This is a genomic window from candidate division KSB1 bacterium (assembly GCA_016214895.1).
In the GTDB taxonomy this organism is placed as follows: domain Bacteria; phylum Electryoneota; class RPQS01; order RPQS01; family RPQS01; genus JACRMR01.
Map to the genome: position 1 here is coordinate 230,686 of JACRMR010000003.1, position 57,671 is coordinate 288,356.

Consider the following 57,671-nt stretch of genomic DNA (forward strand, 5'->3'; position numbering starts at 1 on the left):
CGCCGGTCGTAGTCGGGATGATGCTCTGGGCGGCGGTGCGGGCGCGGCGCAAATCGGAGTGCGGCGCGTCGAGAATATTTTGATCGTTGGTGAACGCGTGGATCGTGGTCATGAACGCGTATTCGATGCCGAAATTCTCGTGCAGGATCTTGGCCATGGGCGCGACGCAGTTGGTCGTGCAGGAGGCGTTGGAGACGAGTTTGTGTTCGGGTTTGAGCACGGAGTCGTTGACACCGCACACGATCGTGGCGTCGATTTCGTCTTTTGCCGGCACGGTGAGCAGCACCTTCTTCGCGCCTTGATCGACGTGCTGCTGAATTCCGGCGCGATCGCGGAACGACTTGGCGCCGGTGGATTCGACGACGATATCGATGCCGAGTTCACCCCACGGCAATTTTTTCGGGTCTTTTTCGGCGAGGACTTTGAGGAACTTGCCGTCCACTTTGAAGCCGCCTTCGACGACTTCGACTTTGCCGGGGAAGCGGCCGTGTGTGGAGTCGTACTTGAGCAGGTGTGCGAGGGTGGCGGCGTCGGTCAGATCGTTGACGGCGACGAAGTCGAAACGCGGGTCTTTGAAGGCGCCGCGATACACCAGACGACCGATGCGGCCGAAGCCGTTAATCGCAATGCGGATAGCCATGAGCGGTGGGTTCTCCCTATGGAAGGTTCAGGCGGTTCGTACAACACAGAATTTACCGATTCCGCACGGGAAAGTCAACCACGGCAATCACTGAAACGGTCGGAACGGCTGCTCGCATGAAGCGTAATAATTTGTAAATGCTGGAGTTAACTGCCTCCGTCTCGGAGCGAGACAGGTGAAAACATTCACATGCCTCCGCGGGGCGGGTAACGCAAGCGGCGGCCCTGACCGGACCGCCGCCGTGTATGCTGCCGCGCGAAGGACTGGTCGCGGGTCTCAGCGCGTCTCTTTGGTATCGTCGTCCTCGTCATCGTCTTCATCGCCATCGTCGATGGTGTCTTCGTCCTCATCCTCATCCCCATCCTCATCCTCATCGTCATCATCGTCGTCGTCCTCGGCGTCCACGCTGAATTCGGAGTGATAGATTCCGATCTCTTCGCTTTCGTTGCGATAGACCCAGATGAACTCGTCGGCGGTGGCGCCCTTACAGAGCAACACGGAGCCGCTGTGTTCGTCGGCGACTTCGAATTCGAGTTCACGATAGAGATCAAAGAGCTCCGCGATCTCCGCGTTCAGGTCGAGTTCCCGGTCGAACACGCAGAACCGGAAGAGCTCGTCGGTATCTTCGCGCACGATATCAATGGAGACGATTCCGGTTTCCTCGTCGAAGACTTCCGTCTCTCCGATCTCGAGGTCTTCGAAATCCTCGAATTCAAATAATTCTCCGGCCTGGCGAACAAACTGGGTCAGCTTTTCAGCGACCTGCGACATGGGCTAACTCCTGAAAATTGATTGAAGGGACAACAGCAGACTGTCCGCCAATCTAAGGATTTGCCGAAAGAGAAGCAAACTCATTGAAAATGCTGAAGTTTGGATGTAGGAAGTTGCCGAGCGGCTCACGAACCGCTATGAAGCATGTTGAACGTGGCGACGCGAGGTTCCGGCAGGGACACAGTCCCTGCTCGGCGGAAGGTTCCGGCGGGGACGGCGTCCCGGCGCGGCGGAAGCGACGTTTACGCTTCCACGCGTACCATGAAGACCGGGACCTGCACCCGGTGCCGGACGCGCGTGGCGGTTGCGCCGAAGAGAATGTCCTGCGTGAAGCGGTGGCCGTGCGTGCCCATGATGAGCAGATCAATGTCTTCATCATGGACGATGCGCACGATTTCGTCAGGCGGATTACCGTAGCCGAGCACGACTCGAACGTTGACGCCGAGTTTCGCGACTTCGTCTCGCAGATTGGCCATGTAGGCTTCGTCGCCCACGACTTCGTGGTCGCTGGACTGTTCTCTCCAGAAGCGGGGACCGAGTCCGTCCATGACGTGAATCAGGGCAAGTTCGGAGTCATAGCGCTTGGCCATGGCGACACCCTGACGCACGAGCTTGGCATCGGTTGCGGAGACTTCGATTGCGACTCCGACGCGACGATAGACGGCTTCGGGCACGGCTTCGAGATGGAAGGTGGGCAGGGCTTCGGCGCGTTTGCGGGTTCGGCGCAAGATCGGCACCATGGCCAGATACAGGAGCAGCACGGCGAGGCCGGCGGCAATGAGGAGGACCAGCACATGATACCACTGCGGACCGGCGGGACTTGCGGAAATCCAGTTGCCAAGGATACTGCTGACCAGCCGCACGTTCAGCCCGATAATCAGAATGGCGGCGATCCAGGCGAGCATCTTGACCCACGTGCGATTGGCGAATTCGCCCATTTTGGATTGGTCGCTGGTGAAATGGATCAGCGGCAGAATGGCGAACGGCAATTGCATGGAGAGCACGACCTGCGAGAGAATCAGCAGTTGATAAGTCCCGGAGTCGCCGAGGACGAGCAGGGTGAGTACGGCGGGGACGATGGCCAGCGAGCGGGTGATCATGCGGCGCAGCCAGGGGCGGATGCGCAGATTGACGAAGCCTTCCATCACGACCTGCCCGGCCATGGTCCCGGTGAGCGTGGAACTCTGGCCGCTGCAGAGCAGGGCGATGGCGAAGGCGGCGCTGGCGACGGTGGTGCCGAGCAGCGGCGCGAGCAGTTGATGCGCCTGCTGAATTTCGGTGACTTCGACGGCGTTGCGATGAAAGACGGCGGCGGCGAGAATGAGGATTCCGGCATTGACGAAGAAGGCGGCATTGAGGGCGATGGCGGAGTCCACGAGATTGTATTTGCAGGCCTGTCGCACGAGGGCGCTGGTGTTGCCGACCTTGCGCGTTTGCACGAGCGCGGAATGCAAGTACAGATTGTGGGGCATGACGGTGGCGCCGAGAATTCCGATGGCGACGTAGAGGCTTTCCTGATTCAGCCGGGGCGTGAATCCCAAGGCGATCCCGCCGAAGTCGGGTTTACTCAGGAACATTTCGAGCACGAAACAGGCGCCGATGGTGAGCACGAGCGCGAGGATGAAGGCTTCGACCTTGCGGATGCCGAGGTGTTGGAAATAGAGCAGCAGCAGCACGTCGAGCGCGGTGAGCACGACCCCCCAGAGCAGCGGCAGTCCGAAGAGCAAATTGAGGGCGATGGCGGTTCCCAGGACTTCGGCGAGATCGCACGCGACGATGGCGATTTCGCAGACGACCCAGAGCATCAGTCCGACGGGTCGCGGATAGGCTTCGCGGCAGGCGCGGGCGAGATCGCGGCCGGTGACGATGCCGAGGCGGGCGCTGAGGGCCTGCAGGAGCACGGCGATCATGTTGCTCATGAGGAGGACCCAGATCAACTGATAACCGAAGCGCGAGCCGCCTTCGATATCCGTGGCCCAGTTGCCGGGGTCCATATAGCCGACGCTGACGAGATAGGCCGGACCGGCGAATGCCAGCAGCCGGCGGAAGGCGCTGACTTTGTCGGGAATTCCGACGGTGCGGTGGACCTCGGAGAGCGAGGCGGGCGGGGTGGAGCGAGTGTTCATTTGCTGCTCCGGGGGAGGGTGGTTTTGGCGGACTTGGGCTTCGGTTCGGTTTCGAGGAGAATTTGATCGGCGAGAGGTTTGCCGAGCGTAACCGGTTTGCCGTTCACTTCGAGCTGCAGTACGCTGTCATGTTCGGGGCTATCGGTGACACGCACGCGGGCGCCGGGTTTGAGGGCGAGGCCGGCGAGGTAGATCAAGGTTTCCGGCTTTTTGCCATGCACGCGGGCGACGACGGCTCGCTGATCGACGGCGAGTTCCGAGAGTCGGACCAGCGCCCGCGCGACTTCGTTGCCGTCGCTGGACGGGATGGGATCGCCGTGGGGATCGAAGGCGGGATTGCCGAGCTTGGCGTTGATCGCATCGACGAAGCGTTCGGAGACGGCGTGTTCGATGCGCTCGGCTTCGGCATGGACTTCATCCCACGAGTAGCCGAGGTGTTCACAGAGGAAGCACTCGATCAGGCGGTGGCGGCGGATCAATCGCGAGGCGATTTCGCCGCCTTGCCGGGTGAGGGAGATCTCGTGGCGCGGTTTGTAGTGGAGCAGCCGTCGGCGGGCCAGTTTTTGGATCATGGCCGTGACGGTGGAGTCGGTGACGCCGAGTTCGCGGGCGAGGTTGGAGGTCGAGACCGGTTCGGCGCGTTCGCGGAGCCGATGGACGAGCAGCAGGCAGTCTTCGGCGGGTGCGGATAGTTCCATTCGACAGCTTTAGATTAGAATTTCGATACATCGAAATATACACACAGATGGGGCGAAAGTCAAGGGGTTTTGGCTCAGCGGGGCGGCTCGGCGCGTGCGATCTCCTTCGCCACAAATGGCTACAAGTGGCGAGGAATGTCCACAACTTGATAATAAGACAAATATTATCCCAATTGATCCGCGGCGGCAGATGTTATTGTTTTTAGTTGATTATGCATAATAATTCAGTAAGGGCTTGACAAAGGAGATAAAGAATCCTATATTAAACTCGTTAGTAACTTTTTTCACAAGCGGGAGTGTAGATTGCATGGCCTTGCAGCGGCGGCCGACGCCGGTTTGAGCGGCGTTCCGCCTGTGCCTGGCGCGCTCCCGCCCGGGACCGGTTTCACTTTACGATGGAGAACCCCCATGCACAAGTCGACTGGTTTGGTTGGATGGCTGGGCGCCGTCGCGCTCGGCATCGGATTGTTCTTACTGCCCACCTTGCTGCCTTACGCCAGCAGTGGCGATGTGTTGGCGATTCCGGCGTGGAGCCGCAAGTACGACGTGACTTGCCAGATGTGTCACGCGCCGAACTTCGCGCGCCTCAATTACTATGGCGAGCGGTTTCTGGCCAACGGCTACCAAAGCCCGGACCTGAAGGAGGCGGACGGGGACACGGAAGGTAAGAAGAAGTACAGCGATCACCTGTCGCTGGACAATGAGATCGGTCACTGGTTCACGGCGCGGCTCAATCTGACACCGGTTCAGCTCGAGACGAAGGCGCTGACGGTGAAGGGGGAGAAGAAGGACAAGCTGACGATTGGCAACACCAACTGGCTGCAACTCTTTGTGGCGGGTTCGTTGTCGAAGAACACATCGATCTACATCGAGAACGAATTTTCCGCCGGGTCCGAACCGTTCCATCAAGCCTGGTACTACCTGGGTCTGCACAATCTCGGCAACACCTCATGGCTTAACTTTCAGGCGGGTCGTCTCAGTCCCGTCGTGTTCGCGCCGTATCCGGATCGGCTGCCGCAGCTGCCTCCGATCGGCGGAGGCGCCCTTCGCGTGACCTCGTCGAACGGTGGCGGGGTTTCGTCGGTCGATATGCGATCTCCGCGCTATGGGATCCAGTATTACGGATATCAAGGTCCGGTCTCCCTCTATGCGGGCGTGACGCCGGGGTCGAAGAACTCGAACGCGGCGAATCAGATCGGGGTGTGGGGCGGCTTGCGATTATGGATGCCGGAGAGTGGCGCGGAAGCGCTTAAAGGCTCGTCGCTGGGTATTCATTTTGACTCGGGCACGGATGCAAAGAACCCCGCGAACAAGCCGACGGACTCGCTGGCCTATGCCGAGAATTCTTTCGTGCGCATCATGCCGGGGTTGAACCTGCGCTGGAAGGACAAGTTTGATTTGCAGGCGGCCTATGTCATGGGCACCGAGGACAACCGCAAGCTGGTCGGGACGGGCGCGAAGGAGATCGCGTATAACGGGATCCGCGCGGTCGGCAGTTACTTCGTGAATGAGCGCTGGATTCTGTCGTTCCACTATGACAACGTCACAACCAGCGACGAGGACAAGGCCAATCTGGCGGCCGCCGATCCGCTGAAGACCGACTACCAGTTCCTGTATATTCCGGTGGTGACCTACCTCATGCGCGAGAATATTCGCGTGAGCCTCTATCCGGGACTTGATTTGCGTGACAAGGAGAAGATCTCCGACAAGGAGAATCACCACCTCTTTTACGTGAATATTCGCGCCGCCATCTAAAGGGCAACGTTTCCCGCTGCGCGCTGCAAGGGGGTTGGGGAAAACCAGTCGGAGACTTTTCCGGTCTCTACCCTTGTGGAGCGCCTTGGAGCCTCCTGACAGGCTCTGAGTGAGCAACGAACCCCGTCCAAACTGGACGGGGTTCGTCGTGTTGCCGATAGTTCGCGGGCATGTGCACGCTCGCCGATTCACCCGGTCGGCGGGCCGATGTGCAAGCGGCGGGCGAGGTCATCGACGTGGGCTTTGACGGAATCGTCGCGGATGCGGATGCGCAGGAGTTCGTCGAGTTGTTGGCGGGCGGCGGTGGTGTCATGGCGGCTGAGCGCGGCCTCTGCGATCGCGATGCGGGCGGGCGCATAGGCCGGGTAGAGCTTGATTGCGGCGTGCATGAGGGAATCCGCGAGGGGGGCGTTTCTGCTGAGCTCCGCGATCACGCCGGCCTTATGGAGCAGTTCCGGCGACTCGGGCTCCTGCTCATGCGCGCGCAGGAGTGAGCCCACCGCTTCCGCGAACATGCGCAGCCGGGTTTCGATGCGGGCGCGGGCGAGCCAGACCTCTGTGGGCGCGTCGCCGGACTTGGGGAAGCGCTCGGCGACAAAGGCATAGGCGCGTTCATCATCCTGCGCCAGAACATAGCGGTCGAGTTCTTCGAGAAAGGTCTGCAAGGGCGCCCCGAGGAGGGAATCGGGTGCGCTGACTCCGGCCAGTTCATACTCTCGCCGCGCGTCGTCAAAGGAGCCGAGCTTCCAGAGGCAATCGGCCAAACCGACGCGCGCGTCGCGCAGGCTGTCATTGGAGGCGAGCGCTCGCGCATAGAGCGGGACCGCATCGGCGATCATGCCGCGATCGACGGCGATGGTGGCCATGTTGGCGAAGTCCATGCTCGGTTTGGTCATGCGCTGCACGGTGCTTGACGGCCAGTTGGCCACCGCGAGCATGAGCAGATAGACCCAGGCGCCGAGCAACAGGCGCTTCCAGTTCTGCTCGACGATCAGTTGCCATAGTCCGGCGACAAAGCACGCGGCTCCGAGCAACAGCACGAGCGTCAGCGGAAACCGATACTCGCTTGCACTGAAGAAGATTAGACAAGTCAGCACATAGGCGGCGGCGTAACACCAGAGCAGCGCGAGCCGTCTCCAGATCGGCCAGGCGAGGAAGATCCCGGCGACTGCCAGCGGGAACAGGAGTCCCCAGCGTAGGGGCAAGGCTCCGACGATCGGGCAGTAGCTGGCGACGGCGCGAAAGGAGAGATTGTTGGCGATCTCCGCGTTCTGGGTGACGAGCCAGAGTTTTTTCACAAAGAGCACGACCCAAGGTCCCGGCCAGCGTGAGATTTCGGTCAGCGCGCGACGACCCCAGTAGCGGTTAGCCTCGGCGAGGGTGAGGCTGTCGTGGGCGAGGCGCGAGGCTTCGTCGCGAAACGCTTCGGCCTCGCGGATCGGATCGGCGGAATACACAAACGGCAAGTCATCATAGGCGCCACTCGCTCCGTAGCGGTTGCCGATATAGAAGTTGACGCCGCCGGAGGAGGTAGTGAGAGCGGGCGTGCCGGTTACGGTCCAATTGCGGATCAGCGCCGGGGCCAGCGTCACGCAGGTTGCGGCCAGGAACAGCAGCGCGAAACGCCGCAGATCAGCGCGCTTCCGGAGCAGCCACGCCACCAGCAAGGCCGCAAACAGCAACACCGACGGCCGGGTGAGAGCAGAGAGTCCGGCCAGTCCTCCGGCCAGAATCCAGCCGAACGGCCGGGCCTCCTGCTCGCGGTCCACGGTGTTGGTCCGCGTGACGAGTACGTAGATGAGGGCGGAATTAAGGAACAGGATCAGCGAGGCGCTGAGCAGGACACCGTCATAATAGAGCCACGGCGCACAAAAAACGGCCAGCGCGCCCGTAATCAGAGCCACACGCCGGCCGAACAGATTATCAGCGGTCAGGATCAGCAATCCGCACGACCCGATCGAGAGCAGGAACTGTGCGATGACCACCAGCCCTGTCGCTTTCGAGCCGGAGGCGGCAAACAGCCCGGCGAGGAAATACGGGTACCCGGGCGAGAGCCAGAACGGTCCGGGCGGGTTTCCCTGCCCGGTGACGAGCATTTTCGCCCACGTGAGATAGAACTCGCTGTCGAGGAACAGCAAGTTCAGCAGCGGCGAATGGAGCAGTTGCCGCAGGTAGATGATGCGAACGGCAAGGAAGAGGGCCGCGATGAGCGCGAGCCAGCGCCATTCCTTTGGTGAGTAGTTCCCCCTGAACATAGTTGAAAAATACGCGAAAAGGAGGAGAAAAACAAGCCCCCGCAGGAGGACGGGGGCTAAACCGGGCGCGCAGGTGGGAGGAACCCGCCACGCCCGAATCTTGAATGGACGGCCGGCGGTCGAGGTCCGCAACGTACCTCAACCGCCCGGCCTGGTTCGGTTCTCCGCCGTGTCAGGAGTAACGCGACGGAAGAGCCAAGACATTTTCAACACGACTTTCCGTGGGGTGGGGTCGGCCGCGGCCCCCCCCGCTGGGAATTCGACGGTTTTACTTGAGCAGCATCATGCGGTGCACGACGTTGGTGGAGGGTCCGGTCAGGCGGACGAGATAGGTGCCTGAGGGCAATGCGCCGGCCTCGAAATTCAGCGTGTGCTCTCCGGCCGCGAAAACCTCATCTGCCAGTGTCGCCACATTTCGGCCGGTCAGGTCGAAGACATTCAGCCGGACCTGTCCGGCAGCAGGCAGGTTGAAGGAGATGCGGGTGGACGGATTGAACGGATTCGGCGCGTTGCTGATGCTGCGAGGGTCTCCCCCTGTGGACTCGAATGCGACCTGTTGGATTTCGGGCGAGCTGGTGGGTTTGTGCAGCCAATTGTGTTTGTTCATCTGGATCTGATCGATCGAGTACGTGGTGACCTCGCCTCCCGGCCAGGTGACTTCGCAGTTGATCACGGACGACTTCATGACGGATTCGCTGACCAGCGTAATCGCGGCGCCATTGCCGCTGTTCATGCTGGCCAGACTCGCGGAGGAGCCGATGTCCTTATCGTGCTCGAAATCGAAGCGGACCTGGCAATTGGGGAGCGGCGTGCAATCATTGGGACCGCAGAGGTGCAGGACCACGAATTCATGATCGAGGGTGGTGTTATTGCGATAGAGCCGGACGCCAAGACCTTCCTGCGCGATGGCGAGATCGGGATCCGCGTCGCCGTCGCAGTCGCCCCAGGCGGCTCCGTTATTGCGGTCGGCGCGCTGGGCGATGCCCATCTCTTCGGCGACATCCGACCACGGCAGATCGGGGCCGGGGTTCTTGAGGAGCGCACAGCCGTAACCCATCTTGCGCAGGACGAACAGCTCTTTGGTGCCGTCCATGTTGGCGTCCACCGCGCAGGCGTAAACGCCCTGTTCGGCGAGATTACGTACATTCAGCTCGTCGGTGACGGACTTGTAGTTGTGCCAGCCGTTATCGGGGTAATAACAGAGCAGATGAGTGTTCTCGGGCGAGCCGGGGGAGAACAGATCGAGTTTGTGGTCGCCGTTGAAATCGAACCAGCAGGAACCGGTGGAGCCCATGTGTTTGGGCAGATCGACGCGGTTGGTCCAGTCGAGCAGATTTCCGTCCACATTCATGTACAGGCGCGGGCCTTGATCGACGCGGTGGGCGCCGAGGAAGAGATCGAGGTCGCCGTCGGCATCCCAGTCCACCCAGTTCATGGCGCCGATTTCGATATCCGGCGTGGGCAGCTCGTCACTGCGCACCTGATTGAACTCGGTGGTTTCCTGGCGGAGGACGGTCATCCCGCTTTCCTCCGTTTCGCCGTTGCTGAGGATCAGGTCGAGCTGTCCGTCATGGTCCTGATCGACCCACGCGGTGCTGCGCACGGGGATTCCGGTGCCGCTGAGATTCAAGTTAACCGGCTGGAAACGCTGTCCGCCGATTTGACGGAAGAGCTGGACGCGGATACCGGTCTCGACGAGGCAGAGCAGGTCGAGGGATCCGTCCTGGTCGAAATCCACGAATTCCGCGGATTTCACGTCGGTGACCCCGGTCAAGCTGGCGGATTCCGTAACGTTGAGGAAGCTCCCGCGGTGGCTCTGATAGAGCGCGCTTTCGGAGCCATTGTGGCCGCCGACGAACAGGTCTTGATCGCCGTCGCTGTCGATGTCTCCCCAGGCCACGCAGGCGGCATTTTCGGGGCAATTTTCGAGTTGGAGGGAGATTTCCTGGAAATCCCAGGCGAAGGCATTCAGCGCACAGAGGGCGAGCACAAGGGGCAGGGTCATCAGCCGTTTCATCGTTTCTCCTTTCGTCGGTCGAGTCGCACGCTCGGCGCGCGAATCTTCCGTCATCATGCGTATCAGTGCAAACCACAGCAACAAATCAGATCAGGGAATTTGGGGTTTGAATCTCCTTTGCAGGTTTGAATTTGGCAACGCGACGCGATATTTCCGGTCTCGGTAGGCAATCAGGCAAGAGCTGCACCAGCGAGGATGAGGCTCAGGATCCGGGTTAAGTTGAATGTCGAATCAGTTTGGACAACGGACCCGTGCGTGGGTATGCTGGAGGATTACAACGGGTTGTTGAAATGCCCGAATGAAAACAACCGCAGGTTTGAATTCGTCAACATGAATGGAGTGTGACCGCCGCGGGAAACGGGGGCGAAACAGGCGAGGTGCGGAATCGGAGTTGGCTTGGAGAGCATGCGGAGCGGGCAATTGATCACATTGGATGAAGGTCAGAGCACAAAGCCTGCCAACGACGTCCTTGCGGAATGCAAGGCCGGAGTTCGGATGCTGTTGACGTGCTCAGGGTATCCATTTGGAGCGGAAGGCCGAAGTGGAATAGCCGATGCGAAGCAGGCGGCCCGGTGGGTCGCCTGCCTGATTAAGGCCGTTTGCGGAAGCGTGAGCCGCGGCCGTGGCCGTCGATACGTCACGCGTATTCGGTCTGTGGGATCAGCTGCGGATAGAGCTGTGCGGGGTCGAGCAGCATGGTGAATTTGCCGCGCGATTTTTCGGCGACGAGTCCGACCAGACCGGGGAACTGTTCGATGGCGGGGATGGAATCGGGCGCCTGAATCTCGTCGTCGGCGCAGCGAATGACCGCATTGATTTCATCGACGGCGACGCCGAGCGTACAGGCGGAGCTGCCGACAATGACGAGTGTGGGGCGGGCGCTGGCGATGACGTACTCGCAGGCCTCCGCAAAAATACCGATGAGTTGGTTTAGACTCGTGCTGCGCACGTCTTCGATCATACGCAGCGCGCTCTGCTGTTGGCCGTCAGCGAGTTCGCGGGACACGCGTTCGGCGAGCGCGTGGATGAGTTTGTGGGGCTGGTTGAAGCGTTTGATGATGCGATCCAGAAACGGATCGTCGGTTGAGTAGCTGTCATACCAGAGTCCGAACTTGCATTGATGGGGATCGGTGGTCAGTTTGAATTCGCGGTTTTCGCGGACGGATGCTTCGAGTTCTTTCAACCAGTTTTCGTGATCTTGCTGGCGGGCTTTCAGGGTTTCGACGAGTACGGCGGCCTTGTCCTGGCGCGATTCGAAGCCGAATTTCCGGCGCAGGTCAAAGACGGGGATGGTGCGGTCGCGCAACAGGATGACGCCGAGGTTATCGGGTGCGGCCTGCGGGACGGCGTGGACGTCGGGCATTCGCAACATTTCTTTGACATATTCGATTTCAAAGCCGAACATTTCATTACCGACTTTGAAGGTGACCCATTGGGATTCGGCGGGCATGGCTGGGCTCCGGTGTGTAGTACTGGCGACATATCGAACAGGATGGAGCGAGAAGTGTGCCGAAGGGGGGCGGCGAACGGGGAATGCGCGCCTTGCCGCCCGGTTGTCGCCGCCGTTGTCAGCGGGCACCGGCGCGCCGAGAACTTCGAGCGCGGTTGCTGGCAGTGTAGTCTACGGAACCGGCCGATTGGAAGGCCAAGCAAACGGCCACGGAGGAAATCCGTGGCCGTTGTTCTTGTTTGCCTATCGCAGAGTGGAGCCGCGCCAGCTACTTCAGAAAGAGCAGCTTTCTGAATTGCGCGTGATGGCGGTCTGCGACGCGCAGGAAATATATCCCGGTCGCTACTGAGGCGGGGGGGCGGTAGGTGACGATCTGACTCGACAATGGGCCTTCCTGAATGAGTGCGGCGCGGCGTCCGAGTAGATCGAACAGTTCCATGCGAAACGACTCCGTCGTGAATCCGGCGATGGCGATGTGGAAAGCGCTGTTGAAAGGGTTTGGATAGACGGCGAGGATGTCCCACGTGGAAAGCACCTCCGGCGGCGAGCCATTCACGGTGTTGAATGTCGTGTCGGGAGGAGCGGTGAGCCAGGGCGAAAACTGGACTCCGACCCACAAAACGGTATCTCCGCGACCCTGCGGGTTCAGTGTCGGGTGGTACGGTCCGGACACGTCGCCCCACCAGTTATTGCGGGCATTAACGGAATCCGGACCATTGAAGAAAGGGGTGATAGTCTGACCGGAGTTTCCTCGAATGATATTGGAATCGATAGTGGGTTGGGCACCGCTGACCGCAACGCACACCGAGCCATATGTGGAGTCTTCCGACAGATTGCTGTCAAACACATTGTGGTGAATGTGCGGTCTCGCTCCGGCATAGGCGTACACGACTCCGCCGTGGCGATTTATGTTATTACGAAACACGTTGTAGGCAATCTGGCTGGGCCCGTGAGCCGCGCTCAGCGTTCCAGTCGTCACTTCAGCAAGGAGGTTCTCGAAAATGTTGCCCACGACATATCCGGGGTGCCTGTTGTCGGTATCGATCGTGAGTGAATGCTGTGTGGTCCGGTTGTTCCGGAAATGATTCCCGGTGATAGTGCAATTTCCGCGCACCACTTCAAGATCGCAGGCGCCTTCCAGGGCCTGGGCGTACAGCGAGTTCTCTTCAAATAAACAGTTGGATACGTGGCCGAGACACTCCCAGAAACTCAGTCCTCCCGATATGCCGATTCCGTGCGCGAATCGGCAGGAATCAATCGTTGCATCCGCGTGGTCCACCCACATCCCGGGTCCGAGAGCGCCGCATTGGTTGCTGTCGAAGTCGCAACCGTTCACGCGCAATGAACAGAACGGCGCGTACACAGCCCCGCCGTAGTATTCAGCAAAGCAACGGGTGAAGCGGCAATGGTCAAGCGTCAGGAGGCCATGCAACTCAAACGCGGGGAAGACGATGGCAGCTCCTCCACCCACTTGAGCTTCGCAGTTCATAAATCGACAATGCTCGATTGTCACCGCGCTGAGAAAGGAGTATACGCCTCCGCCGGCGATTTGGTCTTGATGACCCCAACGCGTACCCCGTCCACTTTCGATTGTGAGCCCGATCAATCTGCTCCGGCGGTCCTCTCCATAGGCGTAAACGAAACAGCTAACCGTATCCGTGCGATTGGAGTCGGGGCGAATGATCGTGCTGCCAATGTGAGTCGAGTCGAGGTCGAGCAGAAACTCGCTGGCGATCACGACCGACTTGCCGTAGAGGACAGTCGTTTCGGTGTACACGCCATCATGGATGAGCACAGTGTCGCCGTCGGAACACTGGGCTACCGTGGAGTCGATAGAGGTTCCAATCTCGACACCGTGAGTCACGCCGAACGAGACGCTAGCACAAGCAAAGAGAAGTATCAGGTAGGGCATGGCTGGATCGGTAGAGAAGAAAGCCCGGCGTCGGCCGGGCTTTCTCACTTAGTTTCCTCCCCCGCCACTGCAAAGCTGTATGGGAGGTGATTGCGCGTCTTGACCCCATACCCATGCCTTTGCAACGCCGCTCGTCACGTCCGCAAATGAGATGAACTCATAGGTGTCGACGGTAAGCGGTTCCGTATCGCAACATGTCCCACCGGCGGATATCGAACAGCTTGCGACGTTGTTACCATCCAGCCGGATCGCAGCAAACATCCCGCCAATTGTCGGTGCCTTAATGCCGACCTTATGAGTTTGCGTCGTACCCACAAAGTTTTCTGTTTGTGTAGTCTGTCCGACTCCGTGTTGGTGATACAAGAGGAAAGCGTGCGCGAAGCCTGCCAACAGGAAGACGACTGTCACCACGGCCGCAGTCGTCAGCGGCAGGTACTTGGAACCATTCGAGTGTTCCATACTCCACTTCACTCCACTTCCTTTCGTGACAAAGAAACTTACGCGAATATACGCTTTACCAACGAGGAAATCAAGACCATCTGGCTGCTCCACGAGAATTCAAATCTGTCAGGAAACGGCACAGAGCGCCAGTGGAACATCTGTTCCTGTGCCTCTCCTCTTTCCTAAGTCCAGCATTTTCAGTGGTCGTGGTATGCATTTTCGAGTTGAACTTGGGAACTTTTGTTGTTATATTGTAGTCTGATTAGCAGTCACCGGGATAGAGTGCTAACAGCAGACTGACCCCCTTTGGTCCCCCAATTGGATGTGGGGGGAAAGAAGCAGCTCGATTCCAGTCGGCATGCAGAAGTCGCGAACCCGGGTCGGCGGCCCCCCCTATCCCCCCCGTGAACGGAGGGGGACCCGAGCAGCAAAGATCGCGCACGGCTGTGCGGGCGCTGCCTCCGTATTCCACGTTTCAAGTTTGAAGTTTCAAGTTTTCTTCCCACCGACAACCAATTCACACAGGAGTCCCCCCCATGAAGATTCGTCCGATTGACGAGCGCGCATTGATTAAGCCGCTCAAAGAAGAAGAGCGCAAGGTTGGCAGCATTATCATTCCTGATACGGCGAAAGAGCGTCCGCAGATGGGCGAAGTGGTCGCGCTGGGCGATGACATCGAAGTCGCGGATCGCAAGCAGAAAAAGATGTCGGAAGTCTTGAAGGTCGGCGATCAGATCGTCTATGCGCGCTACGGCGGTACGGAGATCAAGATGGACGATCAGGAGTACCTGCTCGTGGGCCGCAATGACATTCTGGCGGTCGTGCAGAAGTGAATGGGGATGTGAGCGGCCGCTGAGTCGATTCGGGTCGGCGTGCCATTCCCCCCTTGATCCCCCCACAGCGTGGGGGGAAACCAGAACAGACAACAACACAAAGGAAACATAAAACATGGCAAGCAAGATAGTCACGTTCGATGTGGATGCCCGCACCGCACTGAAGAAGGGTGTGGACATCCTCGCGGATTCGGTCAAGGTCACGCTCGGCCCCAAGGGTCGCAACGTGGTCATCGAGAAGAAGTGGGGCGCTCCGACGATCACCAAGGACGGCGTCACGGTCGCCAAGGAAATTGAGTTGGAAGATGCCGTCATGAACATGGGCGCGCAGATGGTCCGCGAAGTCGCGTCGAAGACGAGCGATATCGCGGGCGACGGCACGACCACGGCGACGGTGCTGGCGCAGGCGATCATACAGGAAGGTCTGAAGAACGTGACGGGCGGGGCGGATCCGATGAGCCTCAAGCGCGGCATCGAGAAGGCCGTGGCGGTCGTGGTGAAGGACCTGAAGGCGAACGGCAAGACGGTCAACGGCAAGAAGGACATCGCGGCCGTGGGAACGATCTCCGCGAACAACGATCCGGAAATTGGCCGTCTGATCGCCGACGCGATGGAGAAGGTCGGCAAGGACGGCGTGATCACCGTCGAAGAGGCGAAGAGCACGGAGACGGTGCTGGATGTCGTGGAAGGCATGCAGTTTGATCGCGGCTACGTGTCGCCCTATTTCGTCACGAATCCGGACGAGATGGAGTGCGAACTCGAGCAGCCGTACATTTTGATTCATGACAAAAAGATCGGCTCGATGAAGGACCTGCTGCCGGTGCTCGAGAAGGTCGCGCAGACGGGTCGTTCGCTGCTCTTGATCGCGGAAGATATCGAGGGCGAAGCGCTGGCGACGCTGGTGGTCAACAAGTTGCGCGGCACGTTGAAGGTTTGCGCGGTGAAGGCGCCGGGCTTCGGCGACCGTCGCAAGGCCATGCTCGACGATATCGCCACGCTGACCAACGGTCGGGTGATCAGCGAAGACGCGGGCTTCAAGCTGGAGAACGCGCTGTTGTCGGACCTCGGTCAGGCCAAGAAGGTGATCATTGACAAGGACAACACGACGATCGTGGAAGGTCTGGGTAAGGGCGACGAGATCAAGGCGCGCATCGGTCAGATCAAGAAGCAGATCGAAGGTACGACCAGCGACTACGACCGCGAGAAGCTGCAGGAGCGTTTGGCGAAGCTCGCCGGCGGTGTTGCGGTACTGAAGGTTGGCGCGGCCACCGAAGTTGAGATGAAGGAGAAGAAGGCCCGCGTGGAAGACGCGCTGCATGCGACTCGCGCCGCGGTGGAAGAAGGCATTCTGCCCGGCGGCGGTGTGGCGTTATTGCGCGCGCAGAAGGCGCTCGAAGGTCTGAAGCTCGAAGGCGATGAAAAACTGGGTGTGGCGATTGTCCGTCGCGCGCTCGAGGAGCCGATTCGTATGATCAGCCAGAATGCGGGTTGGGAAGGCAGCGTCGTGGTGGACAAGATCCGCCAGAATCCGAAGTACAGCTTTGGCTTCAACGCCGCGAGCGAAGCCTACGGCGATCTGATCGAGGACGGCGTGATCGACCCGACGAAGGTCGTGCGCGTGGCGCTTGAAAACGCCGCCTCGGTGGGCGCGCTGTTGTTGACGACGGACGCCGCGATCCACGAGAAGAAGGAACCCAAGTCGGCGGCTCCGGCGATGCCGGGTGGCGGCGGCATGGGTGGCATGGGCGGCATGGATTATTGATCTCGTAGGGGCGGGTCCGCGACCCGCCCGTAACGCCGAGCAGGAATTCCCTCGCACTATCGTCGCCGAGCAGGGATTCCTTCCCTGCCGGAAGTGGTGAACAACCGTAGCGACCGCCTTGGCGGGCGAGTCAAGGATTCGTAGTACCGCATGGCGTGCGCTCGGAGCGACAGACTAAGGTAGGGGCAGCCCCGTGTGGCTGCCCCTATTCTGTTGTCGGCGAGTCGGATTTCTCCGGATTCAGGACCCGCTGGCATCGGGTTTGCACACAAACCATGGTCAATAGCGGAGGCAAAGGTAATGGCGATTCAATGGGTAGACAGCATGGCCACGGGTTTGGCCTGGCAGGACGAGCAGCATCAGAAGTTGATCCATCACGTCAATGTTTTTCTGGAGGCGATGGGTCGGCGTGAGGGGCAGGAGGAAGTCGGAAAGCTGCTGACGTTTTTGCAGGAATACGCCGTGGAGCACTTTGGCCACGAAGAAACCTGGATGCGCGAACACAGCGACCCGGAGCTGAAGCACCATCACACGGAGCACGAGCGGCTGCTCGAAGAGCTGAACAAATTCGTGGCGGACTTCAGTAGTCACGGCGGCTCAACGATGCTGGTGATGCATGTCCAGAGCTGGATGCGCGACTGGATACTCCATCACGTGATCTTGGAGGACCGGAAGATGGCGGGCTTTGCGCGCGCCAACGGCCTAAGCTGAGGCCTGCGCGCAGCGTTGCGGCATACGGGAATGTACAACCGGGCGAGTCGTGAGACTCGCCCGGTTCTTGTTTGTGCAAAATTGTTTGTCTGTTGCGGCGGGGTCTGGAGACCCCGCTCGGGGTGATTACGCTCAGGGGACCCCGCTTGGGGTGCGCGGGGGTCGGCCACGCCGGGCCGACTCTACGATGGATTTTGGACGGGGTGAGGGTTAGAAGATCACCGTTGCGCCGCGGGCCTGGAGTTCGGGGATGTAGAGGTCCTGTGACCGCGAGCTGAGCGGATTGCCCGTGAGATAGATCACGTCGCCGCTGCCGAGGCCGTTGTTCTGAGTGAGCGGGAAGATATCGGAGATCAGGTTGGACCGGTCTTCAGCGGTGCCGAGATAGAGATAGACGAGTTGGTTCAGGCCCGAAATGGCGCTGACATCGGTGATGTGGTTGCCATGCAGGGCGAGATAGTAGAGCGCTGGGTGGTCGGTGAGCGGCGTGATGTCGATCACACCGTTCTGGGACGCATCGAGCAACTGGAGCAACGGCATCTGCGAGATCAGCTCGATGGTCTCCTGATGCAAGCCCGAAATCCCCAGATTGCGCATGCCGGTCATGCCGAGCAGCGGAGTCAGATCGGTGATGAAGGAGCGGGAGAGATCGAGCCGGAGCAGTCCGGTCAGGCCTTGCAGCGGTCCGGCCGAGAGCAGCGGATTGTCCTGCAAGTCGAGTTCCGTGAGATTGGTCAGCCCGGCAATCGGAATCAGCTCATTGATGTTATTGTGATCGGCAAACAGTCGCCAGAGCGACGTCGCATTCGAGATCGGGTTCAGGTCGGCGATCAGGTTAGACGACACGTAGAGCTGTTCGAGCGCTCCCAGAACATGCAGCGCGGTGAGATCGGAGACGGAGTTGCCGCTGAAGTCGAGTACGCGCAGCCGGGACAGCGATTGCAGCGGGGCCAGTTCGCTGATCTCGCAACCGGCGAGTTCGAGCCATTCGAGACTGTCGAGTCCAGCCAGCGGCGACAGATCGGCGATGGGGTTCCCACTCAGAATCAAGGTGACCATTCCGGTCAGATTGCTCAGCGAACCGACGTCCCGAACGGAGTTGTAGGACAGGTCGAGGTATTGCAGCGACGTGAGCCCGGCCAACGGCGACAGGGTGGCGAGGAAATTGCCGCTGAGGTCAACGAGTCGCAACGCGGTCAGATGCTGAATGCCTTCGAGGTTCCGGATTTCGCGGCTGCTGGCATCCAGCACGGTGATCGTATCGACATCCGCCTGAGTGAGCGGTCCGTCGGGCTTGTTGATGATGATGCGGACGCGCAATTCGAGGGCGGGGTCGGCGAAAAACGTACCGTCGTCCGCGTCGCTGCCCGTGGACTTGTCGCGGCAGGAGCACAAAAAGGCGCCGCAGAGGAGCAGCGCCAACAGAGTTTGCATGAGAGATTTCATCGCCGCCCCTTGGATGGAAGCCGACACCGGAAGGGCCATCCGTACCACCGGCTGTCCCCCCGGTATCCCGGCCAAATTACAGTGTTGTGAACGGGAACTGCCGCGGTCGGCAACCACGGCAGTTCGCAATATACGGACGAATCCGTGGATAGTCAAGCACGAAATTCGGAACGGCGGACCGCGGCGGCCGACTCGCCCGTCCGCCCCCGGCTCCGGCAACGACCGGCCCAAGTCCGATCCCGGGTGTGGAGCACGGATCGCTCAGTTGTCGATCGCAATGACCTGATAGAAGGTGGTGAGTCCGCCGGTGCTGATGATGTTGACGTGCGAGTAAGTGGAATCGGTCGTCGTGGTCAGCAGCGTAAAGCCGGAATCGAAGCTGGTGGTGGATAGCACCTGATATTGTTCGATCGTGGCCGGGCAGCCGCCGGCGGTTTCGGTGACGCGGAACCAATTCAGCACGGCGTCGTTGCCGGAGCGACGCACGGTGACGATGGGACTGGCCGGGGTTGATGCACGGGTTCCGGCCAGCGGGATTGAGACGATTCCGCCGACCGCATTGGAGGCGTTGGTCGGAATGCGCAACGTGTCCACGTAGGCGCCAATCAACGGCTGCGCGAAGGTCACGGCGAGACTGCAACCGCTGACGCCGAGGGGTGTGAGATTGATCGTGCTCAAGCAGGTACTCGTCACGAGGAAGTGCGGACCGGCCACGGTGAAGGGCGGGTTGACCGCGAGTGGCGCGCCGCCGAAGTTTTTGAAGAAGAACCATTGTCGCATGGAGTCCGGACACTCGACGGTGCCGGCATTCCATTCAGTGACAGCGGTTGACAGGTTGGAGGTCCGCACGATGTTGAGCACACTTTCGCCGGACGGGACGACATTGAAGGCGCGCTGTTCATCGACGCAAGCGTTTCCGGTCAAGTCCTGCACACCATTCACGGTCATGAAGTAGCTGTTGGGCGGGATCGGATTAAACCCCAGATGCACGAGGGCGAGATTGGCGCCGTCACGCGAAGCGCTGAGCGGAGTACCGATCCCGCCGCTGACGACGTAGTTGGTCAGGACCGCCGCGCTTGCGGCGCCGACCGATTCGTTGAACAGCAAGTCAAGTGCAATGTTACTCAGGACGGTCACGGACGTCAGCGAGGGCGGAATGGCATCGGGACAGACGGCAGCGGCGCCCGGGGTCCCGCGATCGCCGTTCCACGCTCCGCTCCAGACGGTGTAGGCCTGGCACCAGCTGGTGTCGATGGTGGGATTGTAGGTGACATTTTTGAGCTGGCAGGAGCGGCCGGTGACAAACGGAAAGCCCGTGTAATTGAGCTGGGCCACCGTGGTATTTTGCGAGTTGCGGAGGGCGAGAGTCTCGCCGGTGTTATCGAGCGACAGGCCCCAGCCGGAGGCGCCGAACTTGTAGTCGTATTGATCGGGAATGCCGCCATTGCCGGCGGAATCGCCGCGCGCGGCGAAGACGAAATACTGACTCGGATTGATGGAGACCGCGCCTTCAATGGTGTCACTGCCGGCGCCATCGGCGATGATCCAGCCGGTCAGACTCACGGTGGTGCCGCCTGCGTTATAGACCTCGAACCACTCGCCGGAGCTGTCGGCGGCACCGGCAAAGTTGGGGTCGGGCATGAGTTCGGAGAACTTGATGCTGGGCGGAGTCTCGATGCTGAAGAGCTGCGAGCTGTTTCCGGTGACGCGATTGGCGGCGATGTCCTCGACGTTGTTGACGGTCAGGGCATAGGTGCTGGGCGACATTTGCACGGCGAAGGTCAGGCGCACGGTGCGGTTGTTGGCCTGGCGGGTGGCGGTCGCGGGATTCCCGATCGTCTGACTGACGCTGTAATTGGTCAACGTCTGGGAGGTGTAGAGTTCAACCGGCTCGGAGAAGTGCGCGTCGATTGTCTGGTTATTGATGACGGTGACTGAATCGAAGGTGGGCAGGGTCACGTCTCCGGTGCAGACCGAGTTGGCGACGCCGGGAGTGCCGCGGCGATAGCGACCGGTACCGAGGGAGTTGCCGGAAATATGCCAGCTCGCGGGGTTCCCGGACCATCCGCTATCCGCCGCGCATTTTTCGATGGAATATCCGAGTTCTGTCGGAGCAAGATCGGGGAAGGAGACGCTGAGGCTGCCGTCCATGAGCGTGCCGGCGGTCTGCGCCGAATACAGGGCGAGGTTGTCGCCGGCGTTATTAAGATCAAACGTACTGTCGTAATGTGTGCAGAGAATCTCGCCGGTGATGCCGGCCAGGTCAACGTTGGCGAGCACGCGGTAGGCTCCGGCCGGAACGCTGGTAGCGGCCGGGACGAGCCAACCGCCCTCCGTGGCGCCGGGCGGATAGTTGGAAGCATCGATCAGGACCCATCCGGACACGTCCACCGCGGCGGCGGTGCGGTTGTGGATCTCGACCCATTCGACGTCGGTCGCGCCGGTATCGTCGTACATGATTTCCGTGATGACGATCCCGCTGGGGCCGCCGGAGAAATTGACGCTGAAGAAGTCGGTTCGATTGACAGCGGGATTTCCGGCGAGGTCTTGCACGCCATTGACGGTGAGGAAGTAGTTGCCGTTGGGAATCGGGTTGAAGGTCAGATGGACGAGGGAGAGCACGGTGCCGTCGCGGAGCGCGGCGGTGGGGGCGCCGACACCGCCGTCCACAGCATAGTTGGATTCGGTTTCCGCGGAAATTTGTTCGACGGATTCATTGAAATAGACATTCACCTGAGTCGGGCTGATGGCGACGGCGGAATCGATGGCGGGCGCGGTCAGGTCGGGGCACGCGGTGTTGGCGAATCCGGGAGTGCAGTAGCGGTATCGGCCCGTCGTGGCGAACTGATTGAGGGACTGGTGCCAGTTGGCGGAGATTCCGCTCCAACCGGAGTTCTCGTTGCACTTCTCGATGGAGTTTCCGGCGTTACTCGCGGCGAGGTCGGGGAAGCTCGTGCTGAGCGAGCCGTCGATGAGCGTTCCTCCACTCAGCGCGGTGTACAGCGAGATATTGTCGCCGCTGGTACCGAAGACGATGGAACCGAAGATCGAGTCGCAATCGACCTCGCCTTCGATTTCGAGCAGCCCGCCGGCGGCGCAGACGAGATAGCCGTTGGCCGGGATGGAGGTTCCGGCGGGAATTCGCCACGCGCCTTCAGTGGTGGGCGGATACTGCGCGGCATCGGTGATAATCCAGTTCCCGATATTGACGGACGCAGCGGTGGTGTTGTGGAGTTCGAGCCACTGCATGTTTGGACTGGCCACGGTGTCGTCATACATGATTTCGTTGATGACGACACTCGGGATTTGCGCATAGAGCGCGTTTGCCGCGAGCAGGGCCAGCGCGACATAGCGGATGCTGAAGGGTCTCATAGGGATACTCCGGTTCCAATCATACTTTACCACATCATACAAGATATTATCAAATCTTGCGATTGTCAACGGGGTCACGTTCGGACTCAGCGTGACCCGTGGCGAGGAGCCGTGGCGGTCAAACTTCCCCGGGGCAGCCGGGTTCTAATCATGTGGCAGTGTTTCACTTGCGAGGCGAAATCGCGGCTGGTCACTTGAATTTTGATGCAAAAGTCACTAAATTCGACGATCAGGTCATATAGGGTCCTTATGTTCGGTAAGATTGTACGGTTAAATCTCTTGACTGGGTTGCTGTTGCTGGTAGCCGGGGGTTGTACGGCTCCGCGGGATAATCCGCTGGATCCGCGCTCAGACCTCTTCGTGCCTCCAGTTGAAGAGCCGACGCCTCCCGAGTTCTGGTATCGGGTGCGGACGGTGCATGTTTCCCGGAATTTCCCAACGACGGACGTTTACTACGTCCAGACCGAGCTCAGCGTGCTGGGGCCGGACGCGGCGGATTCGGTCATGGTGCGATATAAGCAGGGGGCAGGGACACTGTTGAATGAAGATGAGATTACCGGGGTGTGGGGTGGGACGTTCAATCCGGGCTACTTTGGCGACCAGCACCTGGAATCGACGCCGGGGTTTCCGTTCGTGTTTACGGCCTATGTGCGGGACAAGGGCGCGTATTCGCCTCCTGAGGCCTCGGTCGTGCGGGTGATCACGGAGACGCCGGTGATTCTTTCGCCGGCACATGGCGATACGGTGGGGTCGATGCCGGAGTTGGTCTGGGAGGCCTTCAACGCGGATTTTGCGTATGGGTTCAAAGTGACAGTCATCAGCCACACGGCGGTGGACACGGCCTGGACGACTCCGCTGTTCGCATCGGCGCTGCTGAGTGTGACGGTGCCGGACTCGGTAGCGTTGGAGCCGGGTGAATACAACTGGACGCTTGCGGTGATCGACAGTTTTGAAAATTACTCGCGTTCGAAAGAGGGTGAGTTTGTGGTGGCGGAAGCGGGGCAACAATGACGGAGCAGAAGGCCGGGGCGAGCGGATCCGGGTTATTGACGAGCGAGCAGATTCTGGCGGTGGGGCAGAAGTTGATGGAGTTGCGGCCGCTGGCGGAGGTCTTGGATGCGGTGCTGGACATGGCGGCGGAGACGATGCATGCCGAGACGGCGCTGATCCTGCTCAAGGACAGCGGCAAGCTTTCGGTGGCGGCGCAGCGGCATACGGGGGCGGGCGTCGCGCGCGGGTTGGCGGATATTTCGACGTCGCTGCTGGACGAAGCGCTAACGAAGCACGAACCGGTGTTCACGGAGAGCGCGATTCAGGATCCGCGTTTTTCGGGGAAGTCGTCGATTATTTTGCAGGGGATTCAGGCGGCGGTGATTGTGCCGCTCAGCGAAACGCTGTATGTGCGCGGGGCGATCTACCTTGATAGCCGCAGCGACCGCACGTTGTTCAGCCCGCAGAATATCGGTCCGCTTTCGACCCTCGCGGCGCTGTCAACGATCGCGATGGAGAATGCGCGGCGCTATGACATCGCGCGGCGCGAGCTGCAACTTTTGAAGGGCGAAAAGGCGAAGGCGCGCGGCGGACTGGTCGGTTCGTCGCCATCGATGATGGAGCTGTATTCGCTGATCGAGCGCGTGGCGGCGAGCGATTTGCCGGTGTTGATTACGGGCGAGTCGGGGACCGGCAAGGAATTGGTGGCGCGGGAGATTCACCAGTCCAGCGAGCGGCGGGGCAAGCCGTTCCTGGCGCTTTACTGTGGGAACGTTGCGCCGCAGTTGTTTGAAAGTGAACTGTTCGGGCACAAGCGCGGCTCGTTCACGGGGGCGACGCAGGACAAGCAGGGCCTCGTCGAGGCGGCACGAGGCGGGACGCTGTTTCTCGATGAGGTGGCGGATATTCCGGGCGACTTGCAGACGAAGCTACTCCGGTTTTTGCAGGAGGGCGAATATCGCGCGGTGGGGGACACGAAGACGTATCGCGCGGACGTGCGGATCGTGACGGCGACGAACAAGGATTTGAAGCGCGAGGCGATCGACGGGCGCTTCCGCAGCGATTTATTTTACCGCCTGTATATTCTGCCGGTGCACGCGCCGCCGCTGCGCGAGCGATTGAGTGACATGCAGTATCTGACGCGGCACTTCATCGAGAAGTACGACAAGGCGGAGCGGTCGCGGAGTATTTCGCCGGAGGCGTTGCGCAAGCTGATGACGTACAGTTGGCCGGGGAACGTGCGCGAACTGGAGAACACGGTGGCGCGGGCTTTGGTGGTATCGCGCGGTGACCGGTTGGAGGCCGAGGACATTCTGCTCGAAGACGCGGAGCGCGCGGCGGACGATTTGAGCTGGAAGTCGGCGGAGCAGAAGCACATTATGCACGTGTTGTCGGTGTGCGCGGGGAACAAGAGCCGCGCGGCGGAGCTGCTGGGGATTTCGCGGCGGTATCTGCATTACAAGCTGAAGGAGTGGGGGGAGGGCGAATAGATGATGGATGATAGATGAGACCTCAACGATGAACGATGAGGGCCGAATCGTAGGGGCGGATTGCATCGCCCGGGCCCACCGATATATGATAGATGATAGGTGATAGATGACCGTAGCGCCGCACGGATGTGCGCTCGGGGAACATCCGATATCCAAGAACGAACAAAGCAGCCGGATGGGCTGCCTTGCTCGATACATCGCGCGCGGTGCGGATTACCGCTGCTGGCATTTAGCGGGATCTTTGGCGAGTTCAGGCAGCGTCTGAACACCCAGTCGCCGGGACGTGGCCGCGCGGCGCATCAGAGTGAGCAGTTGGGTTGATCCGGCCGCGGAATCGAAATGGTAGTCGCCCGTTACGAGTCGCGATCGGGGATCAACAAACAGCGAATCTTGTTGAATGCGCTCGTCCACGGGTCTCACCTTTGACAGGGCGCTGTCTGCCGCGCTGGGCCGCAACTGTCGCGGGCATTTTTCGGCGCGATTACCGATCGTGATCCGCGTTTGCCCCGTGGGCAGCGGCTCCAACAGGTAGCGGTCGCGCGAGTCTTGCGGCCAGACTTCAAACCGGTTGCCGGTGCGGGAGAACGGCAATGATTCCGACACCAGCGCCTTCGTCAACAGCATTTCATAGCGATCGGCAACCATCGCTGGATCCTTCGCCGCTTTGCGCGAGAGCGGTGCGAGTCGTTCGCCAACCGCATTGGGAAAGTCCGCGAACCGCACCTGCGCCGACGCGCTGAGCGTCAGGGCGATACACACGATCAGGATCGTCGGCCGCCGAAGCATCCGCAAGGTGGGTGAGTTGCGGACGGCGTGGCCGACACACGAACAATTGAACCAAGGATGCATGGTCACTCCCTCTATAGGAAACAACAGCCAGTCAGCCTTGGCCACAAATTTAGTGTGCGCCACCGCGAATGTCAAGCGCGGAGTGCAGGAATATTGCGTTGCCTGCTCATGCAATGCAAGCTTACCACGGATCAGTAAAATTCGATGTTGATGTCGCATTCGTATTGATGCAAGCGAAAGATTATGCTGAGTTAGGGGGTGAGCAGGGCCGGGACATTTCGTATATACAATCGCATTACAACTGCGCGAGTAAGTTCCCATGACCCAGAGAGGCAATGCAAACGGTGCGTAGGATTTGCACATGAGCGGCGCTGCGAATCCGGTTGCGATTTCGCAACATGTTGAGCGCGGCGGACGATGGAACCCACGGGTGAGGTGGGCGTAGGGGAAGATTGCATCGCCCGAGCCCACCGATATATGATAGATGATAGGTGATAGATGACCGTGGCGCCACACGGACGTGCGCTCGGGGAGTGGGTTGCGCATTTGCTTGGTCATTCTGAAGACCGTCTTCGGGCTGAAGAATCTCTCGGGGTGTATCTCCGATTTGCCGAGAGATCCTTCACCTCGCTGAAGACAGCGGGTTCAGGATGACGGAGCGCACTGGACTTGGCCGGGGTGGTTTGTTAGTGGTAATTCAGTATTTCCCGAGCGGGGCATGTGAAGTCGAAAGACACATGCCGCCGCGTAGAGGCGTAGCTTCGAAGTAATCCACGACATGAGACATGGCAACAAAATAGACTGTGAGAGAGTCATGGCGGGCGCGTATGTCTATTTTCCGACCCCATTCTGGGACGGTTGTAAGTACGCCCTGCGCCACTATTGGGGAACGGGCGGCGTTGTTTGGGGTACGCTCATGACATCGGCGGTGTCATTTGCGCACGCTGGCTTTGTCACTACGCTCTTGATGGCCTCCATCTCTGCGTCAGTACTGATGCTCATTGTTCGTCCGAGCTTCCCCCTGAACGAGCAAAGTGACTGGAATGAGATGGAGAAAGAGTACTTCTACGGCTTTTGCAGTGGTTACACACTTGGGGCGAAAGCAAAGTGGATTGCGATGTGCCTCATAGCGATCCTTCTTGTGTCCTTGGCTGCGATGAGGTTTGAGAACACGGGAGTTATTGTTATTGGACTCATCCAAGCACTGTTCCTTCTGGTAATCTGGGTTGCCAATCGATAGCACCGCACGGCGCTGGAGACTAGGGATGAACCCCGCCCGTAGCGCCGCACGGATGTGCGCGCGGGAAACGATGAAGGATGAAGCCGGATCTGTAGGGGACGATTGCATCTCCCGGCTTCGTGCATAGATGATAGATGAGGGCAGAATTCCGATTCCGACCGGGTTGCGGAAGACCTTAACCCAGCTCGGCGAGCAGGCGCTGTGGCGGCGCGCTCGGAGGACAACGTCTTCGCCAACCTCCCGATGGGGCACTTGAAGACAAGTGCCGCCAAGCCTGAGGGCCGATCACCCCCCCCTTGGTCCCCTCACAGAGTGGGGGGAGAACAGAAACAGACTGAACAGAACTTGTGCCGCAGATAAAGCTTAGATTTCCGGAGCGTGAATTGCTCCAGCGTGGTGACCTTGCTCTGTCATACAGGGCGAGGGATGTGGCGTTGGAGCGCGACGTGTTCATCAAGGTGCTGAATCCGGCGCTGGCGAAGGACGCGGAGATTCGCGCGCGGTTTGAACGCGAGGCGAAGGCGGTGGCGCGGCTCGATCATCCGAATCTGGTGCGCATCTACGAATACGGCGAGGACGCGGATGAAGGGCTGTACATGCTCTTGGAGTGGATCGCCGGCTCGAATCTCGGTCAACGCCTCGCGCAGGGTCCGCTGCCCGCGGAAGACGTGGAGCGGCTGGCGCGGGACATGCTCGCGGGACTCGCGGCGCTGCATTCGGTGGGGATTCTGCATCGTGATTTGAAGCCGGACAATGTGCTGGTGGCGGAAAATTCAAGATCGAGTACTGACAATCAAGATTCCGAGCAGACCCCCCTTAATCCCCCCACAAAGTGGGGGGAGATCAGATACAAGATTACGGATTTCTCGCTGGCGACGCTCAGGGATGCGCCGTCGCTGACGCATCATGAGGCGATTGTGGGGACGCCGGCTTATATGGCACCGGAGCAGGCGGCGGGCGGCAAGCTGACGGAGCAGTCGGATCTGTTCTCGTTGGGAGTGGTGCTCTATGAAGCGGCGACGGGGACAAATCCGCTGGTGGGCGAGACGATGCTGGAGACGCTGCGCAAGATTCGCGAGAGCGATGTCTCGTTTGAGCATGCGCGGATCAACGCGCTGACTCCGGAATTGCGCAAGGTGCTCGGCCTGCTCTTGAAGAAGAACGCAGCGGAGCGTCCGGACTCGGCAAAGTCCGCGCTGGCCATGCTGGACGGAGTCGCGGAAGTGGCGACCTCCGCGCAAGCCCGCTCCCGCAAGCGCGATTCGATGTACCTCGGGGCGGCGGTGATCCTGCTCTTGATTTGGGTTGTGTACATGACGCGATCAGACACGGACGAACCGAAGCAAGCGCAGCGTGCGGATAGCAGCATCGCGCAGCCTGTTGGGGCTTCAAACGACACCGGGGCGGCGGCTCCGGACACCTCGTTGACGCCGGTGACGAAGATCACGACGGCGGCGCAGCTCTTCACGGGCGACGGGGACCGGTCCGGGGAGTTGCGCGCGCCGGTGCCGGGACCGCCGCCTGTCTTGACGAAGCCGGAACCGGACGTCGCGGCGCATCTCGCGGTGGCCGACAGCATCGACGTGTGGCTGACGACCGATCCGTGGGCGTATGTCTCCTGGCACGGAGAGCAGATCGCGACGACGCCGCTGCCGACGCCGTTGCGCCTGCCGCGCGGGACGCATAGCCTGCAGTTAAGGAATCCGGCCTTCCCGGCGGTGAATGTGGAATTCGCGCTCGCGCAATCACGCAAGGTGAGCGTGCGGCTTGCGGATTACGTGGCGCTGGTGCGAATTAACGCATCGCCGTGGGCCGAGTGCTATCTTGACGGCGAGCATCTCGGCACGACGCCGCTGGCGAAGCCGCCGCTGATTCTTCCCGGCCGGCACACGGTGAAGTTGTCTCATCCCTCATTTCCGCCGCAGCAGCGCGAGTTCACGGCCGCGGGCGGCGATACGATTACGATTGACGGTGACATGAGTCGCGCGCAACTGGCGGTAAAATCTCGCTCGCTTCCGCAATGAAACTTGTGCTGATTCTGGTTTCGCTGTTAGGGCTGTGGTCCTGCGCGCTGGCGGACGAGCGTGACTTGCTGGCCGTGGACTCCGCGTTTGTGAACGGAGATTACGCGCAGGTGGAGTTGCTGGCGCTGCGGCTGCTGCAAGCGGATACGGGCTGGACCGTGGATGCGCGCGCGCGCGTCTGCCTGGCGGCCGGCTATTCGCTGATCATGCTGGACCGCGCGGCTGAAGCGCGGCACTATTTTGAGCAGGCGCTGGACGCGGTTCCCGACTTGACGCTCGATCCGGTGCTGGTGAGCCCGAAATTCCGCACGGTATTTGACGATGTGAAAGCCGCGCATGTGGCGCGCCGGCCGCGGGAGGATCCGCCGCCGACTTCGGCGATGGATCGCGGGTCGTCAACGGCGGTGCCGGCGAGCGACGCGCTATCGCCGCGACGTCGCGGCGCCGTGGCGCTGAATCTATTGCTGCCGGGGGCCGGCCATTTGCGGATGCAGTCGCCGCTGCGGGGCGCGTGGTGGTTCGTCGCCGAGGCCGGGGCGGTCGCGTTTTGTGCGAGTGAATTAGCGCGGGCGCGGGAGGCGCGACAGGATTACTTGCGGGCGACGGATGCCGCGGACATTGAACGCAAATACGAGGATTACAATTCCGCTTACCGGATGAGTTGGATCAGCGGCGGCATCGCCGCTGCAGTGTACGTCGCGTCGCAACTTGATCTGGCGCTGGTGCAGCGGCGACCGATCGCGCTGGCTTGCGCACAACAGCAGGGGACACCGACACTGGGACTTCGCATCGCATGGTAAGGGTCTGTTGGGTATTATGCCTGTTTGCGGAAACGGCTTACGGGTCGGATTGGACCGGAGCGAGTTGGGAGCGGATTCTCGAGACGGACAACGGCTACTACGCGAGTATTCGCGGCTTAGCGTGCCGCGCGGACACGAACTACCTGGTGTTGGGCATCGACAGCGAGCCCAACGGGATTGTGGATCGCTATGAGTGCTGGAAGTGGTATCCGTACGGCCTGTCCCCGGTGTCATTGCCGAATCCGGTGACGATGCAGTTTCGCGACCTGAACTACGACTCGGTGGATCGGGCACGGGCGGCATTCTTGACGGATCGCACACTCTTCCGGCAACGCGGCGCGGACTGGGATTCACTGGATTTGTCCGAGAACGATTTCACCGTGCGTCCGCAGTGTTTCTGTTTTGATTCGCTGGGGACGCTGCATTTTGGAGCCTTAACCAGCACATTCACGTTGCGGTACAGCCGTCGCGGCGGCGGGCGGGCGGCGCGCGATCAGTTATTCGATGATCCATTTGTCTGGGGCTGGGCGGATCGGAATGCGGCGCGGATTATTGCTCCGGCAGGTGATCAGGTGACTCTGTTCGCGGCCAATCAGGCGGGGGGGCCGAGCATCGCGTTTCGAAGCGTCTATGCCTATTCATCCCGCGGGGAGCAGTTGTTCACGTCGGTGGAGACCGCGGTGGATTCGCGGTGGAAGCCTCAGCTCCTTGCGTCGCCCGGGGTGGAGTGGATTTACGGCTTAGAGCGCGGGCACTCCGCGAACCGCCGGATGCTGGTGATTCACGGGCGGGGACTGAATGTGGATGCGGTGGAGCTTCCGGTTGACACGCTGATTCGTGAGTTCAGTTTTGCGTGGAATCCGGCCGGGCAGACATTTGAGGCCGCGATGTACATCGAATCCACCAATCCGCGCGAAATCCGCGTGCTGGAACGCGTTGCGGGCGCATGGACACCGCGCCACGACGCGGAGACGCCATCGCGCGTGGACGGCGTGCATTGCTGGATTGATGCAGCCGGGCGCGGGCATTTGATCGTGTGTGACTCGACGACACTCTGGTACTACGGTCCGCCGGCGGGAGTAGGTGGGAGAAACGGCGTCCCCATGCCCCAGAGCCCCCAACTTGAAGCGTATCCGAATCCCTTCAATGGGACCGTAAGGATTCGATTGGAATCTTTACCGCCGGGCGACGTGCAAGTGGACGTGTTTGACATAGCGGGCCGCAGCGTGTATTCTCGACGGGTGAAGGCGTCACCGGGAGGAACCGAATTGAAGTGGAGTGCGGGCGAGCAAGCGAGCGGAATCTATTTCGTCAGGGCGACCGCTGGATCGTTCCGATCTGTAAGGAAGCTGGTGCTCCTGAAGTAGATGGGAGGGCACCTTGCGCATGGGGTGCGCAGACGGGGGAATCAGGATAACGACTCGTATCGCAGTCCGTACTCCAAGTCTAAGAATTATTAGCGACTTAAGGGCTGGACTGAGAGTTGCTAACTTCGGGTTCAGCGGGTGGGTTCAACCCACGGGCCTTGCTCACGATGAATGAAGGAGCCGGAGGTATTCCGATCATGAGACACAATCTGACCTATATCATAGCGCTGGTGCTGCTCTCCGGAGTCGTGGCGTTCGGGCAGCCGACGGGATCGCTGCGCGGCCACGTCTGGCTGAACGAGTTTAACGGTGATCCGGCGGTGGGCGCCACGGTCGCGGCGTTTTTCGATCATGTCGAGAATCCGGACACGGCTTTCACGGCGACGGATGCCGAGGGCGAGTATGAGTTCGACGGGTTGCCGGTGGGATTGTACGAGGTCGTGGCCTGGCTGGCCGGATCCGGGGACGGCGCGGTCCATGTGGTGGTGATGGTGAACCGGCCGGTGGAGGCGGACATCATTCTCGATCTGGATGATCCCCAGGATCAAGGCTCGGTGTCGGGCGCGGTGCATGCGGAAGACGGAGGGTCAGTGGGCGGTGCGATCGTGTTTCTGGACGGTCACCGCGACAATCACCACGGACACGGCGAGCACTATCAGACGTTCACGGGACCGAGCGGAGGTTTCAATTTTCCGCACGTCGAGGTCGGTGTTTACACGATTACGGCGATGGCGATGGAGCGGGGGATGGCGAGCGCGGTGATCGAAGTGATCCGGAATCAGGTGACGAATGTTTCACTGATCTTGCATGCGCCGGGCGATAACGGGGACGATTCGAGCGTGGTCGAGCTCTCCGGCGTGGCGATTGTTGATACGATTGAGGACGGTGATCGCACGTTTGTGCGTTATCTGCTGGACACGGATGCGAACGGCGCTCCGGATTATGTCTTGGATTTTGGACCGCCGGACTATGAACCGGGCAATGGGTCGCACCGTCCCGACGACGGGGATGAAATCACGATCGCGGGCATCGCACGGGATTTGGGCGAAGGGCTGCCGAATGTGTTGGTCACCTCGCTGAACGGGCAGTTCTGGCGCGATCCGCGCAATCATGGCGGCGGCGGTGGGCATGAGGGGGATGATCTGGTGATCGTGCAGTTGTCGGGAATTGCACAGGTGGTGGTCGAGGATCCGTCGCGTCCGCCGCGCTATTTTCTGGATACGAATGAAGACGGCCACGGCGATTTTCGTTTGAGTTTTGGCCCGCCGTGGTATGATCCGCCGAGCGGCGCACAGCGACCGCAGGACGGTGAGTCGATTTTTATCGTGGGCGGTCTGATGGGTTATGCCGCTCCGCCGATGGTGGTGGTTTACGAGATCAATGGCGAGTTGTGGCGTGTCCCCGGTCGCGGTCACGGAGGTCATGGCGGTGGCGGCGGGGGACCGGGCTGTCAGCCGGACAGTTTGGTCCGTACGGAGCAGTCGGGTGTGGCGATTGTGAATTCCGGGGGGGGCGAGCCGGTGCACTACTTTCTTGACATCGATGCGGACGAGCAGCCGAATTTCATTCTTGATTTCGGCGCGCCCGATTATGATCCCGGCAACGGAGCGATGCGTCCGGCGGACGGCGAGGACATCATGATAGTGGGCGGGCTGTATGAATGCGCGCGCGCGCCGTGGCCAATCATCGTGGTCTATGAGATCAACGGGATGTTCTGGCGCGAGCCGGGCGATACGCTGGGCTTGACGGGCTGGACGGACGCCGTGGACGAGCCGGTAGCGCTGCCTGTGCCCGCGACACACCTGATGGCGAGCAACTATCCGAACCCGTTCAATCCGACGACGGCGATCGTGTATGCATTGCCGACGGCGGGGTCGGTGAGCTTGCGGGTATTCGACATCACCGGTCGTGAAGTCGAGACCTTGTACGACGGATTCCAGCAGGCCGGGACGTACCGCTTGAATTGGAGCGGCGTGAATCAGCCATCGGGAATATATTTTTATCGCGTGACTCTTGGTTCGCAGCAGTTTACCAACCGCATGGTGCTGTTGAAGTAGCCAGGTTCTCCTTCAATCACGCGCGAAGCAGAAGCCCCCACCGTCCGGGGGCTCTTGTTATTCTGGGCGGGCGGGACGGGGATGCGGGGTGAAGACGGAGGGCTGAGGGATGAAGTAATTCGCCGAGCGGGGAGCCTTCACCCCGCCGGAATCGGCGCGAGTCGCGCCCTGCTCTTCATCAGATTTGTAAGTTCCTTCGCTGACTCCGGGCACCCGCGAACGGGGAGCCTCGGCAACATCATTTCGGCAACAAGCCCGCGCGGTACTAAAAAGCTGGACTCGCCCACCAAGGTGGGCGCTACGGGCGTCTTGCAATTCCAATTCTTGGCGGCAGATGTCTCCATCTGCCCCTTCTGGAAAGAGCTCGGGATCGCCGCGATTCTCGGCAACGACCTGCGTGCTCCCGCTGGGGCACTTGAAGACAAGTGCCGCCAAGCGGAATAGAATGTGGGTAGGGGCGACGTTATTGAATCGAGCATGACGAGTGAGAGGTGAATCGCAAGTCGCCATAACAGATCGCGATACGATTGCGCATCGTCAGGGGCCTTGCCTCGGTCGTCGCGCGGACTGAGTTTGAAGCCGGGAATTGCCGGGAGTCACTGGGATTGCCGGAGCAAAAGTGCCGTGTGGGTTAAGCAGACGGGGAGAGTGCTATGACAATCGATAGATAAGTTTAGCATTTGTCGGCGGACAATAGTGCGGACCCTGTAGGTGGCCTGTAGCTTGCCAATATCCTTGTTGTCGAGAAGGAACAAGGAACCGAACAAGCATGACAATCATCCGCAATCGTCCGCGCGCATATCGACTTAACCGACGAATCGACAGGTACACGTCGCTGTGCGTGCTCGCAATCACGTTGTTCTCACTCCGCAATCCGTTGCTTGCCGCGGACATCGACCAGTGGTACCCGACCACGGTCGCCCAGATAGACTCACTATACCGGACCCACTATGACCCTGTGGTGAGTCCCGGTAAAGGAACCGGTTGGAAGCCCTTCAACCGGTTTTCGAATTTCTATGGTCAGCGTGCCTACCCCTTCGGCGAGATCCCGGCGGGCGCCCGGTACATGGCGTGGGAAGAGAAGATCAGCCGGGAACGGCACCAGAACTTGGACGAGAACTGGGTTCAAATCGGACCGACGAATCTGGCAGGTCGCTGCCTTTCAATTGCGTGGCACCCGACGAATACGAACATTATCTACGTGGGCTCGGCCTCGGGCGGGGTCTGGAAGACCACGGACGGTGGGGCCAATTGGACGCCGCTGACGGACGGGCTGCCGTCGCTGGCGGTGTCGTCAGTCGTGCTGGATCCGACGAATCCGAATATCATTTACATCGGGACAGGTGAAGGCTCGTGGAACATCGACGCCGTGCTCGGCGCGGGCGTCTTCAAGTCCACCGACGCGGGAGCGAGCTGGAGTGTGACGGGACTCTCCTGGTCGGTTTCTCAGGGTGGCGCGATCAACAAGCTGGTGATTGATCCGGACAATCCGCAGAATCTGTGGGCGGCGTCGAGCCGCATGGTCAGCGGCGGCGGTGTCTATCGCACGGTCAATGGCGGAACCTCGTGGACGCGCTATCATGCGGGCGATGTGAAAGACGTAGTGATTCACCCGGACTCTTCGAATGTGTTGTACTGCGCGGTCGGCTATCCGTGGGGGCACAGTGAGAACGGGATCTTCCGTTCGGTGGACAGCGGCGTCACCTGGACGCGGCTCTCGAGCGGCCTGCCGTCGGCGTCGTCCACGGGTCGCTTGCAGCTCTCGATCTCTCCGACCAGCCCGCAGACGATCTACGCGGGCATCTCGACCACGATTTCCGCAAACTCTCAGCTGCTGGGGATTTACAAGACGTCGAACGCGGGTGCGAGCTGGACGCTGCAGGCGACGACCCCCAACATGTACAACAATCAGGGTTGGTATAACAACGTCTGCGCGGTGAACCCGACGAACGCCGCGATTCTGTATTCCTCGGGACTGGACTGCTACCGATCCTCGGACAGCGGCGTCAGCTGGACGCGCAAGTCGGTCTGGTCGTACTCGCCGGGGCACACGCAGTACGCGCACGCGGATCATCACGACCTCGCGTTCATGCCCGGCAATCCGACTACGATCATCGTGGCGACCGACGGCGGGCTCTACAAATCCACGAATAGCGGGGATACCTGGACGGGTCTGAACAACGGACTGGCGACGTATCAGTTCTATGCGATGGACAACGACGCGTTGCAGCCGAACGTGGCGTTCGGCGGCACGCAGGATAACGGTACGAACAAGTACAATAACTCCAGCACATGGACGGCGGTGTTGGGCGGCGACGGCGGCTACTGCAATGTGGACTTTACGAACTCGAATATCGTTTATGCCGAAACACAACGCGGGTCGCATTACAAGTCCACCAACGGCGGTTCATCGTATTCGTATATCGGCAGTACGATCAGCGGCGCGGGAGCGTGGGTGACTCCGGTGGAGATGGACCCGACGAATTCGAGTGTGCTGTTGACGGCGACCACGCGGCTCTGGCGGACGGCGAACGCGGGGGGCTCGTGGGCGATTTTCTCGCCGGACACCTCGTCGCAGTATATCTCGAGCATTGCCATCGCGCCCTCCAATCCGAACTACATTTACTACTCGTACGAGTACAACGGTCAGGTCTGGCGCACCGCTAACAATGGCGGCAGCTGGACGAATGTATCGAGCGGGCTGCCCAATCGTTACGTGACGCGGGTGAAGGTTCATCCGAGCGACCACACGAATGTCTGGGTGACGGTGTCCGGCTATGGGACCGGGCACGTGTGGAAATCGACGACGGGCGGCGGCGGCTGGGTGAATATGTCCACGGGACTCCCGGACATTCCGTGCAACGACGTGGTGTTTGACTTGAACAATCCGGCGACGATGTACGTCGCGACGGACCTCGGAGTGTATGTCAGCACGAACAGCGGCGCTTCCTGGAGCGCCTACTCGACGGGGCTGCCGAACGTGGTGGTGGACGATATCGCGTTGCATCCGACGAGCGGCATCCTGCGCGCATCGACGCACGGTCGGGGGATGTGGGAGACGCCGACCAGTGCGCCGACGGTGACGGTGTTGACGCCGAACGGCGCGGAGAATTGGCCGGTCGGCGGTGCTCAAACGATTACGTGGGGAACCGGCGGCCTCGGCGGCAATGTACTGATCGAACTGAATCGCAGCTATCCGGGCGGAAGTTGGGAGACGATCGCCGCAACGACGGCGAACGATGGCTCCTACTCATGGACCGTCGCCGGGGCGACTTCGTCCACGGCGCGGGTGCGTATTACGTCGATCGAGCAGCCGGCGGTCAGCGATGTATCGAACGCGAATTTTTCGATCACCCAGCCCTCGATTACGCTGGTGGCTCCGAATGGCGGCGAAGTGTGGCTATTAGGTACAGTGAACACGGTCAGTTGGTCCGCGGTCGGGGCGACGGGTCCGTACGTGCTGGAGATCAATCGCACGTATCCGTTCGGCAGTTGGGAAGGTCTCACGATCGTCGCTTCGGGGAGCAGCTATGCGTGGACGGTCTCCGGCGCGCTGACTCCGTGGGCGCGGATTCGGGTATCGCTGCAGAGCAATCCGTCGGTGGCCGACACCAGCAACGCGAATTTCCAGATTGTGCAGCCGACCATCACGCTCGCCTATCCGAACGGCGGAGAGACGTGGACGCCGGGTGAGACGGTGGTGATGCGTTGGAGTGCGGCCTACCTGACCAGCCCCGTTCGTGTGGAGTTGAATCGCAGTTATCCGGCGGGTTCATGGTCCGTTCTGGCCGCCTCGACAACTGCGGACAGTTTGGTGTGGATCGTGGATCAACAGGGCACGACGACGGCCCGCGTGCGCGTGGTTACGACGGGCAGCAGCGCCGTGGCGGACACGTCCGCGGCCAATTTCACGATTTTGACGCCGACTCTGAGCATGATCTCACCGAATGGCGGCGAGGTCTGGGACGTGGGAACGAATCACACAATTCGCTGGAGCAAGGCGAACGTTTCGGGTCCGGTGAACATTCAGGTGAACCGGAACTATCCGGCGGGCTCGTGGGAGCCGTTGGCCATCAACCTCACGGCGGATACGGTGGTGTGGGCGGTGAATGCGCCCTACTCAAATAGTGCGCGGATGCGGGTTCAGCCGGTGAATATTCCCGGTTACAATGATGACTCCAACGCGAACTTTGTCATCGGCACCGAACTCGAGTTGACCGCACCGCTGGGCGGCGAGGCTTGGAATGCGGGAACGTCTTACGCCATCAGTTGGAATCGCTACAACGCAGCGGGCAATGTCACGGTTGAAGTGAACCGCAGTTACCCGGGCGGCGGTTGGGAGTCATTAACGACAACCGCGGCGGGCAGCAGTTATGCCTGGACGGTTACCGGACCGCCATCGACGACGGCCCGGGTGCGCGTCTATCTCACGGCGAACAGCGCGATCGGCGACACGTCCAGCGCGAATTTCGCGATCAACGCGACGGGCATCGCGCTCGATTATCCGGTGGGCGGCGAGAACTGGCTGGTCGGCGGTTCGCAGACGATTCTGTGGACGCGTACCAACGCTGCGGGAAACGCCACGGTGCAGATTAACCGGAGCTATCCGAGCGCGAGCTGGACGAATCTGACCACGACCGCGGCGGGAAACTCCTATGCGTGGACGGTGAGTTCTCCGACCTCGAGCACGACGCGGATTCGGGTATTTCTGACCTCCAATTCCAGCATCGGCGACACCTGCAACAGTGATCTGTCCATCACGTCACCGACGTTGACGCTGACCACGCCGAACGGCGGCGAGAACTGGAACGTCGGCTCGATGCAAGTGGTACGCTGGACGCGTTCGCAGGCCGCCGGCGCCGTGACGGTCCGTTTGAATCGGACCTACCCGGGCGGCAGTTGGACGACGCTCACGTCGACGGCGACGGCGGATACGTTTGCCTGGACCGTGACGAGTCCGACGTCCACCACGGCGCGGATTCGCATCTATCTCAATTCCAATACCGCTGCCGCGGACACGAGTGCGGCGAACTTTACGATCGGGAGTTCGAGTATTGCCGTGACCGCACCGAACGGCGGGGAATCCTGGGTGCTGGGCTTGCCGTACAGCATCGCCTTCACGCGCACGAACGCCACCGGCGCGGCGACCGTGGAATTGAATCGCAACTATCCGGCGGGCGCGTGGGAAATGATTGACAACGCGTACACCGGGAGCAGTTTGAGTTGGACCGCGAGCGGTGCCGCCTCGACCACGGCTCGCATGCGGGTGTCCCTGAATTCCGATCCCTCCGTGCGGGATTCGAGCAACGCGAACTTTTCGCTGGTGACGCCGGCGCTGACGGTCAGTTCACCGAACGGCGGCGACACGTTGCGCATCGGCGCCGTCGCCACGCTGTCCTGGACGCGCGCGAACGTCACCGGCGCGGTGACCGTGGCGCTCAATCGAAGCTATCCGGGCGGCAGTTGGGAGACGCTCTCGACCACGCAATCCGGCAGCAGCATGTCCTGGACCGTGACGGGTCCGGTAACCGACCAGGCCCGACTGCGCGTGAGTTGGAACAGCTTGCCATCCGTGAGTGACGAGTCAAATGCAGATTTCCACATCGTCGCGGGCTCGTTGGCCCTGGCGGCACCTGACGGCGGCGAGAGTTACACGCTCGGCGGACCGGTGACCGTGCGCTGGACACGGGTGGGCGCCACGGGAAACTGCACGGTGCAGTTGAACCGCAACTATCCGGCCGGCTCGTGGGAAACGCTGAGCACAACCGTGAGTGCGGACAGTTTGGTCTGGACATCAAGCGGTGCCGCCTCCGCGCTGTGCCGGGTCCGGGTGCGACTGACCGCGGATAGCACGATCTCGGACATGTCCGCGGGGAACTTCTCGCTCGTGCAGCGGTCGCTCGTGATTAACAGTCCGGTGGGCGGCGAGAACTGGTACGTCGGGAGTTTACAGACGATCAGTTTCACGCGCACGAACGCCACGGGCAACGTGACGGTGCAGTTGAATCGCGCGTACCCGGGGGCGAGTTGGGAGACACTGGCGACAAACGTGGCGGGCAACAGCGCCACTTGGACGGTCGCGGGAGCAGCCAGCGCGAGCGCGCGGATCCGCATCTATCTTGCGGCGGAGACGTACGTCGGTGATACGATCAACAGCAATCTTTCGATCAGCAGCCCGGGTCTGATCGTGACGGCGCCCAACGGTGGCGAGATCTGGCAGACCGGAACATCGTACAGTATCACCTGGCAGACCAACGGCTTTACCGACAACGCGCGGGTCGAGTTGAATCGCAGCTATCCGGGCGGAGCGTGGGAGACGCTGGCCTCGTCCGTGGCGGGAACTACGTTCCCGTGGACGGCGACGGCGCCTATATCGAGCACGGCGCGGGTGCGGGTCGTGGCGGTGAACAACTCTTCGTTGCGCGACTCCTCGAATGCCAACTTCCAGATCGTGACGCCGCAGCTCACGTTAAGCGCTCCGAACGGCGGCGAGTCGCTGAATCTCGGTTTCGCCACCACGATTCGCTGGACGCGAAGCTACGCGGCGGGAACGGTACAGGTTCAGTTGAAGCGCAACTATCCGTCGGGAAGCTGGGAGGATCTTGCCACTTCGACGGCTGACACGCTATTGTGGACGCCGACGGGCGGCGCCAGTTCGGCAGCGCGCGTGCGGGTCTATCTGGTCTCCAACGCGAGCATCGGGGACACGAGCGCGACGAACTTCACGCTGTTCCAACCGGTATTGGCACTGACGTCGCCGAATGGCGGCGAGTCCTGGCTGCGTAACAGCGTACACAACATCACCTGGACACGCAGCGGCTTGTCGGGCGGTGTGCGGGTTGATTTCAACGCCAGCTATCCGGCGGGATTCTGGACGACGCTGGCCTCAGGTCAGAGCGGCGACAGCTACGCGTGGACCCTTACACAGAATGCGACGGCAACGGCCCGCGTGCGGGTGGTATTCGAGGCCAACACGGCCTTTGCCGACACGTCGGCGTCGAACTTCTCGATCGTCGCGCCGTCGTTAACCGTAACCGCGCCGAACGGGAACGAACAGTACAATATCGGCACGAGTTACAGCGTGACGCTGAGCCGGAACGATCATCCCGGCGGGGTAACCGTCCAGTTGAATCGCCAGTATCCGTCGGCGGCGTGGGAGACGATTGCTACGGGAGTGACCGCAAATACTCTGATCTGGCCGGCCACGGGACCGGCTACGCTGGCCGCGCGCGTGCGGGTGATGAGTGAAGTCTATACGAGTCCGCTCGTCGGCGATACGAGCGACGCGAATTTCCGGATTCTGGCGCCGGGCGTGACGCTACTTTCACCGGATGGCGGCGAGGTGCTGTCCGTGGGCAATCCGTCGTGGCTGCGCTGGGTGCGCGTCGGCGTGGGCAATGTGGACGTATTACTGAATCGCAATTATCCGGGCGGCACTTGGGAAACGCTGCTGAATAACAGCAATTCCGACTCGCTACTGTGGACGGTGACGGGTCCGGGGACAGGCAACGCGCGTGTGAAGGTGTGGGCGACGACGGATCACAATGTCAGCGATCAGTCCGCGAGTGCATTCTCGATCATTGATCCGCAGATCTCGCTGATCGAGCCGTCGGTGGGGGATACGCTCGCCATCGGCGTGGCGAATTTGATTGCCTGGACGCGCAGCGCAGTGAGCGGCGACGTGCGCGTCGATCTCAACCGGACCTACCCATCCGCGTCGTGGACGCAGCTTGGCGTCAGTTCCGGTGACGAGATCTACTGGACGGGCACCGGACCGACGACCGGAAACGCGCGAATCCGCGTGGTCTCGCAGACGATGAGCTGGGTGGGCGACACGATCAACGCGAACATCGCGATTCTCACGCGGACTCTGAACATCACCGAGCCGGTGGGTTCCGTGGACGTGGCCGTGGGCGAACCGTTAGCTATTCATTGGTCGCGGAGCAATCTCGGGCCGGGTGCAAACGTTTACTTGAGCCGACAGAATCCGGCGAGTAGCTGGGAGTTGTTGGCGTCGAACGTGAGCGCCGATCAATACACCTGGACGGCGACCGGCCCGCGAGCCACCGCGGCCAGCGTTCGCGTACTCTCGACGCAATCCGCGGCCATCGGCGACACATCCACCGCGTTCGTGATCCTGGAACCGGAATTGGCGTTGAACAGCCTGAACGGTGGAACGGTGGGCGCCGGAAACATCGAGGTGATCAGTTGGACGCGCTCGGACGCGAGCGGCCCCGTGGACATTCACGTCAACTATCACTACCCGCTTGGCGCCTGGACTGTGATTGCGAGCGGGCAAGGCGGATCTAGTGTTGATTGGACAGTCCCCGACAGCTTGACGAGCACTGCACGAATTCGGATTGAGCTGACGGGAACGGAAGTCCTGGACGAGAGCAGCGCCGACTTTGCGATCGTCACGCCACAGCTTACGTTGCTCAACCCGAACGGTGGCGAACTCTACGATCCGGACGACATCGTGCAGATCAATTGGTCGCGCACGGCGACGACCGGCGCCGCGATGCTCGAATTGAATACGAATTATCCGGCCGGAGGCTGGGAAACGCTCGCGACCGGACTGAGCGGCAACAACTGGTCGTGGCAGGTTCCGAACGCGGACTTTTCGCACGGACGCATTCGCGTTTCGCTCGTGTCGCGTCCGGAAGTCTATGATATCTCCAATGCAGATTTCGGCACGCAACTACCGTCGCTCTATTTGATTTGGCCGAACGGCGGAGATTCACTCATTACCGGGACCTCGCGTGTGATTCACTGGGGTCGAACCAACGCGCCGGGCACCGCGCGGTTGGAGTTGAACCGGAATCATCCGGCGGGAGCGTGGGAGCAGATTGGTTCGCCGACGTCCGCCGATTCACTGGCCTGGACGGTGAATACGCCCGTGTCGAGCGCAGCACGGTTCAGAGTCTCGCTGGTCTTTGATCCATCGGTACAAGACGAAAGCGACGAGAACTTCTCGATTCTTCAGCCGCGCGTGACCTTGCAGGCGCCGCTGGCCGGCGACTCTATCGGATTGGGCGACACCTTGCGCTTCGCGTGGCAGCGAATCGGAGTCGCGGCGAACATCAATGTCTCGGTGAAACGCAACTGGCCGTCGGGGTCGTGGGAAACGATTGGGACGAATATCTCGCCGGACAGTTGGTCATGGGTGGCGGCGGGAACGGCGGCGGAGAACGCGCGGTTCCGCATCGCGCTGGCGACGAATTCAACGATCAGCGACACGACGGACGGCGCGGTGAGAATTGGCGCGCAGCAATTTGTGTTTGTGGAGCCGGTCGCGGCGGACACACTGCGACAAGGTGATACGCTGACGATTCGCTGGGAACGGCGCTTTGCGCGCGGGAATGTGCGAGTGGCGATCTCACGAAACGGCACCGGCGGGCCGTGGGAAGATCTGGGCGTCACGTCGGGCAATCAACTGGCGTGGCCGGTGGCAGGACCGACGTCGAACATCACGCGGTTCCGCTTGACGCGTGACGACATGACGTGGGTATCGGCGATGACGCCGTTCAGTCTGACCATCGTTGAGCCGTCGCTCGTTCTGACGCTGCCGAATCCGTGGCAACGGCTGGCGATTGGCCGGCCGGTGGTCATCGCCTGGACACGGCACTACGTTGACGAGCCGGTCGATGTGATGATTAACCGCGGCGATGCGGGCGCGACGGTGGAAGTGTTGCGCGAGAACGTCGCGGGCGACTCGATTCACTGGACGGTGACCGGACCGCTGACGAGATATGCATCTTTCATGCTTTCGACGAGTTCCGGCGTTTCGGTCTCGGAGATCTCGGAGGGTGGATTCGATATCGGCGAGGCGGAGCTTAGCTTCGTGACACCGATTGGCGGCGAGACCTACATCGCGGGCCAGCCGATGAACGTCTGCTGGAACCGCGAATATCAGGATGATCCGGTGCGCGTGGAGTTGAATCGTGATTATCCGCTCGGCGAGTGGGTCACGTTGTCCGACGGCGAGACGGATACGCTCTTCACGTGGAACGTGCAAGGGCCGCATACCGAGCACGCGCGCTTCCGCGTCGTTTCCACGGTGGACCCGGTGCTTGGCGATACGACGGGCGATGCGATTACGCTGGCGGTGCAGTCGTTGACGATCAGTGAGCCGGAGGCGGGCGAACGAGTCCCGGTTGGCTTCGCGCGCACGGTGCACTGGACGCGCACCGCGGTGAGCGATCCGGTATTCCTTTACCTGTCACGAAATGGCGGCGACAGTTTCGAGCTGCTGGCGACGAACGTGAGCGGCGACAGTTATGACTGGACACCGACGGAGCCGGCATCGCCGAATTGCCTGCTGCGCGTGGTCAGCTCGGCAAACCCGGCGATCAGTGGCAACTCGCCGCCGTTTGTCACCGCGACTCCGACCCTCTCCGTGTTATCGCCGAATGGCGGCGAAGAACTTGCGCTGGGAAGCAGTATTTGGATACGATTCAACGAGAGCGATCACCTGGCGGCGGTGGACGTGCAGCTCAATCGCAATTATCCGGGTGGCGGTTGGGAAACGCTGGCGGAGGACCTGACCGTTGATTCGCTGTTGTGGACGATTTCCGGCGCGGCATCGACGACGGCGCGGATTCGCGTGACGTCGGCGGTCAGTTCGACGTGGACGGATGTATCGGATGCGAACTTCACGATTGTCCAGCCGTCGCTGCAGATTACAAATCCGGTCAGCGGAACAGACCTGATTGCGGGCGATCCGCTGTCCGTCGCGTGGAGCCGCGCGGGAACGCCGGCGCCCGTGAGGGTATGGTTGCGCTATGCGGAGGGCGGTGCGGACACGCTCGGCGAGCACGTTACCGAATCCCAACTGAACGCGATCGTGCCGGACGTGGAGCACGCGAGTTGCTATCTGGTCATCCGGACGGAATCAGGGACGATCCTGTCGGACAGCGTGGCGTTGTTCGGGCCCTACGTTCCGGCTTGCGAGATCACGCAACCCATGGCTGGCGCGCGCTGGGTGAGCGACGTCGATCAGGTCGTGCGCTGGAACCGGTACCATGCCGACGGCGACATGTCGGTTCAGCTTCAGCGCAACTGGCCAAGCGGTGAATGGGAAACGCTGGCGACGACGGCGGCGGATTCAATCGTGGTCACGCCGGGCGCATGGGGATTGAGTCGGATTCGCGTCACGCTTACCAGCCGGCCGTTGGTCACGGACGAAGTCACTATCAACGTGGTCTCGCCGACGCTGGAACTACTGCCGTTGGCGTCAACGCACCTGCGGCTCGGAAGTGAGGTTCTGTTGGCTTGGCAGTCCACAGACCTCATCGTTCCCGTGAACCTCGAACTCAATCGTGACTATCCGGACGGGACTTGGGAATCGCTGTATAGTGGTCCGGGTTCGGAATATCATTGGACTGTCAACGGCGAGCCCGTTCAGCATGCGCGCTTGCGCGTCACGGCCTTTGATCAGCGCGAAGTTGCGGACACACTGGAGCAGGAGCTTGAGTTCTATCGACCGTCGGTGTCGCTGGAACTGGAACTGACCGGCGATAGCGTTCGGGTCGGGGACACACTTGATCTGGTACTGGCGTTCAGCGGTGAAGAACACCTGGCCGATATTTCCCTGCAACGCGAGCCTGACGGCCCGTGGGAAGGCGTGCTGAGTGGAGTCGCCGGTGGTGTGTATCGCTGGATTGTCACCGGTCCGGCTGCTCCGGCCGCGCGCTTCCTGGCCGTGGCGACGGACGAGCCGTCCCTGGCGGATACCACTCGCGGCTTCACGATTCTGCCGCCGCGTCCGATCGTGAGTTTCACGTGGCCTGTGGAATTCGGGGTGGACACGGTGGGAACCCAGCGAACGCTTACTTGGAGCTGGACGAATGGAGCCAGTGCCCTGCGAATCGAGCGGCAGTCAGGCGCAGCGGAATGGACGACGCTGGCGGACTCCATTTCTGATTCGGCGTGGACTTGGGACGTTTCGGCTTCCGCGGCGGACTCTGTGCGTTTCCGCCTGACGGCTGTTGACGATCCGGCGGTCAGCGTCGTCAGCATTGCGCGCTGGGTTGTGGTTCCGGAGGTTGACCTGCTGGTGGAAAGCGGATCGCCGTGGTATGTCGGTGAGCAGCACTGGATTCGCTGGACGCGTTCTGACTATGCAGGTCCGCTGACGCTGGAGCTTTCGCGGGTGGACCGCGCGGAGCCGTGGCTGGAATTGGCGACGCTTGATGTGGATTCGTTCCTCTGGACCGTCACGGGACCGGCATCGGAGTTGGCGGCACTACGACTTCGCGATCCGGAATTCCCGAGTCTCGAAGATACGACGGATGTGCCGATTCAGATTCGCGAGCCGCGTGTGCTCGTGGTGGCACCGAATGGCGGCGAGCCGCTCGATCAGAATCAGGAGATTCGATTGCGCTGGATCGGCGAGGGCTTCGGCGGCGGAGTTGCGATCGCATTGTGGCGCGGCGATCCGGTCTTCAGGCTGGACACGCTGTTTCTGGATACGGAGAATGATTCCAGCGAGATCTGGACCGTCTCCGGTCCGGCGGCCACCGGCTGCCGGCTGGTAGTGCTGGCCGCGAGCGATCTTGCCCTGCATGACACGAGCGACGCGGACTTTACGATCCTCGCCCTCGCGGCGGGATCGGGCGGAGTAGCGGTGCCGCAGGCTTACGCGCTGCACGCGGCTTATCCGAATCCGTTCAATCTTCAGACGACGCTGCGTTATGACTTGCCGCGGGCGGCGGAAGTAAGCATCGTGGTCTATGACATGTTGGGTCGGGAAGTGCAGCGGCTGGTGGAGGGCACGGAAGAGGCGGGCTCGCGGCGCGTGACATGGGACGCGTCGGGTCTGTCATCGGGCATTTACTTCGTGCGCATGAGTACGGAGGAGTTCGTGGAGGCGCGGAAGATTCATTTGATCAAGTAGCAGAGAGGAGCCGCCCTCGCCCGGGGCGGTCTCTTGCCCAGGTGCGCCGTATGCCCTCGCGGCGCACCACCTTTACGGCAAAGCCGCGACTTGATCGGTCGCGGCTTTGCATTTCGGATTTTGCGGAGCGGATTCGCGCGGGCTACGCGGGGCGGGCGGCGAGGGCTTTTTGCCGTGCGCGGCGATGTTCGATAGCGACGCCGACCCAGATCGAGACTTCGTAGAGGACAATCAAGGGGGCGGCCATCAGCGTCATGGTGAGCCAGTCCGTTGTTGGCGTGGCGAACGCGCTGATGATGAAGATTCCGACAATCGCGTAGCGGCGGTACTTCCTGAATACGCCGGACGGCACAAGTCCGGTGGCGATCAGGATGCCGATCACGAGCGGGAGTTGGAAGATGACGCCGAAGGCGAGCAGGAGGAATAGGACGAGGCTGATGTAGCTCTTCAGCGACCAGATGTTTTGCACACCGCCCATTTCGGCGAACGAGCCGAGGAACTCGAGGGCGGTCGGCAGAATCGCCCAGGCGAAGATGATGCCGCCGCTGAAGAGGATCGTAGCGATCAACACGACGGGGAACAGCCACAGCTTCTCGCGTTTGCGTAGGGCCGGACCGATGAAGCCGTACAGCTGCCAGGCCACGAGCGGCATGGCGAGCAGCACTCCGAGCAGGATCGCGACTTTGACCTGAATGACGAAACCGTCGGACGGCGCGAGCAGGGCCAGCGAGCCTCTGACCTGATCCCGAAACGGTGCGATCAGGAAATCCGTGGCGCGCGGCGCGAGGTAGAATCCGGCGACGGCGCCGAGCAGTACGATCCCGAACGAGCGTAAGAGGCGCCGCCGCAGCTCATCGAGATGATCCCAGAACGACATGACACGTTCAGTGGCCACGGCAGGTACTTGTAAAATCGCGCGCGGAAGGATATATTGTGATCAGGCGGTACGTGGCGCGGCGCGGAAGAACAGGAAGGGATTGAAGGAGGTGCCGATGTCAAAGACGTCCACCCGTTCGTATCGCTTGAGGAATCCGACGACCACATAGGTCACCGGCGTGAACAGGATTTCGGTTCCGCACTTGAACATGTAGTTGAAAGCGATCATCAGCCAGAGGTCGGCGGCGGGAATGGTGCCACCGAAGGCGATCACGACGAACAGCAGCGTATCGACGGCTTCACCCGCGAGGGTCGAAGAGATCGTCCGCGTCCAGAGCCATCGTCCGCGGGTGGCGATCTTAAGCCGCGCCAGGACGTACGAATTGATGAACTCGCCACAGAGGTAGGCGATGAAACTTGCGGCGACGATGCGCGGCACGACGCCCAGGATCGCTTCGAACGCGGCTTGGCCGTCCCAGATTCCCGCCGGCGGGAGCTTGGCCACGATCCCGAACGTGATCGCGGCGAGCGCATTGGCGAGGAATCCCAGCCAGATCACGCGGCGGGCGCGGCCATAGCCGTAAACTTCGGTCAGGATGTCGCCGAAGATGTAGCTGAGCGGGAACAGAATGGTGCCGGCATCGAACGGAAACCCCCACAGTTCGACGAGTTTGGTGGCGGAGATATTGGAAACAAGGAGGACGGCGACGAACAGTCCGGCGACGATATCGTAGTACCGGAGTCCTTGCGGAACTTGTGATGGAATGTGATAGGGTGGAAGCGGTGACATTTCGTGGGGTTAAATGATACAGCGTGGCTGGCAGAGATAGCACCGCGCCGTTCCGGGACGGTCGAGAAGTGCAGTGCGGCAATGATAGTACAAATTTCGGACATTTACAACTATGCCGATGATTCCCGCGCCTGAAGCGAAAGCCCGGATTGTCGAGGAGGCGACCCGGCTCGGGATCGGCCGGGTGGGGTTTGCGCCTGCCGCTCCGCCGTCCCGGCACGAGCAGTTCCGTCGCTGGCTGGCCGCGGGCATGGCAGGCACGATGACCTACTTGAATCGGCAGGAACGGCGGCGGAGCGACCCGCGGCGCCTTCTGCCGGGTGCGCGGACGATCATCAGCCTCGGTGAGAGCTACTACACGGGCCGTCTGCCGGCGGAAATCCGGAACGATCCGTCGCGCGGGCTGATTGCCGCTTACGCCTGGGGCGCCGACTATCACGAGGTCTTCTGGCAAAAGGTGCGATCGCTGGCCGGCTGGATCGAAGACCGCATGGACGGGGCGCGTTGTCTGAGCTACGTGGATCGCGGACCGCTGGCGGAGCGCGATCACGCCGAACGCGCGGGATTCGGCTTTGTCGGGAAGAACACCATGCTGATTTCGCCGCGGGCCGGCTCGCTGGGATTCATCGGCGAGATTCTGACGACGCTCGAGCTTCCTGCGGCCTCCGCCAACCGCATGCCGGGCTGCGGGAGCTGCACGCGCTGTATCGAAACCTGTCCGACGCACGCTTTTCCGGCGGAGTACGTACTGGATTCGCGGCTCTGCATATCGTACTTGACCATTGAGTATCGCGGTGTAATCCCGCGCGAGCTGCGTTCGCTGATGGGCAATCACGTGTTTGGTTGTGATGATTGTCAGGACTGCTGTCCGTGGAACGAGCGGTTCTCGCAGTTCACATCGGAGCCGGCGTACTACTCCGGGTTGGAGCGAAAAGCCCCGCAGCTGTCTGACTTGGCGGGGCTTGGCGAAGCGGATTATTTGGAGCGATTTCAGCACACGGCCGTGCTCCGTGCATCGCACCGGATGCTGTTGCGGAATGTCGCGATCGCACTGGGAAACTGGCGTACGGAATCCGCGTTGGAGGCGTTGGAACCACTGCTGCACCATCCGGACGGGTTGGTGCGCGCACCTGCCGTGTGGGCGGCGGGCCGGGTCAACACGAGCGGATCGTCGAGGTTGCTGAGCCGGTTGCGGGCGACTGAAACCGACCCGCGGGTCATCGCGGAGCTTACCGTTCCGCCATCGTGATCGGCGGCGCGTCCACGTTCATATCTTCCGGCATTCCGAACTCGCGTTTACATTCGCGACTCAGGCTGTCGAGCAGCTGACGATTCCGCAGGGCGTGACGGTTAGCGAGGTCGATGTTTTGCCGCATGCGCTCGAAGACAGGTGTGTTTCGCGCCGCCGCCGAATCGTAGGTCCCCATATCGCGATCCATTTCATCCATGACGTTGTGCAGCACTCGCAGTTGGCTTTCGTGAGCACGATCCTGCAGGCCGCTCGACGCCCAGAGGCCCATCATCATCAGCGTCGCGAGGGCGAGCAATACCCAGACGCGGTTGTCCATCTCAACTTCCTCCGATTGGGTCGCGGTCGGCGGTCAACAGTTCCGTCAACATCTTGACACTATCTTTGCAAGAAGGAGACCGGACGCGAGTCAGCCGCTTGACGGGTGATCGCCGTGCCGAGCGTGCCGGTTGCGAGATCGGTTCGGTCGAAATGAGCGGAACCTGGTTGAACTCGACCACGCGTAAACCTTGCCTTCATCGAAAAAGATCATTACCTTAGCCCCGATGCAACGACCCTCGCGCCGTGCGCGCTCCGAACGTATGTTCAGTAAGATTCGGCTGTCCAGCAGCCTGGCTTTTTTTGTTCTGGTATTGGTCGCCGCGGTTTGGGCTGACTATTCGAATTTGCCGGAAGCCGCCAAGACTCCGCTGACCCGTGTTTCGGCGTATCCACAGTCCTCGTCGGTGCTGCTTTACGAAGACCAGCGACATTGGATGGGCTCGACGGGCATTCAGGCGGAGCAGTTCTACCAATTGCGTTACATCGCCGACAGCAGCGTGGCCCGCAAATATGCGACGTTTCGCGTGCCCTATGTGGCGGGCCGGGACTCCCTCGAGTTTCGTACCGCGACGGTCTTCCGACCGACAGGTGAGACGGACGATGCGGACGTGTTTGAGGGAATTCGGGATCTTCCCGTTGACGCGCTCCAGGATGCCCCGGATTTCGCGGAGTTTCGCGAGTTGCGCGTGCAGTTGCCGGAACTCAGACCGGGATCGATCGTGGAGCTGGGCTATCGCATCATCACGAAGGAGCCCTTGATCCCGTGGGAGTCCGGCGAACTCGTATTGCGCGGGACGGAGCCGGTAATCTTGCGCTCGTATCTCGCGAAAGTTCCGATCGGAGACACGACGAACTATGTGTTATTGAGTGACGCTTCCGAGCCGCGGATCGACACGAACTATGCGACGTGGATCGTGGGCGAGATGCCGCCGATTCCCGTGGACAGTTTGACCCGCTTCCCGCACCGGACACCGCGGATGGAGTGGAGTTCGCTGGACGATTGGACAATTTTGCGTGACACGCTGATTTCGTGGATCGACGCGGTCAGCGCCGATTCACTGGAGCTTCCGCCGAGTTTGATCCGCGACAAGCGCGCGGCCCGTGCCGGGGTCGGGATGGTTGACCTTGTGCGGGGCTGGGTCTCGCATCATGTGCGGCCGGTGGTGTACACCGGGCACCGGGATTTCAATCTGACGTTACGGCGTCCGTCGCGGGTGATTGAGACGGGCTACGGCAACGCCCTGGAAGCCGCGGTGCTCGTGCGCGCACTGGCGGCGAAGCTGGGGTCGCCGTGCGACGTCGTGCTGCATTTTGAGCGGGAACCTCTGGTGCCGCGGTTGGAAACGCTGTCAACGCAGCTGGTGCACTCGTATTCGCTGATCGCGGATTCGCTGGATGGCCTGCCGCGCTATCAGAATCCGTGGCCGGTCGAAACCGTGCTGCCCGTGAAACTGAGCGACGCCTGGTTGTTTCCGCTGCGCGCGAATGTCAGCGCGCCCTTCGCCTATTCCGATCGTTAGGGCTGACCCTCTCCCGGCCCGGGGTTCAGTGTCGGCCCCGTTGCGTAATCTCTCCGCTCACATCCTCCCTCCTTTCATCCTTCCGGAGTTCTGCGTATGACAGAGTCCAAAAATCTGGATACCCCCAAGACAGCCGAACAAGAAGATCGCGAATGGGTCGAACAGGTCTATCGCGGCGACAAGGAACCGCAGAATACGGTTCGCGCGGTGATCTCCGGCATGCTGCTGGGCGGGGTCATGTCCGTCTCGAATGTGTATGTCGGGTTGAAGTCCGGTTGGGGACTGGGCGTTGACATCGCGGCGATCATCATCATTTTTGCGTTGTTCAAGTCGCTGGAGCTGATGAAGGCCGTTAAGCGACCGTTTGGGATGATGGAAAGTACGCAGATGATGACGGTGGCGGTGGCGGCGAGCTGGATCTCGTCCGCGGGATTGGTGAACGCGGTTCCCGCGCTCACGATCACGACAGGCAAGACCTTCATCGCCTGGCAGCTCTCGCTCTGGTTGCTGTCGATGTTGCTGTTGGGCTTGTTCATGGCGATCCCGTTCAAGCGGCAGTATATTCAGGAAGAGAAGTTGAAGTTCCCCGGCAATATCCCGACGGGCGAGACGATCAAAGCGATGTACTCGACGGGGGACGAAGCGGTGAAGAAGGCGAAGGCGCTGGGTTTGGCGGGCGGCACGGGCATCGTGCTGGCCTTCATGCGCGACGGCTTCGGCGTGATTCCGGGGCTGCTGAATCTGCCGGTCTCGGTAGCGCGCGTGAGTTTGAGCAAGCTGACCTTGAGCTTTGAGCCGAGCTTGATCTTTCTGGGGATTGGCGCGATCTTCGGGATGAAAGTCGGGCTCAGCATGTTGGGGGGGCTGCTGCTGAACTACGCCGTGCTGGGACCGACGCTGATCAATGACAAGATCATTCTCCACGCGCCGCCGGCCGTGCAAGCGGCGCAGGCGATGGAGTTTCCTTACATCGCTGTCGCGGGACAGTCGCTAACGGTGGTGGTGGAAGAGGCGAATGTCGCTCCCGAGTTGAAGTACGGGAGCAAGCTGGACACCCTGCGTTACGTCTGGCCGGCGAACGTTGCCTACAGCAAATTATCGGAGCTGGAGAGCGATCTGAATTCGCCGAAGTTGGTTGACGGCAGTCCCAATCCATTTCACGGGGTAATCAGTGCGCGGGACACGATCAACAAGAATCTCGGCAAGCAGGTGTTGTTCCTCGAAGCGTCGAAGGCGCGGACGTGGGAATCGCGGCTGGCGCTGGCGGAGCATCAGGACAGCACGACCGTGAAAGCGCTGGGGTTCGCGCCCGGGCAGTCGCGGACGCAAAATGTCGGCAGTTTCCGCAATATCGTGGCCTGGACGCTTTGGCCGGGCGCGACGATTCTCGTGGTGGGCGGCTTGTTGGCGCTGGCGTTTCAATGGCGCACGATGGCGCGTACCTTCGCCGGCCTGGGCGCGGCGTTGCGGAAAAAGGACGGCCATCACAAAGCCGGACCGATGGATCATCTTGAACTGCCGATGACGTGGTTTCTGCCGGGGTTCCTGGTAACGGGGACCTTTTGCGTGATCATGCAGATGGCGCTGTTCTCGATCCACTGGTACATGGCCATTATCGCGGTGGTGTTGACGTTCTTCCTGGCGGCGGTCGCGGCGCGCGCGGCGGCGGAGACCTCGATCAATCCGATCGGCGCGATGGGCAAGGTCACCCAGCTGCTCTATGGGGTGTTGTCGCCGGGGAACATGACGACGAACCTGATGACGGCCAATATCACGGCGGGCGCGGCGGCCAGTTGTGCGGACACGATCGGCAGTCTCAAAGTGGGTCACATGGTCGGGGCGAATCCGCGCAAGCAGTTTATCGCGCAGCTATTCGGCGTGTTTGCCGGTGCGGCGTTCTCGGTGCCGGCCTATTACCTGATGGTTCCGGACGCGACGAAACTGGGCGACGCGCAGTTCCCGGCTCCGGCGGCGCTCATCTGGGCCGGTGTGGCGCGGGTGCTTGCGCAGGGTCTGAGTACGTTGCCGCGCAGCGCGATCATCGCGATCTTCGTGGCGCTGACGGCGGGCATCGTGATCGTCGTGGCGGAGAAGTTGTTTCCGAAGATCAAGCCCTACACTCCGAGTCCGTCGGCCTTGGGCATCGCGATGACGATTCCGGCCTACACGAGCTTTTCGATGTTTCTCGGGGCGTTGATCGCGTGGGTTTTGGAGAAGGCGACCCCGGAGTGGCATGAGCGCTTCACGATCGCCATCGCATCGGGCTTCATTGCGGGCGAGAGCTTATCGGGGGTCGCGATCCTCGGTCTGCAACGGCTCGGGCTGCTGGCCGGATAGCCAGGCTCGCCAATAGTCTGAAAACAGAAGCGGCGCCCGCATGGGTGCCGCTTCGTTTTTGCGCGAAATCGGGGTGATCAGTTGGCGACCGCTCGTACCTGATAGAACAGCATGGTCCCGCTGCTGACGGCGTTGAGGTCGAGGAACGTTGTCGTCGCGCTCGAACCTTCGAACGTCGTGAAGGCGCCGTTCTCGGTGGTTGCGCTGTAGATATTGTAGCTATCGGCGCCGACATTGCTCCAATCGAGGCGAATGTCGTTTCCGCTGCGCGAGATCACGACGTTTGGCGCGATCAGACTGAAACCCTGCGCGCGGATCAGCCGATTTCCGGGACGCGCATTGTCATTGATCTCGTCCTCGCTGTACCAGGCCGTGTCGCAGTTGGAATAGAAGAAGCTGCGATGGTTGTTCGGCACCGACTGGTCGTGCGCGAAAGATTCGAATTTGTTCGCCGCGGTATTCCCGACCGCGACATAGAATTCGCTGGCGTTAATCTGCACGGGACTGAACAGGTCATCGCGAATCACGATTTGCGCCCATTGGATTCCGGCGCCGAAGCCGCCGACGTCATTGCCGATGGAGCCGGTGATTCCGTCCTGCACGAGCGTTCCGGGCAGTCCGCCCACGCCGTCAGCGAGATAGACCGCGAAATAGACCGGCGTGTGCGCGGTATCGGGCTTGGTCTTGGCCGCGGCGAAGCGCGCTCCGCAGAGTACGTAGGGCGGAGCGACCGGTCCGAATTTCACCGCCCAGAGCATGCCGGTGCCGGGGCTGGGAGCGTAATTGTACACCTCCGGTGATCCGTCGTCGTAACCAAGTTCCGCCGGACACAGATCGTACACGTCAAACGTGTACCACTCGGCCGGGGCGGCAGACGGGACCGTCGAGCCGAGACCGAGGTTGTCGAGGGCGCGCACGTAATACTCATAAGGTCCGAATCCGAACGCGGCGAGACTCGCGGAGTATTCTTGCGGGTTGCCGGTCGCGATCAGGGCCAGCGAATCAAACAGACCGGCGCCTGCCGCGCGATAGAACATTTTGACCGACGCCACGCTGCCGTCGTCGCTGGCGAGCGCGGTGACCGTGCCGGAACCCGGCGCGAAATCATCGAGCGCATGGTGCCAGAGCGCGGGCGGCGTATTCGGCGGCGCCACGGGCATGGCCGAGTCCGCGTTCGAATAGACGCTTTCAAAGTTGCCGGTGTAAACGGCCTTGGCCTTATACCAGTAGATGCTGCCGTTAGTGACCGCGGGATCCACCCAATTCAGCGCCGGCGCCGTGACTCCGGCCTGCAGCGAATAAGCTCCGGCCTGACCGGTGGTGGAACGGTAGATGTCGTAGCGGATCGGAGATCCGCTGACCGGTGTTTGCCAGCTTACCGGAACCTGCGCGTCGAATCCACCCTCCGCGAGCAGGTTCTGCGGCGGATTGTACGTGATCAGCGGAGTCGCGGTCACCGCGTTGGAGTAATCACTTTGTCCGTTCGTGTACACGGCTTTCAGTTTGTACCAGTACGGCGTGCCGCTGACGACCGCGGCATCGTTGTAGTTGGTCACGACCGCATTGCCGATCGAATCGTAGGCGCCGAACTGTCCGGTCGCTGAGCGATAAACGTTGTAACGAATCACGGCGCGCCACGGCGCATTCCACGTGAGCGGCACCGTCGGTTGTCCGGTGGTAGCGGCCAGATTCAGGGGTGCCTGATAGACGTAACGAACCGCATCATTGGCATTGACACGGCCCCAGCCCATGTACTGGTCCCACCCGGCCACGTCTTCGCCTGCCGCGCCGACGAGGTCATCGGCCGTAGTCTGCAGAATGGTCTGAACCTGCGCGGAAGTCAGGGAGGGATCGACGGAACGGATTAATGCGCAAACACCCGCCGCCACGGGGCAAGCGCCGGACGTGCCACCGAACGCGCTGTAGTAGTCTCCGGAAGCATAGCCGTTTGCGCCGGTCATATCGGTCGTGTACTGATCATTTCCCGGCGCGACTACGTCCAGCTGTGCGCCGAAGCAGGAACCCTGGCCAAAGCCCCAGTCTGTCGGCGTGCAGCGGTCATCGATCACGTTCGTAGCCCCGACGGCAATCACCGTCGATTGCGTCGCGGGATACTGGACCACGCCGTTGCTGTTTCCCGACGACACGAGAATGACGAGTCCGGCGGTCTGCGCGTTCGCGAGCGCGGTATTGATCGCGCTGGAGGACGAACCACCGCCCCATGAATTGGACATGACCTTGGACGAGTCGCGCGAGAAGTTAATGCAATTGACGATCTGTGCGTCGGTGGTGATGATGAAGCCGCCCGAAATGTGGCCCATCTTCGCGCCGCGAATCTTGCAGTTGTAGCCGACACCGGCCACGCCGAGGCTGTTATTGGTTTCGGCGGAAGCCAGACCGGCACAACAGGTCCCGTGGCCGTCGCTGCCGGTGGGGCTGGGATCGCTGTCGCCGGTCTCGGAGTCATATCCCGGCAAGATGTGATCGTTCAGATCGGGATGGGCAATCTGCACGCCGACGTCGCAGATGCTCACCGATACGGTGGTGGTTCCCGTGGTGTACGTCCAGGCCTCGGGCGCATCGATGTCCGCATCGCTGGCCTGATTCAAGAACCACTGATTGGCATAGAAGGTGTCATTGGTCGTCAACCGCGCTTGGCGGATGAAATCCGGCTCGGCCCACTCGACTTCGGATTCGGCGGCCAATTGCTCGCAGATGTCCAGGGCGGTCCAAGCCGTACCTTTAGCCCGCGCAACATAGTAGGCATTGTCGGCCCATTCATCGCAGGTCTTGACCACGGACAGCCCGAAGCGATCGAGCGTCGAGCGCGCCGCATCGTCGCTGACATGCAGTCCGAACTTCACAAACAGGCGTGGCCCGGGAATGTGTTCGAGACCGTCGTAAATGAGGATGGGCGCGGCCCACTCCACGGCATCGATGGCCTCGACCGCGGCGAGCAGGGCCAGCACGTCGGCCTCCGTGGCCCCGCTGGCAAGCCTGACGACGGTCATTTGTTGAACTTCTTCGACGCGATCAACGGCCGGAAAGCCGATTCCCGGCAACGCCGCGAGCAGTTGGTCGCGAACACTTGTAGAGGCGTTATTGGCAAACCCGACGGCGATTCGGTCGAGGCGTAGGTCAAAGTAGTTTGTTTCACCGTCCACAGTCATTTTGAAGTCCATCGCCGAGGCACCGGAGCCAATTAGCATGGACAAGAGGATCACCGACCGAGCCAAAACCTTCATTCCAAAGCGTTTCACTTTTCCTCCGCGGGAAGTAAATCAAACAAAGTCATGATATTAGAGATCTCAATCGACGCCGTCCTCGCCGCACCGGATTCATAAGAGACAATATAAGTGGGGAGTCAGGCCGAGGCAACAGTTGGAGGGCACGCGGGACGAAAATGGTGATATTTTGGACTGCCGGGTCAGGATTGACATTCGAGGCACAACGACGAACCATGGGAGTAGCTGAACATTTGGTCAGTACGATGGAGTCATCGTCGGCAGGACCTGTCATCTATGCTTGTTATTTGGTTAGAGTTACCTTGCATGAGCTCGCCAACGCGGCTCGCGTCGGCAGGTTCGGCGGGCATTTGATGTGGTGGGAGGATGGCTTCCGCAGGAACGCCCAATCGAATCCATTGCGGGAGGGCACGGAGCTTGCTATAGGATTAGGCGATGAACCGATTAGCTTAGTCACCTTCGGGAGAATGACCCCTTGGAACAACAGAGAATGGACGCGGAGCGCATCCGCACGCTTCGCCAGCGACTCCAGCTTACGCAGGAAGATTTTGCCCATCTGATTGGAGTAACGTTCTCCACGGTGAACCGATGGGAGAACGGCAAATCGACTCCGAATCGGATCGCGTTACGCCTTCTCGCAGGGCTTGAGAAGAAACTTAAGACGCAGTAACGACTTACGGCAATGAACACAACTTTTGCGGCAGCGGGATTTGGCGTGGGAACGGGCCGAGGTGATCTTCAGCTTGTGACGTTTTACTTTTGTGGCCATCAGTACGCACTGGACGTTGACGATGTCTATGGGATCTATCATGGGTTACCTCTGATCCCCTTGCCTGATCTTTCAGTGAACATCGACGGCGAGATCCAGGTGTCCGATCAGCGAATTCCGGTGGTGAACTTGCGGCGATTTGCCGACTTGCCCGAAGCGGCCACCACGAATTTCTCGAGCTGGGTGGTCGCCGTCAATCAGCCGGGTGGTCCGGTGGGGATCGCGGTCGATCGCGTTGCCGAGGTCGTGCGGCTCGAGCCGCGATCACTGGCGGGCGTGGATGGGAGCTTGAAGGCGCCGATTGGATCGTACATTCAGGCCACGGCGGGTTATCACGGTCGGACGCTGTTGCTTCCGGACGTGAGTCGATTGATACAAGATGCTATGAACTGAGCGACGGAATCGCTCGTACAGAATGGGAATTACGTGACAACGAATTCTACCAATTTGAGCGCGGCGCCCGAACTCGTGGACCTGCTAGCGTCCAGCGATCCGGCGCGACGAAGTGAGATTCAGCATCGAATCTTGTCCTCGGGCGATCTGCCGACCCTTCCGACGATCGCGATTGAGGTAAGCCGGCTGGCGACGAGTCCGTTGACGGGGATGTCGGACATTGTGCGGATCATTCGGAATGATCCGCCGCTGACCGCGAAGATTCTGCGCGTGGCGAACAGCGCGTTCTATGGCATGCCGCGCCGGATTGAGTCCCTGAATATGGCGTTG

34 protein-coding genes (2 of these 34 only partly in view) are annotated in these 57,671 nt (G+C 61.0%); 18 read left to right on the forward strand and 16 right to left on the reverse strand.

From position 1 onward, the window contains the following. From gap to HZB60_02945, 4 genes are all read right to left on the reverse strand, one after another. A protein-coding gene (gap, locus tag HZB60_02930) for a type I glyceraldehyde-3-phosphate dehydrogenase (GenBank protein MBI5058720.1) crosses the window boundary here: on the reverse strand, positions 1 to 640 show its 5' portion. It extends 365 nt beyond the left edge of the window; 640 of the gene's 1,005 nt are visible here — the first part of the coding sequence; it begins with the start codon at positions 638 to 640; its stop codon lies off the left edge, out of view. Positions 641 to 916: 276 nt separating this feature from the next. Beyond that, positions 917 to 1,411 carry a hypothetical protein gene (locus tag HZB60_02935; GenBank protein MBI5058721.1) on the reverse strand — a complete coding sequence of 165 codons (495 nt, stop codon included), beginning with the start codon at positions 1,409 to 1,411 and terminating at the stop codon, positions 917 to 919. A 242-nt stretch (positions 1,412 to 1,653) separates the two neighbouring features. After that, entirely contained in the window at positions 1,654 to 3,537 is a 1,884-nt protein-coding gene (locus HZB60_02940) for an Nramp family divalent metal transporter (GenBank protein ID MBI5058722.1), read from the reverse strand. After that, positions 3,534 to 4,235 (reverse strand): metal-dependent transcriptional regulator, encoded by a 702-nt coding sequence (locus tag HZB60_02945; GenBank protein ID MBI5058723.1) that lies wholly within the window; start codon positions 4,233 to 4,235, stop codon positions 3,534 to 3,536. Before HZB60_02945 ends, HZB60_02940 begins: the two co-directional genes overlap by 4 nt. Positions 4,236 to 4,643: 408 nt before the next feature. Between HZB60_02945 and HZB60_02950 the strand changes: the two genes are divergently transcribed. After that, positions 4,644 to 5,990 (forward strand): hypothetical protein, encoded by a 1,347-nt coding sequence (locus HZB60_02950; protein ID MBI5058724.1) that lies wholly within the window; start codon positions 4,644 to 4,646, stop codon positions 5,988 to 5,990. A 188-nt stretch (positions 5,991 to 6,178) separates the two neighbouring features. Here the strand turns inward: HZB60_02950 and HZB60_02955 are convergent, their stop codons facing one another. The 5 genes from HZB60_02955 to HZB60_02975 all read right to left on the reverse strand — a co-directional run bounded on the left by HZB60_02955 (position 6,179) and on the right by HZB60_02975 (position 14,176). Then, positions 6,179 to 8,245 carry a tetratricopeptide repeat protein gene (locus HZB60_02955; protein MBI5058725.1) on the reverse strand — a complete coding sequence of 689 codons (2,067 nt, stop codon included), beginning with the start codon at positions 8,243 to 8,245 and terminating at the stop codon, positions 6,179 to 6,181. 268 nt (positions 8,246 to 8,513) lie between these two features. Then, positions 8,514 to 10,262, reverse strand: coding sequence for a VCBS repeat-containing protein (locus tag HZB60_02960; GenBank protein ID MBI5058726.1), 1,749 nt, complete (start codon positions 10,260 to 10,262; stop codon positions 8,514 to 8,516). 637 nt (positions 10,263 to 10,899) lie between these two features. After that, positions 10,900 to 11,712 (reverse strand): chemotaxis protein CheW, encoded by an 813-nt coding sequence (locus HZB60_02965; GenBank protein MBI5058727.1) that lies wholly within the window; start codon positions 11,710 to 11,712, stop codon positions 10,900 to 10,902. A 268-nt stretch (positions 11,713 to 11,980) separates the two neighbouring features. After that, complete coding sequence (locus HZB60_02970) at positions 11,981 to 13,624, reverse strand: T9SS type A sorting domain-containing protein (protein MBI5058728.1); 1,644 nt, start codon at positions 13,622 to 13,624, stop codon at positions 11,981 to 11,983. A 48-nt stretch (positions 13,625 to 13,672) separates the two neighbouring features. After that, the gene (locus HZB60_02975) at positions 13,673 to 14,176 is read right to left on the reverse strand and encodes a hypothetical protein (GenBank protein ID MBI5058729.1); all 504 of its coding nucleotides are present in this window, start codon (positions 14,174 to 14,176) and stop codon (positions 13,673 to 13,675) included. A gap of 425 nt (positions 14,177 to 14,601) precedes the next feature. Here HZB60_02975 and HZB60_02980 point away from each other — a divergent pair, with 425 nt between their 5' ends. From HZB60_02980 to HZB60_02990, 3 genes are all read left to right on the forward strand, one after another. Further along, positions 14,602 to 14,898, forward strand: a complete 297-nt coding sequence (locus tag HZB60_02980) for a co-chaperone GroES (GenBank protein ID MBI5058730.1) — start codon at positions 14,602 to 14,604, stop codon at positions 14,896 to 14,898. A gap of 115 nt (positions 14,899 to 15,013) precedes the next feature. After that, positions 15,014 to 16,660 carry a chaperonin GroEL gene (groL, locus tag HZB60_02985; GenBank protein MBI5058731.1) on the forward strand — a complete coding sequence of 549 codons (1,647 nt, stop codon included), beginning with the start codon at positions 15,014 to 15,016 and terminating at the stop codon, positions 16,658 to 16,660. Positions 16,661 to 16,960: 300 nt separating this feature from the next. After that, positions 16,961 to 17,371 (forward strand): hemerythrin family protein, encoded by a 411-nt coding sequence (locus tag HZB60_02990; protein MBI5058732.1) that lies wholly within the window; start codon positions 16,961 to 16,963, stop codon positions 17,369 to 17,371. A gap of 210 nt (positions 17,372 to 17,581) precedes the next feature. Here HZB60_02990 and HZB60_02995 read toward each other — a convergent pair whose 3' ends face one another. After that, entirely contained in the window at positions 17,582 to 18,805 is a 1,224-nt protein-coding gene (locus HZB60_02995; GenBank protein MBI5058733.1) for a leucine-rich repeat domain-containing protein, read from the reverse strand. Positions 18,806 to 19,078: 273 nt separating this feature from the next. Beyond that, positions 19,079 to 22,189 (reverse strand): lamin tail domain-containing protein, encoded by a 3,111-nt coding sequence (locus HZB60_03000; protein ID MBI5058734.1) that lies wholly within the window; start codon positions 22,187 to 22,189, stop codon positions 19,079 to 19,081. Positions 22,190 to 22,438: 249 nt separating this feature from the next. On the opposite strand from HZB60_03000, the gene HZB60_03005 reads away from it, so the two are divergent. Beyond that, on the forward strand, positions 22,439 to 23,200 hold the full coding sequence (locus HZB60_03005) for a hypothetical protein (protein ID MBI5058735.1): 762 nt from the start codon (positions 22,439 to 22,441) through the stop codon (positions 23,198 to 23,200). Continuing rightward, a complete protein-coding gene (locus HZB60_03010) occupies positions 23,197 to 24,669 on the forward strand; it encodes a sigma-54-dependent Fis family transcriptional regulator (protein ID MBI5058736.1) in 1,473 nt (490 codons plus the stop codon). The genes HZB60_03005 and HZB60_03010 overlap by 4 nt, the downstream gene beginning before the upstream one ends. Positions 24,670 to 24,882: 213 nt before the next feature. Here the strand turns inward: HZB60_03010 and HZB60_03015 are convergent, their stop codons facing one another. Continuing rightward, positions 24,883 to 25,518, reverse strand: a complete 636-nt coding sequence (locus HZB60_03015) for a hypothetical protein (protein ID MBI5058737.1) — start codon at positions 25,516 to 25,518, stop codon at positions 24,883 to 24,885. Positions 25,519 to 26,272: 754 nt separating this feature from the next. On the opposite strand from HZB60_03015, the gene HZB60_03020 reads away from it, so the two are divergent. The 6 genes from HZB60_03020 (at position 26,273) to HZB60_03045 (ending at position 45,841) form a co-directional block, all read left to right on the forward strand. Beyond that, entirely contained in the window at positions 26,273 to 26,698 is a 426-nt protein-coding gene (locus HZB60_03020; GenBank protein ID MBI5058738.1) for a hypothetical protein, read from the forward strand. A gap of 383 nt (positions 26,699 to 27,081) precedes the next feature. Beyond that, positions 27,082 to 28,722, forward strand: coding sequence for a serine/threonine protein kinase (locus tag HZB60_03025; GenBank protein MBI5058739.1), 1,641 nt, complete (start codon positions 27,082 to 27,084; stop codon positions 28,720 to 28,722). Beyond that, a complete protein-coding gene (locus HZB60_03030; protein MBI5058740.1) occupies positions 28,719 to 29,522 on the forward strand; it encodes a hypothetical protein in 804 nt (267 codons plus the stop codon). Before HZB60_03025 ends, HZB60_03030 begins: the two co-directional genes overlap by 4 nt. Beyond that, positions 29,516 to 30,889: a T9SS type A sorting domain-containing protein gene (locus HZB60_03035; GenBank protein MBI5058741.1), complete on the forward strand. Its 1,374-nt coding sequence runs from the start codon at positions 29,516 to 29,518 to the stop codon at positions 30,887 to 30,889. The genes HZB60_03030 and HZB60_03035 overlap by 7 nt, the downstream gene beginning before the upstream one ends. Positions 30,890 to 31,086: 197 nt before the next feature. Next, positions 31,087 to 32,946 (forward strand): carboxypeptidase regulatory-like domain-containing protein, encoded by a 1,860-nt coding sequence (locus HZB60_03040; GenBank protein ID MBI5058742.1) that lies wholly within the window; start codon positions 31,087 to 31,089, stop codon positions 32,944 to 32,946. Between the two features lie 769 nt (positions 32,947 to 33,715). Beyond that, positions 33,716 to 45,841 (forward strand): T9SS type A sorting domain-containing protein, encoded by a 12,126-nt coding sequence (locus HZB60_03045; GenBank protein ID MBI5058743.1) that lies wholly within the window; start codon positions 33,716 to 33,718, stop codon positions 45,839 to 45,841. 142 nt (positions 45,842 to 45,983) lie between these two features. On the opposite strand, the gene tatC is transcribed toward HZB60_03045, so the two are convergent. Then, positions 45,984 to 46,736 (reverse strand): twin-arginine translocase subunit TatC, encoded by a 753-nt coding sequence (gene tatC / locus HZB60_03050; GenBank protein MBI5058744.1) that lies wholly within the window; start codon positions 46,734 to 46,736, stop codon positions 45,984 to 45,986. A 42-nt stretch (positions 46,737 to 46,778) separates the two neighbouring features. Then, positions 46,779 to 47,507: a queuosine precursor transporter gene (locus HZB60_03055; GenBank protein ID MBI5058745.1), complete on the reverse strand. Its 729-nt coding sequence runs from the start codon at positions 47,505 to 47,507 to the stop codon at positions 46,779 to 46,781. Positions 47,508 to 47,625: 118 nt separating this feature from the next. Here HZB60_03055 and queG point away from each other — a divergent pair, with 118 nt between their 5' ends. After that, positions 47,626 to 48,756, forward strand: coding sequence for a tRNA epoxyqueuosine(34) reductase QueG (queG, locus tag HZB60_03060; GenBank protein MBI5058746.1), 1,131 nt, complete (start codon positions 47,626 to 47,628; stop codon positions 48,754 to 48,756). On the opposite strand, the gene HZB60_03065 is transcribed toward queG, so the two are convergent. Further along, positions 48,737 to 49,075 (reverse strand): hypothetical protein, encoded by a 339-nt coding sequence (locus HZB60_03065; GenBank protein ID MBI5058747.1) that lies wholly within the window; start codon positions 49,073 to 49,075, stop codon positions 48,737 to 48,739. The two genes, queG and HZB60_03065, sit on opposite strands and share 20 nt — an antisense overlap. Positions 49,076 to 49,337: 262 nt before the next feature. On the opposite strand from HZB60_03065, the gene HZB60_03070 reads away from it, so the two are divergent. Further along, on the forward strand, positions 49,338 to 50,597 hold the full coding sequence (locus HZB60_03070; protein ID MBI5058748.1) for a DUF3857 domain-containing protein: 1,260 nt from the start codon (positions 49,338 to 49,340) through the stop codon (positions 50,595 to 50,597). 96 nt (positions 50,598 to 50,693) lie between these two features. Next, on the forward strand, positions 50,694 to 52,934 hold the full coding sequence (locus tag HZB60_03075) for an OPT/YSL family transporter (protein MBI5058749.1): 2,241 nt from the start codon (positions 50,694 to 50,696) through the stop codon (positions 52,932 to 52,934). Between the two features lie 77 nt (positions 52,935 to 53,011). Here HZB60_03075 and HZB60_03080 read toward each other — a convergent pair whose 3' ends face one another. Continuing rightward, the gene (locus tag HZB60_03080) at positions 53,012 to 56,194 is read right to left on the reverse strand and encodes a S8 family serine peptidase (GenBank protein MBI5058750.1); all 3,183 of its coding nucleotides are present in this window, start codon (positions 56,192 to 56,194) and stop codon (positions 53,012 to 53,014) included. Positions 56,195 to 56,669: 475 nt separating this feature from the next. On the opposite strand from HZB60_03080, the gene HZB60_03085 reads away from it, so the two are divergent. The 3 genes in view from HZB60_03085 to HZB60_03095 are tightly spaced (at most 33 nt apart) and all read left to right on the forward strand, a layout consistent with a single transcriptional unit that may run on beyond the window. Continuing rightward, positions 56,670 to 56,849, forward strand: a complete 180-nt coding sequence (locus HZB60_03085) for a helix-turn-helix domain-containing protein (GenBank protein MBI5058751.1) — start codon at positions 56,670 to 56,672, stop codon at positions 56,847 to 56,849. 12 nt (positions 56,850 to 56,861) lie between these two features. Beyond that, positions 56,862 to 57,341 carry a chemotaxis protein CheW gene (locus HZB60_03090; protein ID MBI5058752.1) on the forward strand — a complete coding sequence of 160 codons (480 nt, stop codon included), beginning with the start codon at positions 56,862 to 56,864 and terminating at the stop codon, positions 57,339 to 57,341. 33 nt (positions 57,342 to 57,374) lie between these two features. After that, positions 57,375 to 57,671, forward strand: partial view of an HDOD domain-containing protein gene (locus tag HZB60_03095; protein MBI5058753.1) — the 5' end (the start) only. Its footprint extends 651 nt past the window's final position; the window shows 297 of its 948 coding nt (coding positions 1–297); it begins with the start codon at positions 57,375 to 57,377; the stop codon falls past the right edge of the window.

Coding starts and splice junctions, on each gene's coding strand:
- HZB60_02935 (MBI5058721.1), bottom strand. CDS start 1,411: ATGTCGCAGGTCGCTGAAAAGCTGACCCAGTTTGTTCGCCAGGCCGGA.
- HZB60_02940 (MBI5058722.1), bottom strand. CDS start 3,537: ATGAACACTCGCTCCACCCCGCCCGCCTCGCTCTCCGAGGTCCACCGC.
- HZB60_02945 (MBI5058723.1), bottom strand. CDS start 4,235: ATGGAACTATCCGCACCCGCCGAAGACTGCCTGCTGCTCGTCCATCGG.
- HZB60_02950 (MBI5058724.1), top strand. CDS start 4,644: ATGCACAAGTCGACTGGTTTGGTTGGATGGCTGGGCGCCGTCGCGCTC.
- HZB60_02955 (MBI5058725.1), bottom strand. CDS start 8,245: ATGTTCAGGGGGAACTACTCACCAAAGGAATGGCGCTGGCTCGCGCTC.
- HZB60_02960 (MBI5058726.1), bottom strand. CDS start 10,262: ATGAAACGGCTGATGACCCTGCCCCTTGTGCTCGCCCTCTGTGCGCTG.
- HZB60_02965 (MBI5058727.1), bottom strand. CDS start 11,712: ATGCCCGCCGAATCCCAATGGGTCACCTTCAAAGTCGGTAATGAAATG.
- HZB60_02970 (MBI5058728.1), bottom strand. CDS start 13,624: ATGCCCTACCTGATACTTCTCTTTGCTTGTGCTAGCGTCTCGTTCGGC.
- HZB60_02980 (MBI5058730.1), top strand. CDS start 14,602: ATGAAGATTCGTCCGATTGACGAGCGCGCATTGATTAAGCCGCTCAAA.
- groL (MBI5058731.1), top strand. CDS start 15,014: ATGGCAAGCAAGATAGTCACGTTCGATGTGGATGCCCGCACCGCACTG.
- HZB60_02990 (MBI5058732.1), top strand. CDS start 16,961: ATGGCGATTCAATGGGTAGACAGCATGGCCACGGGTTTGGCCTGGCAG.
- HZB60_02995 (MBI5058733.1), bottom strand. CDS start 18,805: ATGCAAACTCTGTTGGCGCTGCTCCTCTGCGGCGCCTTTTTGTGCTCC.
- HZB60_03000 (MBI5058734.1), bottom strand. CDS start 22,189: ATGAGACCCTTCAGCATCCGCTATGTCGCGCTGGCCCTGCTCGCGGCA.
- HZB60_03005 (MBI5058735.1), top strand. CDS start 22,439: ATGTTCGGTAAGATTGTACGGTTAAATCTCTTGACTGGGTTGCTGTTG.
- HZB60_03010 (MBI5058736.1), top strand. CDS start 23,197: ATGACGGAGCAGAAGGCCGGGGCGAGCGGATCCGGGTTATTGACGAGC.
- HZB60_03015 (MBI5058737.1), bottom strand. CDS start 25,518: ATGCATCCTTGGTTCAATTGTTCGTGTGTCGGCCACGCCGTCCGCAAC.
- HZB60_03020 (MBI5058738.1), top strand. CDS start 26,273: ATGGCGGGCGCGTATGTCTATTTTCCGACCCCATTCTGGGACGGTTGT.
- HZB60_03030 (MBI5058740.1), top strand. CDS start 28,719: ATGAAACTTGTGCTGATTCTGGTTTCGCTGTTAGGGCTGTGGTCCTGC.
- HZB60_03035 (MBI5058741.1), top strand. CDS start 29,516: ATGGTAAGGGTCTGTTGGGTATTATGCCTGTTTGCGGAAACGGCTTAC.
- HZB60_03040 (MBI5058742.1), top strand. CDS start 31,087: ATGAGACACAATCTGACCTATATCATAGCGCTGGTGCTGCTCTCCGGA.
- HZB60_03045 (MBI5058743.1), top strand. CDS start 33,716: ATGACAATCATCCGCAATCGTCCGCGCGCATATCGACTTAACCGACGA.
- HZB60_03055 (MBI5058745.1), bottom strand. CDS start 47,507: ATGTCACCGCTTCCACCCTATCACATTCCATCACAAGTTCCGCAAGGA.
- queG (MBI5058746.1), top strand. CDS start 47,626: ATGATTCCCGCGCCTGAAGCGAAAGCCCGGATTGTCGAGGAGGCGACC.
- HZB60_03065 (MBI5058747.1), bottom strand. CDS start 49,075: ATGGACAACCGCGTCTGGGTATTGCTCGCCCTCGCGACGCTGATGATG.
- HZB60_03070 (MBI5058748.1), top strand. CDS start 49,338: ATGTTCAGTAAGATTCGGCTGTCCAGCAGCCTGGCTTTTTTTGTTCTG.
- HZB60_03075 (MBI5058749.1), top strand. CDS start 50,694: ATGACAGAGTCCAAAAATCTGGATACCCCCAAGACAGCCGAACAAGAA.
- HZB60_03085 (MBI5058751.1), top strand. CDS start 56,670: ATGGACGCGGAGCGCATCCGCACGCTTCGCCAGCGACTCCAGCTTACG.
- HZB60_03090 (MBI5058752.1), top strand. CDS start 56,862: ATGAACACAACTTTTGCGGCAGCGGGATTTGGCGTGGGAACGGGCCGA.